This window comes from Rhizobium sp. BK661, from assembly GCF_024808825.1.
In the GTDB taxonomy this organism is placed as follows: Bacteria; Pseudomonadota; Alphaproteobacteria; order Rhizobiales; family Rhizobiaceae; genus Rhizobium.
Genome location: NZ_JANTYT010000007.1, coordinates 55615 through 111590, shown reverse-complemented (window position 1 = coordinate 111590; position 55976 = coordinate 55615). Strand labels below are relative to the sequence as shown.

Here is a 55976-nt window from a genome sequence, read left to right as displayed (position 1 = left end):
ACGACAATCTCGGGCATGCCGAAGGTGACAGGGCACTACGCGAGTTTGTCAGCCGTCTGAAGACGCACCTGGCCCCATCGGATCAGGCTGCTCGTCTTGGCGGTGACGAATTCGCGATCCTTCTGCCTGCAAAGGATGCCACCCGGCGGGCTAGCGCAATGGCCGAGCAGATCGCCTCCATCTTCGTCGAGCCGTTCGGCCCAGACCTGCATCTGAGCGCCAGCGTCGGCATCGCCATTTATCCGCGCCATGCAGCGAACGCGGCAGAGCTTTTGCAGAAATCCGACATGGCCATGTACGCGAAGAAGCGCGACGGCAAGAACGGCGCACAACTGTTCGACAACGGCATGATGGACCATACTCGGGCTCGCGCCGAGATCGAGAACTATATTGAGACCGGTCTCGCCGAGGATTGGTTCGACGCCTACCTGCAGCCGATCGTCAGCCTGAACGGCCGCGATATCGCCGGTTTCGAGGCCTTGATGCGATTGAACCATCCGCAACGGGGCTTGATGGCACCGGCCGAGATCATCAACGTGGCCGAGGAAACGGCAAAGATCGTGCGCGTCGGCAACGTGGTCATGGAGAAGGCGATCGCACATCTTGCGGCCATTTCCCGTCTCCCAGGAATGCAGGACAGCTATCTCGCCATCAACTTCTCGCCGCTACAATTCGAAACCACCCTGCCCGCGCGCCTTGCCGCACTGCTTGGCCGCCATAGTATCCGCCCCCAGCGCATCGTCGTGGAAATCACCGAGGCGGTGCTGATGCACAACAATCCGCAAATCCGCACGGTTGTCGCCGAGATGCGCCGTTTCGGCTGCCGGATTGCCCTCGACGACTTCGGTACGGGCTATTCCTCGCTGAGCTATCTCAATCGCTTCCCAGTCGACATCATCAAGATCGACCAGTCTTTCACCCGGTCGATCAACGATGGCAACGACGAGGTGCGCGAGAAGAGCCGAACTCTAGTGGAAAGCATCGCGACGCTGTCCCACAAAATGGGCTGCACTGTCATTGCCGAAGGCATTGAGACCGAGGACGAATGCCAGACGCTGCACGAAATGGGTCTCGACTTCGGCCAGGGATACCTGTTCCATCGCCCCCAGCATGCAGCCGCTCTGATCGAGCGCCTGTCGAAGGCCGAACCGCCCATCGCGCGCGCGTCCTGAGCGGCCAAGGAAAGGCAACACCATGAAGAAACTGCTGCTTTTCACTCTTCTGGGCTTCGCTGCCGCGACCCACGCCATTGCGGCCAGCGTCACGCTCGCCACGGAAGAATACCCTCCCTTCAGCTATCGCGACGGCAAGGCGATCAAAGGCGCCTCAGTCGAACAAGTCGACAAGCTGATGAAGGACGCTGGGATCGATTACAAGATCGAGATGATGCCTTGGGCCAGGGCCTATAATCTCGCCCAGACGACACCTTTGAGCTGCGTCTTCACGACCGCTCACAATGCGAAGCGCGACCCGATGTTTAGATGGGTCGAACCCCTTCTGGTTGATCGCAACATCCTCATCACCCGATCAGGCTCCGGCGTCGTGGCACGCGACCTGGAGGAGGCCAAGAAGTACACGATCGGGACCCAGCGCGAGGACTACACGGAGACGACGCTGAAGGAGAACGGCTTCACCAAGCTGGACGTCGCCACCGATTTCAACGCCACATTGCGCAAGCTCCTCAACGGCCGCATCGACATGATGCCGATCTCTGAGATCTACTTCGCCAAACTCAAGGCAGAACAGCCATTGGACAAGGTGACGGTGCTGTCCTCACAGCAAATGGGGATTGCCTGCGAGAAGAACTTCCCGAGCGATTTGCTCACCAAGATGCAGGCTGCACTGGACAGACTGATTGCCGACGGCACACAGAAGACCATCTTCATAAAGTACGGCTTGAGCTCCGCGGACTAATTTTCCGCGTTTATGGCGGCTTCGCCTTGACTTTGGCGTCATTTCGCGATGGTGAACGCATAAAGCACATTTGCAAGGAAATAGACGAGCCATGCTGATTATCGCGGGCCTCGGCAATCCCGGTGGAAAATACGCCGGAAACCGCCACAACATCGGCTTCATGGCGGTGGATGCGATCCATCGCCGCCACAATTTTTCGCCTTGGTCGAAGAAGTTCAAGGCCGAGATCGCCGAGGGCGAGATTGCGGGCGAAAGAGTGCTGCTCATCAAGCCGCAGACCTACATGAACCTCTCCGGCGAAGCTGTCGGCGAAGCCATGCGCTTCTACAAACTGCAGCCCGCCGACCTGGTGGCGATCTATGATGAACTCGACCTGCCGTCGGGCAAGGCGCGCCTGAAGACGGGTGGCGGCCATGGCGGCCACAACGGCATCAAGTCGCTGGACGCCCATTGCGGCAGGGAGTATCGCCGCCTGCGCCTCGGCATCGGCCATCCGGGCGTCAAGGAATTGGTGCAGCACCACGTCCTCGGCGACTTCGCCAAGGCCGACCAGGCCTGGCTCGAGCCGCTGCTCGATGCGCTCGCCGACAACGCCGACATGCTTGTTCGAAAGGAAGACTCGCAACTGATGAACAAGCTGGCGCTTGCGGTTGGCGGCAAGGCCGAAGAGGAAAAGCCGAAGTCCGAAAAGAAGCCGGCGGCGAAGTCCCACATCCACCAGGCTCGCAATCACAACCAGCCAAAGCTGCCGGCAACCGGGCCGATGGCCGAAATGCTGAAGAAGATGTTCGGCAGCAAGGGTGACTGAGCCATGCCGACCGGCGAACTCGTCATCCGCGCCGCCGAGATAGGCGACCTGCCGGAACTACTTGCCCTCTACCATGAGCTCAACCCGGCTGATCCGGCAATGGATCGCGCGCACGCCGAAGAGCGGTTCCAAGCGATCCTCGCACAACCTGGCATGACGATATTCGTCGGACTCGCGAGTCAAACCGCCGCGTCGTCGGTGACGCTGATCATCGTTCCCAATCTGACCCGGAGCGGCGCCTCTTATGCTTTCATCGAGAACGTTGTCACGGCCGCCGACCACAGGCAGCGCGGCTATGGCCGCGCCTTGATCAACCACGCGGTTGAAACCGCGTGGAAGGCCGGCTGTTACAAGGTGATGCTTCTGACCGGCTCGAAGGATCACGCCACGCTACGCTTCTACGAGAACTGCGGCTTCACACGGGACAAGACTGGCTACCAGATCCGGCGACCGGCTGGCGACTGAGCTCATAGCAATCCAACTGCGTGCAGCCTGAAGAGAAGAAGGTTCCAGATCCACAGAATGCCGCTGTCGATCAACCAGGCCACGGCAATGGAGACGCCCGGGGAAAACAGCATGGCCAACAGCCCACCAACCACGGTCAACACACAGGAAATGCGGAAATTCTTGAGGCTGTCGAGACGATAATAGCCGGCGTCGTCATATTCCGTCCCGAAGAGCAGATCCGGCAGATCGTAACCGGACGATAGCGGCAGGTCCATCAACGGCCGGTCAGTCACCCGATCAGGGAGAACGTTAAAGACGGCCCGGCAAACATGGCCGATCGCACCAAGAAACGCAAAAAGCCCTGCGGCGACGAGATAGTGCCATGTTGCTGCTTCCCCTTGCATGAACACCCCCACCGATGCGGGCATACTGCCGGAAAACAGCGGATGTCGAATTAACGAGGGTGGTTAAGAAATTGCCAACCTATTCCTCGGGCTCAGCCGTCAACATCAACGGGAAACCGGCGTCCTTGGCGTAGTCCATCGCTTCCTTGACCTTGGTCTCCGCGATGTCCTTGGTGCAGACCACAACCACGCTTGATCCCATCTTGTGGGCCGTCATCATCACGCGATAGCCAGTCTCTTCGCTCATGCGGAAGACGGCCTTGAGGATCATCACCACGAATTCTCGCGGCGTGTAGTCGTCGTTGAAAAGGATGACCTTGTAAAGCTTCGGCCGATCCAGCTTCGGTTTCGACTTCGTCTTCGGTTTAAGGGCAATATCGTTGTCACTCATCGGAAACCCACCCGTTGATGACATGGAGAGGCGAGAACAGTTCGCCGATACCTATATTGCGCCGCGAAGCCTGGCCTTCAACCCTCGGAATGCAACAGAGTTGCGCGAAAAGCTTGACCGCAAGGCGCGTTTTATCCCATAGCCAGCACCAACGAATTCAAGAATAGCAGGTTTCAGGTCATGGGCTTCAAATGCGGTATCGTCGGTCTGCCGAATGTCGGCAAATCGACCCTCTTCAACGCGCTCACCAAGACGGCGGCAGCGCAGGCGGCGAACTATCCCTTCTGCACGATCGAACCGAACACCGGCGAAGTCGCCGTTCCGGATCCCCGTATGCAGAAACTGGCAACAATTGCCGGCTCCAAGGAAATCATCCCGACGCGCATCTCCTTCGTCGATATCGCCGGTCTGGTTCGCGGTGCCTCGAAGGGTGAAGGTCTCGGCAACAAGTTCCTCGCCAACATCCGCGAAGTCGACGCCGTCGTGCATGTGCTGCGCTGCTTCGAGGACGACGACATCACCCACGTCGAGGGCCGCATCAACCCGGTCGGCGATGCCGATACGATCGAGACCGAGCTGATGCTTGCCGACCTCGAAAGCCTCGAGCGCCGCGTGGAGCAGACACGCAAGCGCGCCACCGGCAAGGACAAGGATTCTATTGCCCAGCTGCCGGTCATGGAGGCCGTCATCAAGCTGCTGAACGAAGGCAAGCCCGCACGCCTGCTCTTGAAGACACTGGCGCCCGAGGAGATAGAGATCCTCAAGGGCCTCAACCTGCTGACGTCTCATCCAGTGCTCTATGTCTGCAACGTCGCGGAAGCCGACGCTTCGACCGGCAACGAGCATACCAAGGCCGTCGCCGCCATGGCCGAACAGCAAGGCGCCGAATGCGTCATTATCTCGGCGGCCATCGAGTCGGAGGTGGCCCAGCTTCCCGAAGAGGAAGCAACGGAGTTCCTATCGGCGCTCGGCCTCGAGGAAGCCGGCCTCGACCGGCTTATCCGCGCGGGCTACCACCTGCTCGACCTGATCACCTATTTCACCGTCGGCCCCAAGGAGACGCGCGCTTGGACGATCGTGCGCGGCACCAAGGCACCGCAGGCGGCAGGCGTTATCCACACCGACTTCGAACGGGGTTTCATCCGCGCCTTCACCATCGGCTACGACGACTACATCAACTTCAAGGGTGAAGTCGGCGCCAAGGAAGCAGGCAAGGGCCGCGACGAAGGCAAGGAATACGTCGTTCAGGACGGCGACGTCATCCACTTCCGCTTCAACACCTGATCAGCAACGGCCGGGGAGATTGGGCCGCATGAAACTTTTCTACGAAGACTTCGAGCTGGGCCGACGTTTTACGCTCGGCCCGCGGACGGTCACGGCAGCAGAGATCATCGAGTTCGCGCGTGAATTCGATCCCCAGCCGATGCATGTCGACGAAGCGGCTGGCCGCGCGAGCATTCTCGGTGGGTTGGCGGCATCCGGCTGGCACACTTCGGCTCTCTTCATGCGTATGATGGCGGATAGTTTTCTCCTCGACTCGTTCTCCCAAGGCGCCCCCGGCGTGGACTTTATGGAATGGCGCAAGCCCGTTCTGGCTGGCGACACGCTCTCCGGCCATTCGACGGTTGTCGAGACTCGCACGCTGCGCTCGAGGCCCGGCATCGGCATGGTCAAGTTCCGCCACGAGGTGGAAAATCAGAAGAACGAACTCGTCTGCGCGTCGGAGAACTCGATCATGTTCGTCATGCGTGACGTGCTGGAGAAAACAGCATGATCATGGCCGAGCGTTACGCCAGCGGTGAAAAGACTGAAATCGGCAGCTATGTGTTTACGGCGGAGCGGATCGTCCACTTTGCCGAGCGCTTCGACCCTCAACCGTTCCACCTGGACGCGGAAGCTGCAAAGACTACCCTCTTTGGTGGTCTGTGCGCATCGGGATGGCACACCTGCGCGGCATGGATGAAGACCTTTGTTGCCTACTGGAGCGCGGAAAGCGCGCGACTGGCAAGCGAGGGCATCAAGCCCCCCACGCTCGGTCCCTCGCCCGGCTTCCAGAAGCTGCAATGGTTGCGGCCGGTCTTCGCCGACGAAGAAGTGACCTACTCCGTGACCTTCCTCTCAAGCCGCCCTCTGGTGTCCCGCCCAGGGCGTCGACTGAACACTATTCTGTGCGAGGGAACGATCGACGGTACGCCGGTGGTGCGGTTCGAAAGCACGGTCATCGAATTTGAATAGTCGCGGGCCTCAATGGCCCGCAAATTCCACCAGCGTCCGGACATCCACGCCAAGGTCTTCGAGCTTTTTACGACCGCCAAGATCCGGCAGGTCGATAACGAAACAGGCGGAAACGACCTCCGCACCCATCTGGCGGAGGAGTTGCGTAGCGGCGACGGCGGTTCCGCCGGTCGCAATCAGGTCATCAACCAGGATGACCTTTTCGCCGGGCTCCACGGCATCCCTGTGCATCTCCATCTCGTCGACACCGTATTCAAGGCTGTAGGCGACGCGCACCGTGTCGCGTGGCAGTTTGCCTTTCTTGCGGATCGGTACGAACCCTGCCGAAAGCTGGTGGGCAACCGCACCACCCAGAATGAAGCCTCGCGCTTCGGCCCCAGCGATCTTGTCGATCTTCATGCCGGCATAGGGCTGGACCAGTTCATCGACCGCGCGGCGAAACGCGCGTGGATTGCCGAGAAGCGTCGTAATGTCACGAAAGATGATGCCGGGCTTTGGGTAGTCCGGGATGGAGCGGATGCTGGCCGCAAGCTCCGAAATCGTATTGCTCATGGATTATCCATATTCTGCAGGGCTTCAATTCCGCGCACCCTACCAATTGCCACTCTCGGAACCAACAAAAAAGGCGGCCCGAAGGCCGCCTTTCCTAGGCTCTGGAACAAAGCGCTTAGTGTTCCTTGTTCGCGTAGACCGAACGCTTCGTAAGATAAATCAGTCCCGTGAAGATCACGAGGAAGACCATGACCATGAAGCCGGTGCGCTTGCGCTCTTCGAGATGCGGCTCGGCGGCCCACATCAGGAACGATGCGACGTCCTTGGCGTACTGGTCGACCGTCGCCGGCGCGCCATCGTCATAGGTGACCTGGCCGTCCGACAGAGGCTTCGGCATCGCCAGTGCGGCAGCGCCAGCGAAGTACGGGTTGTAGTGAGTTCCCTGAGCCACCTGGACGCCGGCTGGCGGCTGCTGGTCGTAGCCGGTCAGCAGCGAATAGATATAGTCGGGACCACCTTCCTGATAACCGCCGACAAATGGGATCATGTCGAATAGGAACTGCGGGAAGCCGCGCTCGATGCCGCGCGCCTTGGCGATCAGCGAGAAGTCCGGCGGCGCCGCGCCATTGTTGGCCGCTGCCGCCGCTTCGTGGTTCGGGAACGGCGACGGGAAGTAATCCGACGGAATGGCCTTGCGGGTGAACATGTCACCGCTGGCATTCGGCCCGTCCTGAACCTCGTAGTTGGCGGCAAAGGCCTTCACCTGGGCATCCGAGTAACCCAGCGCCCCGAGCGTTCTGAAGGGCACAAGGCTCATCGAGTGACAGGCGGCGCAGACTTCGGTGTAGACCTTCAGGCCGCGCTGCAGCTGGCCCTTGTCATAGTGACCGACCGGGCCCGCAAATGTCCAATGCTCATGCTTCGGATGGAGCAGCGGAAAATGTGGCGTCTCGCCTTCGGCATGTTTTGCCGGCTCGGCGCCGTTCGAGGCCGCTTCCTGGGCGAATGCTGCGCCGCTCAATCCTGCGACGACAGCAAGCGACAGGAGGCTTGTAACAAGCTTTTTCATGTTTCTCTTCCCTTCCTGCCGCACTCTCAGGCCTTGACCGGCTCAGCGGCCGCCGCCTTGTTGCGCTTTTCCAAAACCGCTTCGGTAATTGAATTTGGCAAGCGGCGCGGTGTCTCGACGAGGCCGAGAACCGGCATGGCAACCAGGAAGAAGGCGAAGTATAGCAGCGTGCAAATCTGCGAGATGGTGGTGTAAAGGCCTTCAGCCGGCTGGGAACCGAGCCAGCCAAGAACGATCGCATTGGCGACGAACAGCCAGTAGAACAGCTTGTACCACGGGCGATAGGCAGCCGAGCGAACCTTCGAGGTATCGAGCCAGGGCAGGAAGAACAGCACGATGATCGCGCCGAACATGACCAGAACGCCTGCGAGCTTCGAGTCGATCGGCCCGATGTTGAAGGTGATCGAACGCAGCATCGCGTAGAACGGCAGGAAGTACCACTCCGGGACGATGTGGGCAGGCGTCTTCAACGGATCAGCCGGGATGTAGTTGTCCGGGTGGCCGAGGAAGTTCGGCATGTAAAAGACGAAGTAGGCGTAGACTAGCAAGAAGATCGATACACCGAGCGCGTCCTTCAGGGTCGCGTAAGGCGTGAAGCGAACGGTATCCGTCTTGGTCTTGACCTCGACGCCTGTCGGATTCGTCTGGCCAACAACGTGCAGCGCCCAGATATGCAGGACCACAACGCCGGCAATGACGAAGGGCAGCAGGTAGTGCAGCGAGAAGAAGCGATTCAGCGTCGGGTTTTCGACAGCGAAGCCACCGAGCAGGAACTGCTGGATCCACTCGCCGACCAGCGGGAATGCCGAGAAGAAACCGGTGATAACCGTTGCACCCCAGAAGGACATCTGACCCCAGGGCAGAACGTAGCCCATGAAGCCGGTCGCCATCATCAGGAGGTAGATGAGCACGCCGAGGATCCAGAGGATTTCGCGCGGCGCCTTGTAGGAGCCGTAGTAGAGACCGCGGGCGATGTGCAGATAGACTGCAACGAAGAAGAACGAAGCACCGTTGGCGTGCATGTAGCGCAGCAGCCAGCCGTGGTTCACGTCACGCATGATCTTCTCGACGGAATTGAAGGCAACCGTCGTTTCCGCGGCGTAGTGCATGGCAAGCACGACGCCGGTGAGAATCTGCACGACAAGCATGACCGCGAGCATGGCGCCGAAGGTATAGGCATAATTCAGGTTCCGCGGAACCGGATATGCGACGAAACTGTCGTAGACCATGCGCGGCAAAGGCAGCCGCGAATCGATCCACTTCTCGAGGCCGGTTGATGGCTCGTAGCTGGAATGGCCACTCATAAATCAGTCCCCCTCAACCGATCTTGATTACTTTATCGGAAATGAATGAATAGGTCGGGATCGCCAGGTTCTGCGGTGCCGGACCTTTGCGAATGCGGCCGGCCGTATCGTAGACCGAGCCATGGCAGGGACAGAACCAACCATTGTATTCGCCAGCTTGGCCGAGCGGGATGCAGCCGAGATGGGTGCACGAGCCGATCATGACGATCCAGTTTTCCTTGTCCTTACCGGCGGAACGGTCGACGCCGGTTGCCTGCGCGTCGGAAGGCAGGTTGGCGTTGCGCGCTACCGGGTCCTTGAGATCGGACAGCGGAACCTCGTCAGCAGCCTTCACTTCCTCGGGCGTACGGTTGCGGATGAAGATCGGCTTGCCGCGCCACTTGGCGGTCAGCGACATCCCAGGCTCAAGGCTGGAAACGTCGACCTCTATGGATGCCAGAGCCAATGTCGAAGCATCCGGGCGCATCTGATCGATAAACGGCCATGCGACCGAAACGGCGCCAACAGCGCCCGCCATACCAGTGGTGAGATAAAGGAAATCACGGCGAGTGGGCTCACCCGTGATCTCGCTTGTCGTTTCGTGTTCGCTCACGGCTTAAACCATCCTCTACGCAATTTTTGCGGAACTCCGCCCTTCCCCTCGCGGCGGCGAATCTGTCGCGACACAATTCGACCATAGATTCCCCACCAATCCGGCGCGTTCTAAGCTTGATCGCAAATTATGTCCAGCCTTGGCAAGACCATGTGGGCACAATGTCGCGGGAATTTTCAGATGATTTTCGAAGACAATCACATGCTTGCCACAGTTGTGCGTTGCACCAATTCGCGCCCCATGCTAGCGACGGTCTGAAGCTTCCCTCTTCCATGTCCGGCGATGAAAGACACTTTATTCTGCATAGCGAGTGTCCTCCTTTCGCTGTTGCTGGCGCTGATGTCGCTGCGCTACGTCACGCACGTCTGGCTTCTGGCCTTTGTCTATAGCTTTCAGATCCATTTTGCCTTGGCGGCGGTCGCAGGGTGTTTGATCCTTCTGGTGCTCAAGCGCCACTGGTACGCCTACCTGCTACTCACCATCGCAGTGATGCTGCTGGGACATGGCGTAATAATGCTGAGAGAATTTGCGGCCATGCCCGCGAATACAGAAACGCGGCCCTCTTTCAAGCTGATGTCCTTCAACATCGAGCACGAGAATTTCGCCAATGCGGGTCGCATTGCGGATTTCATCATCGCCTCGAACGCGGACGTCGTGAACGTCCTGGAGGCCGCGCCGCTTCGCCCTCACATCGCTCGCTTGGCTGCCACCTATCCTTATCACATAGGCTGCGGTGCGGAGACCAACGAATGCGACACGCTCGTGCTTTCAAAGCGCCCATTTGTCGACAAGAAGGTGAGCAGCCTGGGCGATCTGTGGCGCAACCGGCTGACACGCTCAGCGATCGACTTCGACAGCACGAAGATCAATTTCCTCGCTGCCCACCTCGCCAAGCCCTATTTCGACGACTTCCTGACAGACGAACTCTTCGATCTCAGATCCATGGCAAGCGCGATCGATGGTCCCCTCGTTCTTGCCGGCGACTTCAATTCCGCGATTATCGACCCACGTATTCAGCGCTTCATGCGCGAAACCGGGTTTCAGACCGTCTTTCCGGAACCGGCGAGCTGGCCGATCAAGGCGGTCCGCTTCGGCATCAGCATCGACCACGTTCTCGCCCGCCCGCCGCTGCGGCTGAAGTCGGTCAAACGCATCGAAGACAATATGGGCTCAAACCACTTTGGCCTCATTGCCGAGTTTACCATCGACCGCTGAAGCAGGAGACGGCGCCTCGATATCGGTGGCGAGGAATCCACCGGATTGCCGGGCCCAGAGTTCTGCATAAAGACCTCCGCGCTTCAACAGGGTCTCGTGCGTGCCCTCCTCTATGATCTCGCCCTCATCGACGACAATCAATCGATCGAGCGCGGCGATGGTCGAGAGCCGATGCGCGATGGCGAGCACGGTCTTGCCTTCCATGAGGCCGATCAGATTGGATTGGATCGCCTCCTCCACCTCGGAATCCAGCGCCGAAGTCGCTTCGTCGAGAACGAGAATTGGCGCATCCTTCAGCATCACGCGCGCAATCGCAATGCGCTGGCGCTGGCCACCGGAGAGCTTCACACCTCGCTCCCCGACATGAGCCTCGAAGCCCCTGCGGCCGTTTTGGTCCTGCAGCCGCTCGATGAAGGCAAGCGCTTCCGCCCGCCGCGCCGCCTCGACGAGACGCGCTTCGCCCGCGTCGGGGCGACCGAACAGGATGTTGTCGCGAACCGAACGGTGCAGCAGTGACGTGTCCTGGCTGACGACCCCGATCTGCATGCGCAGGGACTCCTGCCTGACGGCGGCAATATCCTGGCCGTCGACCAATATCCGCCCACCTTCGACGTCGTAGAGGCGCAACAACAGGTTTACCAGAGTCGACTTGCCCGCCCCGGAGCGGCCGACGATGCCAACCTTTTCTCCTGGCTCAATAGTGAGCGAAAAGTCGTCAATGACGCCGCTTTTCCTGCCGTAGTGAAAAGAGACACTCTCAAAGCGGATTCCGGGCCGTCGGATAACGAGGTCGCGAGCGTCGGGCCGATCGACCAGCCCAAGCGGCTGCGAAATCAAATCGGCGGCATTCTGTATCGTGCCGAGGTTGCGCATGATGCCGTTGAACTGTGTCATCAAGCGGCCGAGAAGGAAGTTCAGACGCAGGACGAGCGCCAGCGAGAAAGCGACGGCGCCGGAACTCACGAGGCCTGCCAGCCACAGATGCACGCTGAGGCCGGCCATCATGACGATCATGATGCCCGAGAGCAGCGCCATAGAGGCACGTACACCGGTGATGAAGCGCGTGAACCGCAGCACGGTGTGCTGATAGAAGTCGAAGCCTTCTCGCATATAGCGGTCGCTCTCTTCGTCCCGCGCAAACAGCTTGAGGGTCTGGACGTTGCTGTAGGCATCGACCATGCGCCCGTTGATCATCGACGCGGCTTCAGCCGTTTCCCGGGAATGAAATCGGATGCGCGGCACGAAATAGCGCGCGAGAACGCCGAATACGCCCAGCCAACAAAGCACGACTGCGGCAAGTGAGAAGTCCAGCCGGGCGACGAGCACTAACGTCGTCGCCGCATAGATGCCAACGAACCAGACGCTCTCCATGAGCGACGTCACCAGATCGCCCGTGGCCTGGCCGGCCGACCAGACCTTCGTGACGACTCGGCCGGAGAAATCGCTTTGAAAGAAGGAGAGCGATTGCCGCGAGACATGCAGGTACGATTGCCAGCGCGCCAGATTATAGAAGCCGGGCGTAATCACCTGCTGGTCCACCAGCGCAATCAACAGCGCAACGACAAAGCGGACGATACCGATAAGGACGAGCATACCGAACAGTTCGGCGCCATGCGCGGCAAGGAGACCGCTCCAGCCTTCCGCCGGCTTGATCGTCGCAAGTATGTCCACGAGCCGTCCGACGAACCAGAAGAGCGCCGCTTCTATCGCCGCCGACATCCCGCCGAGCACGAGCATCGCAACGAAGGGCGCCTTAGCCTGGCCAATATAGAACCAGATGAATCCCGACGTTGAGCGCGGCGGCTGGATGTTTTCTCGCGGCGCAAAGGGATTAATCCAATTTTCGAAGGCATGGAGGAGTCGTTTTATAAGCATAAATGCGATATAGGCTTATTAGCCAGAGCGGGAAAGCAACGGCTCCAGGGCGCAACCTTATATTTTCGTAACAATCGGTAACAACAGCGGCATCGCTGTTGAATGCGACTGACCCCGCCACAATCTCGGGGTACAATGGGTTTTTACGGGAGACGGCCGCGATGCAAGCAAGGAAGACAGTCATGTCAAGTATTCCGCTGCCCCTTGCGGAACGACTTGATGCAATCGTCGAACAGCTGGAAATATCTTACGACGAGGCTATCGCCGAGGCGATCTCTGTGTGGGTCGATCGCGAGGAAGAGCGACGTCTGTTCGCGTTGCGTGCGCTTGCATCGACCAACAGCATGCTTGTCGAAGGAAACCGCGTGAAAGACTGGGCTGACAGCCTCTGAATCGACATCCATGCGCGAAAAATTGAAGCCCTCCCGGCATTCGCAGGGAGGGCTTCTGGTTATTCGGCCGCCTCTTCCGTCTCTTCCGAGTGATCTGCCAGGAAGCCGCCGGATTGGCGGTTCCAGAGGTCAGCGTAGACGCCACCTTGTTCGACAAGTTCGGCATGCGCGCCAGCCTCGATGATCTTGCCCTTGTCGAGCACGATCAGGCGGTCCATCTCGGTGAGCGTCGACAGCCGATGCGCGATCGCAATCACCGTCTTGCCTTCCATCAACGCAAACAGGTTCTCCTGGATCGCTGCTTCAACCTCGGAGTCGAGCGCCGATGTCGCCTCGTCGAGCACCAGGATCGGCGCGTCCTTCAGAAAGACGCGGGCGATCGCGATGCGCTGGCGCTGACCGCCGGAGAGCTTCACGCCACGCTCGCCAACCTGCGCGTCGAGTCCCTTGCGGCCCTGCATGTCGGAAAGCCCTTCGATGAACTCCCAGGCATTCGCTCGCTTGGCGGCCTCGATGATCTGGGCATCGCTCGCCTCTGGGCGGCCATAGGCAATGTTGTCGCGGATCGAACGGTGCAACAGGGACGTATCCTGTGTCACGACGCCGATCAGTTCACGCAGGCTCTCCTGCGACACAGCCGAGATGTCCTGTCCATCGATGGTGATGCGGCCCGCCTCCAGGTCATAGAAGCGCAGTAGCAGGTTCATCAGCGTCGTTTTGCCCGCGCCGGAGCGACCGACAAGACCAACCTTCTCGCCCGCCTTGATGTCGAGGGAGAGATTGTCGATGACGCCTTTGCCCTTGCCGTAGTGGAAACGGATGCGTTCGTAGTGGATCGCGCCCTTTTTTGCCGACAGTTGCTGCGCGTCCGGCTTGTCGACGATGTCGTGCTTCTTCGTCATCATCTCCATGCCGTCATAGACCGTGCCGATGTTCTCGAACAAGGCCGAGACTTCCCACATGATCCACTGCGACATGCCGTTAACACGCATCGCAAGACCAATAGCGATGGCGATCGCGCCGACCGAGATCTGTCCGTTCAGCCAGAACCAGATGGACAGGCCTGATACAACGAAGAGGGCCACGCAGTTGTTCATATAGACCGCTATATGAAACAGCGTGACGCGGCGCATTTGCGAGTGGACGGTTCCTAGGAACTCCTCCATGCCGCTCCGCGCATAGGTCTCCTCACGGCCGGCATGTGAGAACAGCTTGACCGTCGCGATGTTCGTGTAGCTATCGACCACCCGACCGGTCATCATCGAGCGCGCGTCCGCCTGCTGTGCCGCGATCTTGCGAAGCCGCGGCACGAAGTAGGAAACGATGCCGATATAGACGGCGAGCCAGACGAGGATCGGCACCATCAGCCGCACGTCGGCGGCCGCGATGACGATAATCATCGACAGGAAATAGGTGACGACATAGACGAAGACATCGAGGATCTTCATCGTCGTTTCACGAACGGCAAGCGAAGTCTGCATCACTTTCGTCGCAACGCGTCCGGCGAACTCGTTGGCGAAGAAGGTCATGCTGTGGCGCAGCAGGAAGCGGTGCATCTGCCAGCGGGCGATCATCGGATAGTTGCCGAGAAGCACCTGATGCATGATGAGCGAGTCCAGGCCTGCTGCCAGCGGCAGACCGATCAGGATCAACGCTCCCATCCACGCGAGCCTCGGCCACTCCGTCTGCAGGAATGTCGCCTTGTCCGCCTTGGTAAGCCAGTCCACGATGTCACCGAGGAACTGAAAAAGTGCCACCTCGCCGACGGCAATCAGCGCCGTCAGGACCGCCATGATGGCGAGCCACGGTGCTGCCGGCTTCGTGTAGTGCCAGCAAAATGCAAAAAGGCCCTTCGGGGGAGCAACCGGCTCCTCACTGGGGAAGGGATTGAGTCGCTGTTCGAACCAGCCAAACATGAAAATGCTCCGAAACTTCGCAGTTCCGGCCTCCCGGCTCGCGCAAAAAGGCGCTTGAGCTCATATGGGAACCGGACGTTCACGGGGCGAGGCCACGACAGCCGCGCAATGGATTAGAAATGGGAATTCAGGAAAGAAATGGCACTAGGCGTGCCAGATCGCCACTCGCGGGTTCACGCGTCGAGAGCGCATACGCGGCAACATTTCCATCTGGCGCTCCCTTCTGGCGATTAAAAGATGTGCACCCTTAACGCGAAACAAGCTCAATTTCCAGTCCCGACGGGCCGGAAATTGAACAATTGTCGGCCAAAATGCGTCCTGTTGCGCCAAAATCACAGTTGCAATAGGTGTCTCTCGAGAAAACAGAAACGACGACATTCGCGATGGCCGACCTCAGACTAGCCCTTTATCAGCCCGACATTCCTGGTAACACCGGCACGATCTTGCGGCTTGCCGCCTGCCTCGGCTTTGCCGTTGACATCATCGAGCCTGCGGGCTTTGACATATCGGATCGCAATCTCAAGCGGGCCGGGATGGACTATATCGCTGCTGCAGCCCTCACCCGCCACGTCAATTGGGATTGTTTCGAAAACTGGCGAAAGTCTACCGGCCGCCGCCTCATACTGGCATCCACCAAGGCGGCCGAACGCTACACCGACTTGCAGTTCCGAGCCGACGACATTCTCCTGTTCGGCCGCGAGAGCTCCGGCGTCCCCGATCACGTGCACGCAGCAGCAGACGCCCGGATACTTGTCCCGATGATGGAAGGCCAACGCTCCATCAACGTCGCGGTCTCGGCTGCGATGATCGTCGGAGAGGCCATGCGGCAGACCGTCTGGCGTTGACTTCTGACCTCGCTGACTCAAATGCCGATGCAGCCTTAGAACATGTCGCAAACGGCGTTGTGAATTTTTCCAAGCGGCGTATAGTTTTTAGCCGGACAATGAACTCACTGTCCGGAAAGCTATGTTTTCAATCACTTGACAAAGAGAGATTCGAACAGAACGGCGCTTGTTGTCAAAAAAACGCAAGAGAAAAGGCAGCATGGAATCCACGATCGTTATGATCAATCTGTTTGGCGCGGTAGCTCTGCTGCTGTTCGGCCTTGCACAGGTGAAGGACGGTGTTTCTCGAGCGTTTGGAGCGCGGTTGCGCACCGGCCTTGCCACCGGCACGCGCAGCGGCCTCCGCTCGTTCGTGTCGGGCTTCTTCGCGACGATCGCGCTGCAGAGTTCGACGGCGACGGCGCTGATGGTCGCCTCTTTCGTCGAGCGCGAATTGGTGAAGCCGCGCATGGCGCAAATCGTTCTGCTCGGTGCCAACGTCGGAACCGCCGTAACCGCCTGGATCGTCGCCACCGGCATCGAGTGGCTGTCGCCGCTGGTGATCCTTGCCGGCACAGTCCTGCATCGCAGCGGCTCGTCGTCGCGCCAGAGCGGTGGCACAGCGCTGATCGGCATCGGCCTGATGCTGTTGTCGCTGCATCTGTTGAGCAGCGCCACCGAACCGATGCGGCAGTCGCCGGCGCTCGGCGCCTTCATCTCCCTGCTCGACAATGCCTGGCCAGTCGCATTGGCCTTTTCCGCCGCCATCGCCTTCATTTCCTCATCGAGCCTTGCCGCCGTCGTCCTCATTCTCTCGCTGGCTTCGACGGGCATCCTGTCCGCAGGATTGATCATCGTGCTGGTGCTAGGCGCCAATCTCGGCGGCGCCATTCCGCCCGTGATCGCCTCACTAGCCGGGCCCGCGGCGGCCAAGCGGGTCACGCTCGGCAATCTGATCGTGCGTGCCATCGGCTGCCTGATTGCATTGCCGCTTGCCGGCTACGGCGCGGATCTGCTCGGAACATTGCCGCTGACGCAGGCGAAACTACCGGTCGATGCGCATCTCGCCTTCAACCTTATGCTGGCAGCGCTGGCCTGGCCGTTCTCTCGCTCACTCTCGCGGCTCATGCTGAGACTGGTGCCGGAAGAGGCTCAGCCGGACGGTGGGCCACGGTATCTCGACCAACACGAGCTGGCGACGCCGGTCGTTGCGCTTGCCAGTGCGACGAGGGAGGTCCTCGGCGTCGGCGATCTGATCGAACGCATGCTGATACGCGCGTCGGATGCCTTCGAGGCCACCAATCTGGAGAATCTCAAGGAAATCCCGTCGCTGGAAAGGCGGGTCGACAGCCTGCAACAGGAGGTAAAGGTCTACCTTTCAAAGCTCGGCCGTGCCGGTCTGAGCGAAGAAGACGGTCGCCGCTCGATCGTGATTATCGACTACGCGATCAATCTCGAACACATCGGTGACATCATCGAAAAGGGTCTCATGCCGCAGGTGACGAAGAAGCTCTCGCTCGGGCTGAAGTTCTCCGAAGAAGGCTATGAGGAACTGAGGAAGCTGTTCCACCTGACGATCGACAATCTGCGGATCGCCCAGACGATCTTCGTCACTGGCGACTTCAATCTCGCTCGGCAATTGATGGAGGTGAAGGTCGAGGTTAGGCGAATGGAGAAACAATCCTCGGAGCGGCATCTGGAACGCTTGCGCGATGGCCGCGCCGACAGCCTTCAAACAAGCTCGCTCCATCTCGATATGCTGCGCGACCTGAAGCGGATCAACGCCCACATCGTCTCCGTCGCACACCCAATCCTGGACGAGAGCGGCCTCCTGATTGAAAGCAGGCTCAAAGGTGCCGCTGAATAGCGCTCAATCGGCAGATGGCAACCGCCGCATCGTGAATTCGATCTGATCGCCTTCGAGCTGTCGCCAGCTCTCGACTTCCGTCCAATACGCGGCCTTGGGGTATTCGTCGAACCATTCGCGCGCCTTGGCGCGGGCATCGAGCAGATTGAGACAATATGTCTGTCGTACGAAACGATCGTTCTTCCGGGGTGTGCCTTCCGCCCGGTGGGTAGCAATCCGTCGCTTGAGACCATCGAACGACGGAGGTCCAGGAATTTTCGTCATGAGCCTACCTCTGTAGGAAAAAGGTAATATCGAAAATCGCTTTTTGCGAGTCGAATCTGAGGAAGCCTCAGGCCGGTCCACTGCGCTGGTAGGACCCTGCCCTACCTGCTATCAGAGCAGCAAAGACGAAGGCACGAGTCGATCGTCGACCCGCTCGGAGAGAAACAGAATGGAAAGACCCGAACTTCCGATTGGCCTGCCTAACGATATCGAAGAAAAGAAGTCGACTGCCCGGGCATGGTTCGAAAGTCTCCGCGACACCATCTGCGAGTCTTTTGAAACGCTAGAAGACGAGGTCTCCGGCCCGCTTTCGGATAGAGCGCCGGGCCGCTTCGTGGCCAAGGACTGGTCCCGCGAAAACGGTGCAGGTGGCGGCGGCCGCATGTCGATGATGAACGGTCGCGTCTTCGAGAAGGTTGGCGTGCACACCTCCACCGTATATGGCGAATTCGCGCCGGACCTCCGCGCCCAGATGCCGGGCGCCAAGGAGGATCCACGCTTCTGGGCCTCGGGCATTTCGCTGATCGCCCATCCGGTCAACCCCAACGTGCCTGCCGTTCACATGAACACGCGCATGGTGGTGACCTCCAGCCGCTGGTTCGGCGGTGGCGCCGATCTGACGCCGGTGCTCGATCGCCGCCGCACCCAGGAGGACGAGGACAGCGAGCTGTTCCACAAAGCGATGGAGATCGCCTGCCGCAGCCACTCCGGCGTCGCCGATTATGCGGCCTACAAGACGTGGTGCGACGAGTATTTCTTCCTGAAGCACCGGAACGAGCCACGCGGCATCGGCGGCATCTTCTACGACTGGCTGCATTCAAGCGAGGAAGCAGGCGGCTGGGACGCCGATTTTGCCTTCACCCGCGACGTCGGACGGGCCTTCGCAATGGTTTATCCACGGATTGTTCGTTCGAACTTCAATAAACAGTGGACAGACGTGGATCGTGACGAACAATTGATTCGCCGTGGGCGCTATGTTGAGTTCAATCTCCTCTACGATCGAGGTACAATCTTTGGCCTCAAGACAGGAGGAAACGTAGAGTCCATTCTCTCATCCCTGCCCCCTCTCGTCCGCTGGCCGTGACCGCGTAAATAAAGACGACCGCGGGGCTTAAATTCGGAGACTGGACCACTAAGTCTAAAGGTGTACGCGTAACAATCGGAGGAGGATTGTCATGACGATACAAACTAGCTCTGCGGCATCCGCGACTGCCCATGAGCCGCCCCCACCCGCCGATACGCCGGAGTTTCTATACCGGATTGCCGAAGGGTTCAGGGCAAAGAGTGGATCAGACCTCCCACTTTCATGCTTTATCCAGCAAGTGAAGCTTCAACTGGCCAGTGGTAAGACGCCGGAAGAACTCGATCGTCTGGCCACGCGCCAGGACAACAAAGCAGCGACCGATTGCTACAGATCCTGGGCAATGCCCGAATAAGGATAAAATGACCACCCGGCCGGTCCTTCGCGCCGGCCGGCTCCGGAACCTTCCTACCGTTTCGAACATTCACGCATTGCAGCACCGCGCAATGGCATGAAATCCGACAGAAGGAGGAAATAATGAGACTCTTTGAATGTGGCACGCTCGTCCCCGGATGCGACTGGCATACCCGGGCGAATGATGATGCCGAAATCGTCCGTCGTGTCGTTGAGCACATGCGTAGCGCCCACGGCGAGACTGTCATCCGTGAAAACATGGTCGACAACATCAAGGCTCGGATCCGCAACGAAGCGACCGCGGCCTGAACTATCTGGTCAGATCTTTCAGCCGGGCGAGTAACGCCGCCCGGTCAGGCGAGAAATTTTGCTCGACCCAGAAGTCCTCCAGTGACAAAAGCATCTCGCCCACCCTCTTCCCGGCCGCCACGCCTGCATCCATGACGTCGCCGCCATTGATCGGAAACTGAGGTTTCTTCCAGTTTTCGGCGTGGTTCAGCAGATTGCCGAGCCTTGCCGAGCGAGCCATCTCCTGCATGTCGCCTTCTGCTTTGCCGCGCGCGGTAGCTAGCGCCAGCTTCAAGCGCGTCTTGATCCCATCCGCGCCGTAGCGATAAAGCAGCCGTGCGAAGGCGGACGACGATAATTCGTCGTTGACAACAGGCCCCTTGGACCAAGCCTTGAGGTAGGCGACCTCGGCATTGGCGAGCTTCAGGCGGCTTGCCATCTTCTCCAGCCGCTCGGTATCGGGAGGAACGATGGCGGCGAGGCGCAAAAGCGGGTCGGGCCGCCAATCAAGTGCCCGCTCCGTGTCGATCAACGCCGGAATGGTATCGATGCCCCATTTCTCCGTTTCCGGGAGGATCTCAGTGAGCACGCCCACCTGCCGCATCCAAAGGAGCGCCCGCCCAGGGTCCTCGGCGCTCAGCAATTTGCGGAGTTCCGACCATACCCTTTCGGCGGAAAGCGTCTTCAGTTTGGAGCGAGCGGATGCGCACGCCCTCAAGCCGTCGGCGTCTGGACGGCCAGTGCCGTAGTAAGCAAAAAAACGGAAAAAACGCAGGATACGCAGATAGTCCTCGGCAACACGCGTCGGCGCATCACCGATGAAGCGGATGTTGCGCTTCTCGATATCTGCAAGGCCACCGACCAGATCGATGACATCGCCCTTGGCATCGACATAGAGCGCATTGATCGTCAGGTCACGGCGCTCCGCGTCCGTTTGCCAATCCGAACTGAAGGCCACCTTGGCGCGCCGCCCATCGGTTTCCAAGTCGGCCCTCAGCGTCGTGACCTCAAAGGGCTTTCCGTCGATAACGAGCGTTACAGTACCGTGTGCAACACCGGTCGGAACGGCCTTGATTCCCGCAGCAGCCGCGCGCTCGATGACCTGTTCCGGCGTCAGCGTTGTTGCCACGTCAATATCGCTCACGGCGAGACCCATGAGGCTGTTGCGGACGGCACCGCCTACGACACGCCCCTCGCCTCCATCGGCGTTGAGCAGCGAAAAGACGCGCGTCAGAGTCGGGTCCTTGAACCATGCCTCGTTGCCAAGGTTGGTCATGCATAGAGCCTTTCATAGAGGGTGCGAACGATGCCGGCGGTAATGCCCCAGATCATCCGGCTTTCATAGGGCATACGGTAGAAATGCCGCTCTAGTCCGTCGAGCACGCGCTGGTCACGGCTATGGTTGGCCGGGTTCATCAGAAAAGACAGCGGCACTTCGAAGACGTCATCGACCTCGGCCGGGTTGAGTTTCAATTCGAAGCCACGCTGGACCACAGCAAGCACCGGCGTAATACGGAAACCGGTCGATGCAAGGTAGTTCGGAAGCCGCGCTACAGTCTCGACAAAGGAACCGTCGATACCGATCTCCTCATGGGTCTCCCTGATTGCAGCCTTTTCGGCGGAGCCGTCGACAGCGTCGATCTTCCCACCCGGAAACGCGATCTGCCCCGAATGCTTGCGCAGCGTCGCCGTGCGTTGGGTGAAAATCACCTGCGCATCGTCACCATCGTCGATGACCGGCACCAGCACCGCGGCATCGCGAAGTTTGAAGCTTTCCACCTGCGAAACAATGTCGGGGTTGAGAATATGATCGCCGTGATCGCGCCAGGAAAGATCCACGGGGCCGCCGGTCTGGTGAAGCGCGCGCCGGCGAAACTCAGCCGCCGAATAGAGCGAACGGTTTTCGGTCAGAACATTGGTCATCGGGAGAGTACATCCAGTTCATCCGCCGGCATAACGGGAAACGTGACTCCGCCGGAGCGAAGGCAGAACATCGTCGTGCCGTCAACGTCGAGACGTTCGCCACGTTCGACGAGTTCGTACATGATGGGGCGGGAGATCAGTGCCTCCAATTGCCCGCGCACATGAAGATAGGGTTTCAACTCGCTGTTTTCGCCGTGGATTGCAAAGCGGAGCGGATGCTCCGGCCCAGCTTCGACAACATCGCCGACATTCGTCCGGAAGGTCAGTAGCGGCGCCCCATCCCGTTCACCGGCATTCATTTCAACGGCCACGAACGGCGCATCCACAACGCGAATACCCACCCTTTCCACAGGCGTCACAAGATAAGTCTTCCCGTCCTCGTCCTTGCGCAAGACCGTTGAAAACAACCTGACGAGCGGCGCCCTGCCGATCGGCGTTCCCATGTAGAACCATGTGCCATCCGCTCGGATTTCCATGTCGATATCGCCGCAGAACGGCGGATTCCACCTGTCGACTGGCGGAAGACCCCGGGCTTTGCCACCAGCATCGCCGGCGGCGCGCGCAATCAGCGCGGCAAGACCGGCCGCGTCCGTTGTCGCCTTGATCTCTTCGGCTGCCATTCTTCTGTCCCGGTTTGTCTTTAACTCCAGAAGGTCACGAGATAGTCATTCGGAACGAACTTGTCAGCCCGCAACATCTCCATAACTCTATCTGGTATGACGCTTGCGTGTAAGCCTGACGATTCGCGACGAATGATATCAGCCGCTGGAGATGCCTTATGGGTATGATGAAGACCGACGCCCCCCTCGATGAAAAGGCGATCATCGCCGCGGCCGAGAAGGCCCTCGCAGATATTGCCGCTGTTCGGGGCGAAGTCTCCAAGGTCATCTTCGGCCAGGAAAGCGTCGTTGAGAACACTCTTCTCGCGGTTCTCTCGGGCGGTCACGCCCTGTTGGTCGGCGTGCCGGGTCTCGCCAAGACGAAACTCGTCACAACGCTCGGCGAAGTGCTCGGCCTTGCCTCCAACCGCATCCAGTTTACACCAGACCTCATGCCCTCTGATATTCTGGGTTCTGAGGTCATGGACCAGGATGACAGCGGCCGCCGCTCCTTCCGTTTCGTCAAAGGTCCGGTGTTTGCCCAGCTGTTGATGGCCGACGAAATCAACCGCGCGTCGCCGCGCACGCAATCGGCCTTGCTGCAATCCATGCAGGAATACCATATCACCGTCGCCGGCCACCGCTACGACTTGCCCGTGCCCTTCCACGTCCTTGCCACCCAGAACCCGCTGGAACAGGAAGGTACCTATCCTCTGCCGGAGGCACAGCTCGACCGCTTCCTTCTTCAGGTCGATGTCCACTACCCCGAACTAGCGGCCGAGCGGCAGATCCTGCTTGAGACGACGGGCATCAGCGAAACCAAGCCGCAAGCGATCCTGAATGCAGAGCGCCTTGTCGAAATCCAGACACTGATCCGTCAGATGCCCGTCAGCGAAACCGTTGTCGACGCCATCCTCGCGCTCGTCCGCTCCGCCCGTCCAGGCCAGGGCAACGCCTCGACGGACAAAAACGTCGCCTGGGGTCCCGGCCCGCGCGCTGGCCAGGCGATGATGCTTTGCGCCCGCGCTCGCGCCCTATATGAGGGCCGTCTCGCACCATCCGTTGACGACGTCCATGCGCTCGCCGAGCCGATCCTGCAGCACCGCATGGCACTGACATTCGCAGCGCGGGCGGAAGGCATGTCGGTCCGCGATGTCGTTGGCGGGCTGGTCAAGCAGGCCAAGGGATAAGGAAGCGTCTGCGTGGCACCCATCGGACAGATCGTCAATCCGACTTCGGGCACCGATGCCCTTGCTCGCGCAAGGCAGCGGGCGAGCCTGGTGCCGGATTGCCTGGTGGAGGCCAAGCGGATCGCGAATAGCGTGATCGCCGGCTGGCACGGCCGCCGCAAACGTGGCATTGGCGAGAACTTCTGGCAGTTCCGCCCCTATAGCGAAGGCGAGAGCCTGTCCCGCATCGATTGGCGCCGCTCGGCACGCGACGACCACACTTACATCCGCGACCGCGAGTGGGAGGCAGCCCACACGGTGTGGCTCTGGGCCGACATGTCTCCCTCGATGATGTACAAGTCGACCTTTGGAAACGCCTCCAAGGAAGGTCGGGCTCTCGTCATCATGCTTGCGCTTGCCGAGATCCTCGCACGCTCCGGCGAACGCATCGGGTGTCCCGGCGTCATGGAACCGATTGCCGCACGCAACGCTGCCGAACGGCTCGCAACAGCATTGATGCATGCGCCGCTGAGTGGAGGACTGCCCGACACGGCCATGATCCGCGGCTGGAGCGAACTCGTGCTGATTGGTGACTTTCTTGACGATGCAGCCGCAGTCATGGCGCGCATCAGCCCCTTGGCGCGGCGCGGTCTGCGCGGCCACGTCATCGAGATCGCCGACCCGGCCGAAGAACTTTTCCCTTATGATGGCCGCACCGAATTCACTGATCCCGAGACAGGCTCGAAGCTGACCTCGGGCCGCGCCGAGCATGTTCGCGAGGCCTATACCCACGCCTATCTCGGCCGTCGGTACGATCTCGGCCAGGCGCTGCGCCACATGGGCTGGACCTTTGTCAGCCATCGGACCGATCATCTTGCCTCTGAAGCGCTGGTGGCCGTTCATATGTATCTGTCAGGCATGCCGGCAAAGGCGACGCATGGAGGGCAACCATGAGCTCTCTCCCCTTCGCATTCGCCTACCCGGCAATCCTCGGCGCGCTTCTTGCCTTGCCGATCATCTGGTGGCTGCTCAGATTGACGCCACCCCGCCCGAAGACGGAGGTCTTCCCGCCTCTGAGAATCCTCGCGACAGTCCTGAAGCGGGAGGAAACCCCGGCCCAGAGCCCCTGGTGGTTGACCTTGTTGCGCATGCTGTTGGCCACAGCCGTCATTCTGGCGCTCGCTGACCCGGTCTTCAATCCGCGAGCGAATTCAATCGCTTCCGGAGGTCCGCTCGTGCTCTTTGTTGACAATGGCTGGGCCACATCCCCGGATTGGGATCGCCGCGTAAAGACAGCGGAGGCGCTGATAGATGACGCTGAAGCGGCCGGAACGCCGGTTGCCATCGCCTTCACGGCAGATCCGACAAACGATGCGGTCCCGGGAACGGCCGCGACGGCCCGCGACAAGCTGCGGGCCGCTGAACCGAAGCCACTTGTGCCGGATCGGCAGCGCGCCTTCGAAGCTCTCCGTGCTGCACTAAACGGCGTTCATCCCGGTACCCTCGCCTTCCTGACGGATGGAGCGGCTGCGGGCGATAACGACGCGACCGTCCGCCAGCTCTCCGACCTCTCGCCGGCTCAACTGCGTTTGGTCTCAGGTGACGCGACCGAGACGATGGCAATTACGTCGGCCAGCAATGCCGCCGACACCATGACGGTCACTGCAACCCGCCTCAATAGTGCCGCTGCCGCTTCGTATCCCATAACGGCGCAAGACACTCAGGGGCGTGCGATCGCCGCCGGCGCGATCGATTTCCAACCGGGTCAGAGCGTCGCGACCGGATCGATCACGGCGCCGTTCGAAATGCGCAACGATTTCGCGCGCGTCAGCATGGATAACCACGCCACTGCTGGCGCCGTGCATCTGCTCGACGACGGCTTCAAGCGTCGCCGCGTCGTCCTGCTGTCCGGTGAAGTCGGTGATACGTTCCAGCCGCTGCTTTCGCCGCTTTATTACATTCAGCGCGCCCTGCAGCCCTACGCCGACCTGATCGAGCCGAACACACCCGATCTCGCGACGTCGATACCGGACCTGCTGTCGCAGAATCCGTCGGTGATCATCATGGCGGATATCGGTCGCCTTCCCCAGCAGACCTATGAGCCTCTGCAGCGCTGGATCGCCAATGGCGGCACGTTGGTCCGCTTTGCCGGACCGCGCCTTGCCGCCGCTCCCGCCGACGACCCCTTGGTTCCGGTCATATTACGACAGGGTGAACGCGCGCTTGGTGGTGCGCTGTCCTGGGCCGAGCCGCAGCCGCTGGCGGAGTTCCCCACCTTCGGCCCGTTCGCCGGAATGCCAAAGCCCACGGATGTCACGGTCAAACGCCAGGTTCTTGCTGAACCGACGCCAGATCTTGCCGAGCGCACCTGGGCGAGCCTCGCTGACGGTACGCCGCTGGTAACGACGAAGCCGATCAATGCCGGCCGCATTGTCCTCTTCCACGTCAGTGCCGAGGCGACGTGGTCCGACCTGCCGATCTCGGGTAACTTCGTCGAAATGCTACGCCGCCTCGTCCAACTGTCACGCTCGGGTGGCGTCACCGCCGAAGCCGGTGCTTCCACGGCAGAAGCCTTGCCGCCTTTCCGCCTCTTGACCGCCAAAGGCGCGTTGACGACGGAGACCGGGACGGCGCGTCCGTTGATCCCCAGCGCCAAGGTCACCCCAGTTGCCAGCTTTGACAATCCTCCGGGCCTCTACGGCTCCGAGGAAGGATTTACCGCGCTGAACGTGTTGCCGAAGGATGCCGAGTTGAAGCCTATCGATACGTCGGGCATTACCGTTGTGCGCGAAGGGTTGATTGGAGGGGAGACATGGTCTGCAAAGCCTGCCCTGTTCCTGATTGCCTTCCTGCTCCTGTTGGCTGACAGCCTGATCGTGCTGTTCATGAGCGGTGCCTTTTCGCGCCTTCGCCCAACGGCGCGCGCGGCAGCGCTTGTTGCCGTGGCGATCAGCGCCGCCTTCCTCCTCCAACCTGGGCAATCGCGAGCCGACGACGCAAAGCCGGGCGACGATCAGATTTTTCAGCGTCTCGACAATACGCACCTCGCCTATGTGGTTACCGGTGAGCAGGAGGTTGACCGGATCTCAGAGCGCGGACTTGTCGGCCTGACGGACTTCCTGACCTATCGCACCACGCTCGAACCGTCGCCACCGGTCGGTCTGGATCTCACGAAGGACGAGCTTTCCTTCTATCCGATCATCTATTGGCCTATTTCGGCAACCGCCCCCATGCCCTCGTCGGCAGCGATCAACAGGATCGACGCCTATATGCGCGCTGGCGGGACGGTACTCTTCGACACCCGCGACCAGTTCAGCGCGCTCGACAACAACGGCGGTTCGGTCAGCGCCAACGGCGAGCGACTGCAGCAGATCCTTGCCAACCTCGATATCCCGCCGCTCGAGCCGGTACCCTCGGACCACGTGCTGACGAAGTCCTTCTACCTCCTGTCGAGCTTTCCCGGCCGTTATACCGGGAGCCCGCTCTGGATCGAGGCGCGCCAGGAAAACCGCGCGACCAATGCCAAGTCGACGGCGACGGCCGATGGCGTTTCGCCGATCCTCATCACGGGCAACGACTTTGCTGGCGCCTGGGCCGTCGATGACAACGGGGTGCCCATGCTGCCGACAGTTCCGCCTGATGAGACACAGCGGGAATATGCCTACCGCAGCGGCGTCAATATCATGATGTATATGCTGACCGGCAACTACAAGACCGATCAGGTCCACGTTCCCGCTCTCTTGGAACGGTTGGGCCAGTGACATGACGATTGATTTTTCGCCCTTCGTTCCTTGGCCGCTCCTGGCGGGTCTGGCGATCATTGTCCTGGTGACCGCAGCATTTGCCATTTGGCGCCGTGTGCGCGGCGCCTGGGTTCGCTCGATTGCCGCCGTTGCTTTGCTGGCCGCCCTCGCCAATCCGCTGTTGCTGCAGGAGGATCGCGAACAACTATCGACTGTCGTGCCGGTCATCGTCGATCGCAGCCAGAGCCAGCAGACACCCGAACGCATCAAGATGACCGACGATGCTCTGGCGCAGTTGAAGGAGCGCCTCGCCCGCTTCCCCAATGTCGAACCACGCTACATCGACGCAAGCGAACCAGAGGACTCCGACGCGCCGTCGACGCGGCTGTTCAACGCGCTGTCTGCGGCGGTCGCGGATGTACCGCCCGCCCGCATCGGCGGTGCGATCATGCTGACGGATGGCGAAGTCCACGATGTCCCCGGCGTCAACCAGGCGCTCGCCTTCGACGCGCCGATCCACGGCTTGATCACCGGCAAGGCCAACGAATTCGATCGCCGCATCGAAGTCGTCAAGGCACCGCGCTTCGGCATCGTCAACGAGGAGCAGCAATTGCTGCTGCGCGTCTTCGACGACGGCCCGAGCCCCGGGGGAACCGCTGACGTCACGGTGAAGCTTAACGGCAATGAGATCGCCACGCTCCAGGCAACACCGGGACGCGACACGCCTTTTTCTTTCAAGGTCGAGCGCGGCGGCAGCAACGTCCTCGAATTTTCGGTTGCCGGCCTTCCCGGTGAGGTTACCGAGGCGAACAACCGCGCCGTCCATGTGATTGACGGCATTCGCGAGAACCTGCGCGTTCTGTTGGTCTCCGGCGAGCCGCACGCAGGTGAGCGGGCGTGGCGCAACCTCCTGAAGTCGGATGCGTCTGTGGATTTGGTGCATTTCACCATCCTGCGCCCGCCTGAAAAGCAGGACGGTACGCCGATCAACGAACTATCGCTGATTGCTTTCCCGACCCGCGAGCTGTTCGTCGACAAGATCAAGGACTTCGACCTGATCATCTTCGACCGCTACCAGCATCGTGGCGTCCTGCCGATCCTCTACTACGACTACATCGCCCAGTATGTGGAAAACGGTGGTGCCTTGCTGATTGCCGCCGGACCCGAACATGCCGGCCAAGATTCGATTGCGCTGACGCCGTTGTCGTCCGTATTGCCGGCCGCGCCGACCGGCCAGATGATCGAGAAGGCCTTCTATCCCAGGCTCTCGGAGGAAGGCCGCAAACACCCGGTCACCCGCGGTCTCGATGGATCCGCAGACGAGCCGCCGCATTGGGGCCGCTGGTTCCGCAGCGTCGATGTCGAACAGCCGCAGGGCCAGACCGTAATGGTCGGCGCGGACAACCATCCGCTGCTCGTTCTCAATCGCGCCGGACAGGGACGCGTCGCGATGCTGCTCTCCGATCAGGGCTGGCTCTGGGCGCGCGGCTTTGAAGGCGGTGGCCCGCACGTGTCGCTCTATCGTCGCGTCGCGCATTGGCTCATGAAGGAACCAGCCCTTGAGGAAGAGGCGCTGACTGCACGGGCAGCCGGCCGCACGCTGGAGATTACGCGGCAGACGATCGGGGGCAACCCTGGCGATGCGACGGTCCGCTACCCCTCCGGCAAGACGGAAACACTGCCGCTGACGCAAGCTGAGCCAGGTCTCTTCAAGGCGGAAAAGAAGATGGACGAGATCGGCCTCTTCGAAATCAGGAACGGCGAAATGACGACGCTCGTTCATGTCGGCGCGGTCGATGCTCCGGAATTCAAGGCGATGATCTCGACGACCGATGCATTGAAGCCCATTGCCGACAAGTCGAAAGGCCTCGTCACCCGTGTTTCCAACAATGACGGCGCGATCAGCATCCCGCCGATCTTGCCGGTTCGTGGCCAGATCCGCGTTGCCGACAACGATCGTATGCAGATCCACCTCACGAATGAAACGGTGCTGAAGGGCATCAACACCCTGCCGCTGTTTGCCGGTTTTGCCGGCGTCGGCATCCTGCTCCTTGCCTTCGGCGCCATGTGGTGGCGCGAAGGGCGTTAGCGGCATGGCCGAATTTGAGCTAACGGGCTCGCCCGCAGCCGATGATCTCACGACGATCGGCGACGCACTCTCGGCCTTCAACGTCCATGACGTCGGCCCTGCCGAGCGCCGGCCGCTTGCGGTTCTCATCCGCGATACCGACGGCAACGTCTCCGGTGGGCTTTCCGGCTATACTGCCTGGGGCTGGCTTTTCACGCAGTTGCTGTACATTCCCGACGACGAACGCGGTAAGGGCATGGCCGGCAAGATCCTTGCCCTGGCCGAAGAGGAGGCAATCGCACGCGGCTGCCACGGTGCCTGGATCGATACCTTCAATCCACAAGCGCTACGGGCATACCAACGTCAAGGCTACCAGATATTCGGCGAATTGTCTGAGTTTCCAAAAGGCCGAACGCGCACATTTCTGCGCAAGGTGCTGGCCGAAGTTAGCTGAGCGCAGCCAGCCGCGTCTCCGTATCGATTGCCGTCGTGGCTATTGCTGCCACGACCAACAGGCCCGCGAACAGGCCGATGGCCAAGCCCAATCCGCCTGAAACGACGTATGCCATCAGGGAAGGCGCAAGCAAGCCACCGAGGCGCGCCATCGCCCCTGCCGATCCCATGCCCGTCGCTCGCGATGCGGTGGGGTAGAGTTCCGGCGTATAGGCGTAGAGTGCTCCCCAGGTTCCGAGCAGCGCGAAGCTCATAACCAGCAGCGACGCGCCGACAAGCATATCGCTTGGAGAAACGACAAAGAGCAGGCACCCGAGCGCCGACAGCAGGCAGAACCCGATCAATGTCGGCTTGCGGCCCCAGGCCTCGACCCCATAGGCGGCAAGTGCATAACCTGGCACCTGCGCAAGTGCAACGAACACCAGGAAGCCGTATCCGCGCACAAAGCCGAACCCATCGCCCGCCAGCTTCGCCGGCATCCACGTGAAGACGCCGTAGTAGGAAACGGAAACCAGGAACCAGATCGCCAGGATCAACAGGCTACGGCGCCGCAACTCGTCGGAGAATATGCCTTCCGCTGCATATGGCGTTGCGACGATTTCGTCGTCCGACGGCAGGGGCGCTTTCTGATTCACAGCCAGCATCCTGTTGACGATCACCTTCGCCTCGGCTGTCCGTCCGGTCCGTAACAGGTAAAGCGGTGATTCAGGAACGAAGAAGCGCAGCGTAAGACCCACCAGGGCCGGCACAGCCGTGACCGCGAAAATATAGCGCCAGGGGTCGGTCACTCCGGCAACGCTCGCAGCCCAGGCGGCCAGCGCGACAATCAGCGTTCCGATCGCCCAGAAACCTTCGAGCGCAACCAACCAGCGGCCACGGCTCTTGGCAGGTAGGAATTCGGCCATCATCGCGTAGTCCACCGGCAGCGTGCCGCCAACCGCCATGCCGGTGAGGAATCGCAATGCAAGCAGAGCGACAAAACTGGGAGCGAAGATAGAAAGAATGCCGAAAAGCGCATCGAAGGCGACCGTCACGATCAGCACTTGGCGGCGTCCGACCCTGTCGGCAAGCCGCCCGAAGGCGACGGCTCCGATAAGCATGCCGAGAAAGAATAGTGTACCAGTCTGCAGGGCTTGCGGAACGGACAAGCCGAAAGTGGCAGCGATAGAAGCTGCGGTGAAGCCGACAGCAAGCACCTGCATGGCATCCGCCGCCCACACAAGACCGAAGATACCGATCAGGCGTCGCTGGAACGCCCCGGTGCCGGCGCGATCCAGCGCCTCGTCCATGGAAATGCCGCTCATGCTCTAGCCCTTCAAGCCACTGAAAGATCACGCAAAGCGCGCTTCAGGCATAAGGCTCAATACCGCACGCGACCTATTTTCGCCAGCCAATAGTTCCCTTGAGCCTGCTTTGCGCATCCTCGGCGAGTGGTACGACCAATACGCGCGCCGGATCGACGGGACCGGGAAATGCCAGTGCGTTATGAGCAACTCTCTCGAAACCGAGCGGGCAGTAGTAGGGAGGATCGCCGATGAGGATGACTGCCTCCGATCCCTTGCGGCGCGCGGCATCAATGGCGATCCGAACCAGTTCCCGGCCGATACCGCGACCCTTGTGGGACGGTCGCACGGCCAGTGGCCCCAGCAGGTGCGCATTGACCGAACCCGCCAGGACGGGCGTCATGCGCACTGATGCAATCGTTTCGCCGTCGTCGGCGCATATGAAGGAGAGCGAGAGGTCGTGCGGCCCCTGCTCGCGAATCCGCGCGGCGGCCCGGGTATGCCGCCCGGGACCGAATGCTTCTTCGTTGATGTGTTCGATGGCAGCGTCGTGCGACGCATCCTCAGTGAGGTAGACCAGATCGTGCTTGTGCATGATGAGACGGAAACCGGGTAGACAGAATTGATGGATCTCGAGCACGCCCTTCGGCGTTCGGGAGCATCAGCGTCGTCGCAGGTTTCTCGGTGCAAACATCAAATCGGGTTCCTGAAGTATAAAATGGCCGATAGCAGGAAAAATTTCGGCCGTCCAATGGAAATTTAGCGCAAGGCAACGCTGCGTGACGCACTGTTCAATCTTTACCGCCCTGCAAATGCGCCGGACCTGCGATATGTGTGGGCCAAGGAAAAATTGAAGGATCACAACATGGGCATGCTGGTTGATGGCGTCTGGCATGACGTCTGGTACGATACGAAAGAAACCAAAGGGCACTTCAAGCGCGCCGCTTCCCAGTTTCGCAACTGGATTACCGCCGACGGCGCAGCCGGACCGTCCGGTATCGGTGGCTTCAAAGCCGAGGCTGACCGTTACCATCTCTATGTTTCGGTGGCCTGCCCTTGGGCGCATCGCACGCTCATCTTCCGCAAGCTCAAGAAGCTCGAGAATCTTATCAGCGTTTCGGTCGTCGATCCGCTAATGTTGTCGAACGGCTGGGAGTTCAAGGTCGGCGACGGCGCAACGGGCGATCATCTCTTCGGTTCCAAGACGCTGTGGGAAGTCTATGTGAAGGCCGACCCACATTATTCCGGCCGCGTGACCGTGCCTGTCTTGTGGGACAAGAAGACCAACACGATCGTCAACAACGAGTCGTCCGAAATCATCCGGATGTTCAACAGCGCCTTTGATCATTTGACCGGCTCGACTGCTGATTTTTATCCGCAAGGCCTGCGCGCCGATATCGATGAGCTTAATTCCGTCGTCTATGACACCGTCAACAACGGTGTCTATAAGGCCGGCTTTGCCACGACCCAGGAAGCCTACGGGGAGAATGTGGTCAAGCTTTTCGAAACACTCGATATGCTTGAAGACCGTCTGGGCAAGGGTCGTTATCTCTTCGGCGATCGGCTGACCGAGGCCGACTGGCGGCTGTTCACGACGCTGGTTCGTTTTGATGCCGTGTATGTCGGTCACTTCAAGTGCAACATCCGCCGTATCGAAGACTATCCTAATTTGTCGGCTTACCTGCGCGATCTCTACCAGACGCCGGGCGTCAAGGAGACGGTCAATTTCAGTCACATCAAGGACCACTATTACCGCAGCCACAAGACGATCAATCCGACCGGCATCGTGCCTGTCGGCCCAGCGCTAGATCTCGATCGCCCGCATGGCCGGGCGCGATTGGCTGCAGCCTAGCGCTGGTCTACCACACGTGGGCGAGCTCCTGCTCGCCCGCGAGTTCCGCCAGCCGGCGGCGTGTTGCCTCCGTGGTATCTGCTGGCAGGTCATCGATGGCGAAAAAGCCGCACTCGACGATTTCGCGATCCGGTGGACGGGGTGCGGTTTGCTCCACCTGCGTCTTATAGAAGAGGACATGGTCGCGTCGGCTCGCCGCCTTGTTAAAATAGACGTGAAACAGCTGCGGCCGTCCGAGAATACGCAAATTCCCCTCCTCGCGGAGTTCTTTGATCAACGCTTCCTCGGCAGTTTCATGGCGCTCGAGCCCTCCGCCCGGCATATGCCAGCCGGGTATGTAGCTGTGCCGCACGAGGAAGATGCGCCCCGTCTCATCGAAGCAGGCAGCCCGCACGCCCATCGTCATTCCACGCGCGACCGCAAAATACGCATGCACAATGCGCATCAGTGCGCGCGACTGCCAAGGGCGGATGGTTCCGATCACGCTTTTTCCAATTCCATTAATCCGTTCAAGCAGATGTGTTTGAATTGCAAACTTACTGGGCTATGTGTCGTGGCATGTTCAAGCTCGCACATATCTCCGATATCCATCTCGGCCCCCTCCCTCGCCTTTCGGTCCGCGAGCTCTTCTCCAAACGCATTACCGGCTTTGTGAACTGGCATCGCAACAGGCGCAAGCACCTTTTCGGCAGCACGCTGGATGTATTGCTCGATGACATCCGCACGAAGCAGGCCGATCATCTGGCGGTTACCGGCGATCTCGTGAATCTCGCGAGCGGGCTGGAAATCCGAGCCGCCGCCGCATGGCTGCAGGAACTCGGCGATCCCGCAGACAATTCCGTCGTGCCCGGAAACCACGATGCCTACGTCCCTGGCGCCTACGAAAAATCGGTGCGCGCATGGTATGACAATGTGCGCGGCGACCTCGCCCCGCCCGAATGGCAGGAAGACCGCCACGTCTTTCCTTACCTCCGCGTTCGCGGCAAGGTCGCCATTGTCGGCTGCTCGACAGCCGTGGCAACGCCCCCTTTTGCGGCCAGCGGCTTCTTCGGTGAGCGACAGGCGCGTGACACCGTGAACATGCTGCGCGCGGCCGGCGAGGCCGGCCTGTTTCGAGTAGTGATGATCCACCACCCGCCCATCCGCGGCGCGACCTCCTTCCACAAGCGAATGATCGGCATCCGCCGCTTTGGCGCCGTGATCTCCACCGGCGGCGCCGAATTGGTGCTCCACGGCCATACCCATTTGAATACGCTCCACTGGCTGCGTGGCCAAACAGGTCCCGTTCCCGTGGTCGGCATCGCCTCCGCATCGCAGGGGCCGGGAGGATTAAAACCCCGAGCCGCCTATAATCTGTTCTCGATCGACGGCTCTCCGGGCGCATGGGAACTCACAGGAGAGCGCTTCAGCATCAACTCCATGGGCGACAGCGTTTGCAGCGAAAGTGTCGATATTTTCACACGTTAGCGCCGCTTTCGGAATCATCGCCTCGGCAAATTGATTCAGAAACTGAAAGATGACGATATCTTGAATTTCAGAAGGCATCCGAGGACTTGGCAAGTGGCGATTGCCACGTAAACTTGTTGTCTCTGCAGCACCAATTCACGGAGTCATTGCATGCCCATGGCATCCCCCAGGCTTCGCAGCCTGGCCCTAGCCGCTTCGTTCATCATCGCCGCCTCTTCATCCGCCTTTGGCATCGGTGATGAGAGCGACGAAACCAAGCCGCCGCCAAAGACCGAAACGACGACAAAATGTGCTGATGGCAAGGTCTGGGATGGGAAGCGCAAGGAATGCGTGGTCCCGAAGAAGAATTCGTTCAACGACGATGATCTCTACAAGGCAGCCCGCGAATTCGCCTATGCCGGTCAGTACGACAACGCCCTGACCGTGCTTCGGCTTGCCAATAACCAGAACGATCCGCGCATCCTGAATTATCTCGGCTATGCCAACCGCAAGGCGGGCAGAATGGAACTGGGGGTGTCGTACTACCGCAAGGCGTTGCAGGCGGACGAGAATTATATTCTGGCACGGTCATACATGGGACAAGCTTTGGTGGAACAGGGTGACGTGCAGGGAGCGCGCGTTCAGCTCGTCGAGATCCGGGATCGGGGCGGCGAGCAAACCTGGGCTTATCGTTCGCTGCTGCAGGCACTGAACGGTTACCGCACGTACTGAGGTTGAGCCGAGCCGGGCCTGACGAAGAAAAGCTTTGAGAACCCGTGGGATACGCTGCCGGATGCTTGCGAAGCATCAGCTACTTGTTTCATAAAGGACACAGAAGCGATATAAAATCGATCTCCTGCTGGGTGCTCTCCCCGAGCACTCATGCATTACCTGGAAAGACCATGCGTCAACCCGTGACGACCATCGATCTCAGACGCGACCTAGTGGGCCTTCTGCCTCGGCTACGGCGTTTCGCGATGACCCTTGCCGGTGACGCAGCCAGCGCGGACGAACTCGCGCAGGTGGCGTGCGAGCGCGCCATTGCAAAGGGCAATCAATGGAATGGCGAAGGCCGTCTGGAAAGTTGGGTGTACGCCCTCGCCCGCCAGCATTGGAGCGACGACCATCGCCGACGCAAGCCGCATCCCGCTTCCCGGAGCAATGTCACTGATATCCGGGAAGCGAACCGCGATCGCACTTCCCTCGTCGACCCCGATGTCATCCACCGCATGATCGCCGACATGCCCGAAGGCACATCCAGCGCCTTTTTGCTGGTTGTTGTCGAAGGTCATAGCTATCAGCAGGCAGCCGACATTATGGGTGTCACCATCAACATCGTTGTATCCCAGCTGGCGGCGGCGAGACTGCATTTCGCTAGCGTCGCTGACAATTATACTTACAGGTACTGAATTGCTCGATTTCAAAAAACTGCCGCTCGATGCACAGCTAGCCGCCCTGCTGGATGGCGAGACGACGGCCGAACAGAAGCACGAACTCGAGCAGCGCCTGGCCACCGACGAAGGCGCCAAGCGGCTCTACGACAAGCTGCGGCACGGCGCCGACTTCGGAAAGCACCGCCTCGACGACGTTCTCAAGGAACCGGTTCCTCTCGCCCTCGTTCGGTCGATCAAGAGTGCACAGCCGCCAAAGGCTCCAGTCGCACCGCGCATTTCACGGCCCTCGTTCAAGCTTACGCCGACGGGGCCACAGGCTCTGGCGGCAGCCGTCATCCTCTTCATCGCCGGCTGTGGCATCGGCTTTTTCGCCGCCGGCAGCACTGGCGCAATGAAGTCGGGCGCCTCAACAACGATCGAAGCCGCCCCGGATTCCGGCGAATGGTTGATCGACGTTATCGCCAACCAGCGGCTTGTCGCGCGCCAGCCGCGCCATATTGTCGAGGTTCCCTCGACGCAGGCGGAAGAAATTTCCACCTGGCTGACGTCGACAGTGGGCGTTGCGTTCCGAGTCCCCGACCTTTCAGACCAGGGCTGGACCTTCCAGGGTGCACGCGTCTTTATCGGCGACGGCCGACCGGTCGGTCAGCTCGTCTACACGAGTTCGGATGGCGACCTCGCCTCGATCTGTTTCCGCAAGGACAACTTGCCCTCGGAGGCCGACGACTTCAGGGAAACAATCAAGGATGAGATCGGCGTGGTCTCCTGGCATAATGCCGGCACATCCTATGTGCTCGTCGGCCCGTCGTCGGAAGCGTCGCTCGACCAACTCGCCATGCAGGTTGCAACATCCATCTGATCCCCGGACGAACTGCAACGGAGCGGCCGACCTCAGGACGTCGCCCAATTTTCCCACACTATTTACGAGAATGTGCAGCGGAACACTCCGCTGCACAGATCGCGTCAGGCCTTGCCGGCCTTTACGTCGAGCACGCGGTTCGCTGCAGACACAATTGCTTCGAGAGAAGCGCCTACGATGTTGGTGCTGATGCCGGCGCCGAAGAGCTTGCCATCAGGATAGGACGTCTCGACGTAGGAGATCGCGGCAGCGTTCGAGCCATGCTGCAGCGAATGCTCCGAATAGTCCTCGACCGACATGTCGATGCCGAGATAGTGCGAGAGCGCGTTTATGAAGCCATCGACCGGGCCGTTGCCCCTGCCCTCGATACGCTTCGTCTCACCGTTATCGGTGATCTCGGCGGCAACGATGCGCTGCCCCTTGTGCTCGGGATCCGCATAGGTGTGGTGGTCAACGAACTTGATGCGGCCTTCCGGCTGCGTCACATAGCGCTCGATGAAACGGTCGTAGATCCGTTTCGACGGCAACTCCTTGCCCTCTTCGTCGGTGATCCTCTGAATGTCCTCGCGGAACTCGACCTGCAGGTTGCGCGGCAGGTTCAGCCCGTAATCCTGCTGCAGGATGTAAGCGATACCGCCCTTGCCCGACTGCGAGTTGATACGGATGATCGCCTCGTAGGAGCGGCCGACATCCTGCGGGTCGATCGGCAGGTAAGGCACTTCCCAAACCGGGTGGTTGGCGACCTTGATCGCCTTCATACCCTTGTTGATCGCGTCCTGGTGCGAACCGGAGAACGCCGTATAGACCAGTTCGCCGACATAGGGGTGGCGCTCGCCGATCGGCATCTGGTTCGAATATTCGAAGACTTCCTTCATGCGCACGATGTTTGAGCAGTCGATCTCGGGATCGACACCCTGCGTGAACATGTTTAGCGCCATGGTGACAACGTCGACGTTGCCGGTGCGCTCGCCGTTGCCGAACAGCGTGCCTTCGACGCGGTCAGCGCCCGCCAGCAGCGCCAGTTCGGCGGCGGCGATGCCGGTGCCGCGGTCATTGTGCGGATGCAGCGAAATGATCAGGTTCTCGCGATTGTCGAGATTGCGGCACATCCACTCGATCTGGTCGGCATAGACGTTCGGCGTTGCCATCTCGACTGTCGACGGCAGGTTGATGATCAGCTTGTTGTCGGGCGTCGGCTTCATCACCTCGATCACCGCGTTGCAGATCTCCAGCGCTACATCGAGTTCGGTGCCGGTGAAGCTTTCCGGCGAATATTCGAAGCGGTAGCCGCCGCCGGCCTTTGCCGCCATGTCTGAAATCATCTTCGCAGCATCCACGGCGATCTGCTTGATGCCCTGGACATCCTTGGCAAACACGACACGACGCTGCAATTCGCTGGTCGAATTGTAGAAGTGAACGATCGGGCGGTTCGCGCCTTCCAGCGCCTCGAAGGTGCGGGTGATCAGCTCCGGGCGGCACTGCACCAGCACCTGCAGCGAAACATCGTCAGACACATTGCCCTGCTCGACGCACCAGCGCGCGAAATCGAAGTCGGTCTGCGATGCGGACGGGAAGCCGATCTCGATTTCCTTGAAGCCCATGTCGAGCAGCAGCTGGAACATGCGGGCCTTGCGGTCGTGGCCCATCGGGTCGACCAGCGCCTGGTTGCCGTCGCGCAGATCTACTGAGCACCAGACCGGGGCCTTGGTCAGCGTCTTGGACGGCCAGGTGCGGTCAGGGATGTTCACCTGCGGATAGGCGCGATACTTGATCGCCGCCTCGGGCATGCCTTTGGTTTGGGAGCGGGTGTTCGTGTCCATGTGTTCTCTTCCTCTTCCCGTCATCTGGCCAGCCGCGTCATAGCGTATCGGGCCTGGCTTGGCGATGACGAATCCGGTGCTAAGCATCCGGTTGATCAGTTTCGGGAGTGGTCACGAGGAGCGATGGCCTGGGCGGGCTTTCGGCCGCCGGGCGCTCCTCAACGGACCCGGCAACCGCGCGTAAGGCCGAGGAGAAGAAGCGAGGTAAGGGCGCGCGTGCTGTCACGCAGCGCGATGCGCCCGCGAGCAACCTGCTCAGAAATGATGATGCCCGTGTTCTTCATGGCAGCGTGTATAACCGGGGTACAAAAAACTGGCAATCCCTCCGTCTATTTTTTCGCCGCTTGCACAAAACGCGAGAGCGCCAGCATCAAACCGCCGGCAAGCAATCCCCAGAAGGCGCCGGAGATACCGGCGAACGACACGCCCGATGCCGTCACCAGAAAGGTGATGGCCGCAGCCTCCCGCGACTCCGGTGCCTGGAAAGCCGACATGGCAGAACTTGAAAATGCACCGACCAGTGCCAGACCCGCCACCGCCTGGATCAGGATCGGCGGCGCTAAAGCCACGAAGGTTGTCACCGCACCCGCGAGCAACCCGAGAATGACATAGGAGATGCCCGAGACGAGAACGGCCCAATAGCGCCGCGCCGGATCGGGATGCGCATCCTGACCGGCGCACATCGCCGCCGTGATCGCGGCGAGATTCACCGCATGACCGCCGAACGGCGCTGCGAGGATCGAGAACAGGCCAGTTACCGAAAACAGCGGCCCAGGCTTCGGCGCATAGCCGTTCACCTTCAGGACCGCGATGCCGGGAATGTTCTGCGAGGCCATGGTCACGATGAAAAGTGGCAGCGCGATGGAGACGAAAGCCGGCAGATTGAAGACAGGCATCACGAACTCGACGGGCGGCCGCAGCGCCTGTTCGATCGAACCGATCGCACCATCGGGAATGTCCACGGCGAAGGCAACCACCAGCACGAAAGCCGCAAGTGCCGCCGGCACCGCCCAGAGCCGCTTGAATGCGCCGACGACGATCCATGCGAGTACGATCGGCAAACCAAGCAACGGGTTGAACCCAATCGCCCTGACAGGGGCAAAGCACAAACCGATCAGCACACCAGCGAGCATCGCGTTGGCCAGCGGCGCGGGGATCGCCGCAACCGCACGACCAAGCGGCTTGAACAGGCCGGCAACCACGATCAGCACCGCACAGATGAGAAACGCGCCGACCGCCGCATTGAACCCACCCTCGACAACGCCGGTACTTGCCAGCAAGGCGCCACCCGGGGTGGACCAGGCGATGCTGATTGGCAGGCGCGTCACGGTGCTGAGCACGATCGCACAAAGCCCCAGTGCGATCGACAAAGCCATGAGGCCCGACGCCGCCTGCGCATCCGTCGCGCCGACACTCTGCAGGCCGTGCAGCACAACCGCAAAGGAACTGGCAAATCCCACGAAGGTGGTGAGGATGCCCATGAACAGGCTCTGAATGGAAAAGTCTTTAAGCATGGCGCAACTCGAGGAGCGGAAACTCCGCATGGAAGCCGTATCAGGCGGAGTTGCGCAAGTGCAGATTGACACCATTCGGTACCATCAACTTGCTCCGTGCACCTAGGCGTGCCGGACCCACGAAGATCAACTCCTGTCCGTTGGTCGAAAAGTCCGCAGTTCCATCACCATAGAAGGTCTCGCCCTGCAGCCCGGAAGTGTGGGAGCCGTTCGATCTCCCGCGCGACTGGAACGAAAGCGCTTTCGACACCAGCGTGCGGGTGCTCGTGATGCAGATTGGGCACCTCGCCGCGGTTTGGTCGCGGAACACAAAAAAAACGCCCCCGCCTGCCTTCCGGCAAGCAGGGGCGCTTCTCATAGTGCAAAAATCAGATCTCGGACTGCGACGTCACGATGCGCGAAACGAGGCCGTAGGCCTTGGCTTCTTCGGCGGACAGCCAGTAGTCGCGATCGGTATCGGCAGCGATCTTCTCGTAAGGCTGCCCCGTTGCTTCCGACATAATCTTGTTCAGGCGCTCGTTCATCTTGATGATCTCGCGAGCCTGGATTTCGATGTCGGACGCCATGCCGCGCGTGCCACCGGACGGTTGGTGGAGCAGGAAGCGCGTGTTCGGCAGGCAAATGCGCTGTTCCTTCGGCGCCGCGACATAGATCAGCGCGCCGGCCGAGGCGACCCAGCCGGTCCCGATCATCCAAACCTTCGGCTTGATGAACTTGATCATGTCGTGGATCGAATCGCCGGATTCGACATGACCGCCGGGCGAGTTGACGTAGATGCGAATATCGTCGTCATTGGCGGCCGCGAGCGCCACAAGCTGCGTGCAGACTTTCTGCGCCAGTTCCTGCGTGATCGGCCCGTAGATGAAGATCGAACGCGACTTGAAAAGGTTCGCCTCCGTTTCCTTGCCGAGCGGCAGTTCCTTCGTCTTGTCGTCCTGTTCTTCTTCTTCGTACATTCGAACCTCTCTTACGTCCAATTCGGTTCACCGCACATAGTGCGACTCCATGCGTAAAACAATGCGGGAAAAAGACAAGCCACGGAACGGGTGAAGATATGGTTAGGCAGCCAGGCCAGATTACCGCAATGTAACTTGGCGTGGCTTTGAAAAGTCGAAATCCATACCTACGTCATCTCTTAGCGAACGATCGCGAGAAACAAGGAGACCGGCCATGTCCCCCGAAGAACGCCAATTGTTGACGGCCCTTTTCGACCGTGTCCGCACCGCCTCGACGACGCCGCGTGACCATGACGCCGAGGCATTGATTGATCAGGGAACACGTCAGCAGCCCTACGCCGCCTACTATCTCGCACAGGCCGTGATCGTGCAGGAAAAGGGGCTGGAAGCGGCAGCCAATCATATCAAGCAACTGGAAGAGCGCGTTCGCTTGCTCGAGGCCGACCAAAGCGAATACCACAAGGCCGAACAGGGCGGCGGCTTCCTCAGTTCGATCTTCGGCAGCAGCCAGACGCCGCAGCAGCCGGCATCTCCGACGCCTTCCACGGGTCCTTGGGGAAGTACCCCGCGGCAGCAAATCCAGCAGGACCGCGGCTTCGATGCCACGCCTCGCGCAATACAGCAGCCTACCGGACCATGGAGCTCACCGGCGGCCTCCCCCTCCGCTGGCGGCAGCTTCTTGCAGGGCGCGCTCGGAACCGCAGCCGGCGTCGCCGGCGGCATGTTGCTTGCCAATTCGCTGAGCGGTATTTTCGGCAGCCACGCATCGTCGCTTGGCTGGGGCTCGCCGCTCGCCGGCAACAATCCCTTCGGCAACGCGCCGACCGAAGAGACCGTCATCAACAACTATTTCAATAACGACGGCGACAAGCAGCAGGCAGCCGGCAACGCCGCGAATAGCAACAACGACGATAACAGCAACGACGACGCTGACGTTGTGCAGCAGGCCAGCTACGACAACAACGACGACGACGTTGCTGACGATGATCAGTCCGATTTCGGCAATGACGACAGCTTCAACGCTTAGCTGCTCGCGTCGCCGCGAACCTGAGATATGGGAGCGCGGGGCCTTTGCGCACATCGTCTGTGACGAAATACGTCTTCGCTGCCGGCTAGGTTTCGGTGGGCACAACGGGAGGCCGATTGATAAGCCGGGAGCGGACGAATAAGGTCCGGCGACATGACCTATCTGGCGGAGCAGCGGTGAAGATCCTCATTATCAGTCGGAAAGCCGAGGAAAAAAGACGAGAGTTTCAATCGCGGCAAATGCAAAAGCTGGGACTGGATTTCGAGTTTCTGGACGCGTTCGAAGCAGGCGACCTGTCCGTCGAAGAGTGCCAGAAGGCAGCAAACACCTGGCCGAGTCCGACACTGCGCGAGGATGTCGCCTGCTTCACCTCGCACAGGATGGCCTGGAAAGTCATCATCGAACGAAACGAACGAACACTGATCCTCGAAGACGACGCGGTATTATCCGAGAACTTTAACGACGCGATCAGGAGCATCAAAGGCCGCGGCGACAACTGGGACCGGGTCTACGATCTGGAATTCGCGCCTCGCCCACATATCCTCGCAAGGTCACCCGTTTGGACCGATGGCATCCATCGCGCGACGCGGGTGTTTCAGAACCGCGTCGGCACCGCCGGCTACATCATCGGTCCGCGTGCGGCTGCGAAAATGCTGGCAGATACCAAGAACTACGCCCTCATCGACGCTTATTTCTGGCATCGCGCATGGCTGAAGGCCTACCAGATCGAGCCGGCACCCGTCGTCCAGATGCAATTCCTCGACGGTAGCGCCGACAGGTCGGCGTTTGTGCGCAAATCCATAGACCGAGCTTTCACGCCGCAAGGCAGGCTGCGCAAGAACCTGCTGCGGCTCTGGCTTGAAAGCATCAAGGCGAGAAATCTTGTCAGAGGCTGGCTCGGCGGCGAAAAGCGCCCGCTGCAGATCGACCGAGCGAGCTTCGTGTCCGATGCTGAGCCCGCAGCGACAGCTTCCGCCTAGTCAACGCCCACACCGCAAAAGCTCCTAGCCGCGGCCGCGGTAAGTCGCAACGCCCTGATCCGGCAGCCACACGCCCTCCGGCGGCTTGCCGGTCTGCCAGAAGACGTCGATCGGAATGCCCCCGCGCGGATACCAGTAGGCGCCTATCCTCAGCCACTTCGGATCGAGCAACTCGACCAGCCGCTTGGCGATGTAGATCGAGCAATCCTCGTGGAAGGCACCATGGTTGCGGAACGCATGCAGAAAAAGCTTCAGCGACTTCGATTCCACCAACCATTCGTTCGGGATGTAGTCGATGACGATATGGGCGAAATCCGGCTGACCGGTCATCGGGCAAAGCGACGTGAACTCCGGCGCCGTGAAGCGGACGACATAGTCGGTGCCGACGTGGCTCGCGGGCACCTTCTCCAACACCGCTTCCTCGGGTGACTTGGGTGATTCCGTTTGGCTGCCCAGCATGGACAGGTTGGATACGTCTGTTGTGGGCATTCAAGCCTCCTTGATGACTTTGACGCGAATGCCGTGGGCCTTTTCGCCCTCGGGTTCCACGTGAATGGCGATGCTGGAGCCCGGATGCACGGTACGGATGGCATCTTCAAGGCGATCGCAGATATCGTGCGCCTGCCTTACAGACATGGCGGCGGGCACGACAAGATGGAAATCGACGAAGGTGACGGCGCCCGCGCGCCGGGTCTTCAGATCGTGAACCCCGATTGAGCCTGCGGCGTGGGTGGCAATGGCCTGCTTGATCGCCTCTTCCTCTTCGAGTGTGACGGCCTGATCCATCAATCCGCCAATCGAATGCGAGATGACCTTCCAGCCCTGATAGAGAATGTTGATGGCGACCAGGATCGCGAGCACGGGGTCGAAGATCGCGTAACCGGTGGCTAGCGCCAGCAGCAGACCGATGAGGACTCCGACGGACGTGACGACGTCGGACATAATGTGCTGGCCGTCCGCTGTCAGCGCTGCCGAGCGATACTTGCGCCCGGTCCGGATCAGCAACTGCGCCCAAACCGCATTAATCACACCGGCGACAAAGTTGATGGCAAGGCCGAGCACGGGCGCATCCAGCATCCGCGGATCGGAAAGATGCCCGATCGCCTCGTTGACGATCAACAGCGCCGCGACGACAATCAGCACGCCCTCGGTGACCGCCGAAAGATATTCCGCCTTGTGATGGCCGAAGGGGTGATCGTGGTCGGCCGGTTTTTGCGCATAGCGGATGACGAAGAATGCGATGAAGGCGGCGACGACGTTCACCGTCGATTCGAGTCCGTCCGACAGCAGCGCCACCGAACCGGTCACCCACCATGCAACCATCTTCAGACCCATGACGCCGAGCGACATCGGGATCCCCCAGAGCGCCAGCCTCCGAACCGTGAGATTTCCTTTTCCGTTCATATCGATACCCCTGCGCCGATCTTCAGTGCGGATGCGAACGAATTGCAGAAACCATGCCATTCAAACGCAAAACCGCCCACGCGAAAATCGCGCAGGCGGCCAATGGCCGGTGATATGTGCCAAAATGCTTATTTTGTCAAACAGCCTGTGCGAAGTCCTAACCGGCACTCCACGGAAAAGTTGACCGACTTTCGGCAATACTCTGGGCGGCTAGGTGCCGGATATTGCAGGCGCCTCTTCAACTTGCGGGGCAGGCTGCGCGAAATCGCGAATGACCCAAAGAAGCGGAGTGTCCGGACCACCGTCGAAAGTTGTCGTCTGTCCATTGAGCGTGAAAGTAACCATCGTCGAGCGTCAATTTCTCGGCCGGACCCGCTGCGGGCCCAGCGAGCATCGCACGACGGCTAAGCTAGGGCATCACGGAGGCTTGACCATGCGCTGCCTATAAAGGTTGCCTTACGGAAGGCCGACCCAACATATCTGGAGAGCGCGTAGCTCCGCGGTGGACTTCGAGTTGAGCAGAGCTGACTAGGTCGTCAGGAGTTCTCTGCCGAGCCCACGGCGCTGAAGGCCCCCGAAGCGCAGTCCCTTTCAACAGCAACGCTGATTGTTTGCGGCCACCGAAGGAGGGCCGCCTCGCCAGCTGGCGTCAATGCATAGACGCCCTTCTCCTGGCGCTCGAACCAGCCATAGACATTGCCAAGCAGGATGTTGCCCGCATCCGGCGCCAGCGCCTTCATGTCGCGGGGCCGCACCAGCCCTTGCTGTAGCGCAGCGGCGCAGAGCAGAGCCCGCTGTCGGTAGGCCGTCATGACAGGGGCGCGCGAGCCGCCGCCTACCACCGGATCACCGCGCCGACGCTGATGCTCTCTAACAAGCCGCGACCGACGCTTCGGATTGGTGCGCGGCATCGGCGAGACCGAGCTGACGATGACACTGACCTCGCCGGCATCGGAGACACCCAGCATACCGATCCCCAGCCGACGGCAGAGATCACGATAGCGCTTGTCAGCCTCGCGCCCCCGTCCCTTGGCGGAAACGCGAGCGGCGATCCACACTTCATCGCTTACCGCTGCTCGATCGACCGCCTGTAGCACAAGTTCGAGGTTGAAACTCAGCTTCAACTCACACACCACGACGACGGGCGGGTCTCCCTCGCTCAGGCCGACGAGATCGCATCCGCCGATTTCGCCTTTCACGACATAGCCCGCCGCTTCCAGGAAGGCTTTGACCGGCAAATAGAGCGAGGTTTCCATTGCGCTGTGATCAGGAATTGAGGTCGGCAATCTCACCATGCCGGGCAAGCAGCCGCGGCGACGACATATCGCCAGTCTCCTCGTCGACCATTACGGCATAAGCCGCAACACCGACGAAGCGCGAGGCCATCGAGGTCGCAATCTTCTCCGCACTGACCGCGTTCGATGCCTGGCGCATCTCACCTGGCACAAGGTTGCCGCGGTTCTTGCGGTACGGGAGGACGATAAACTTCTCAGCAGCCACGATGATATTCCTCATTTATCGTTCTTGAAATGTTCTGATTTGACGTCAGGAGTCAACCGCTTAACGCCATGGGCACCGACCTTCTGGGAGCGTCGACAGCGAACGTGCTCTCCTCGACCGGAGGAAAGCACATCGCCCAATTCAGGAACTGCCAACTCAGAAAATCCCGAGTGCTGTCGTGGTCACGCCGCCTTGGTCTTTGCCTTGCGCGACAGATGCGCCACCACATTCTCGATCATCCGCATGCCGGCGTCGCCGCCGAGCGTCATGATCGATTCCGGGTGGAACTGCACCGCGGCGATCGGCTCCTTCTCGTGCTCGATCCCCATGATCGTGCCGTCTTCGCTTTCCGCCGTGATGATGAAGTCGCGCGGCAGCGTCGAAGGATCGGCAAAGATCGAGTGGTAGCGCCCGACTGTCACCTCCTTGCCGAGACCAGAAAACACGATTCCCGGCTCCAGCACCCGGATGCGCGACGGCTTGCCATGCATCGGCAACGCCAGATGCCTGAGCTCGCCCCCATAGGCTTCCGCCAGTGCCTGCAGGCCAAGGCAGACACCGAAGATCGGTAGGTTGCGCGCCCGCGCCTTCTTGATCGTCGCCTTGCAATCGAAATCCTTCGGATTGCCCGGCCCAGGCGACAGCACGACGAGATCGGGATCCAGCCGGTCGAAGATTTCCTCCGGCACTGGCGTGCGCACCGTAGAAACGGTGGCGCCCGTCTGCCGGAAGTAGTTGGCAAGCGTATGGACGAAGCTGTCTTCGTGATCAACGAGCAGGATCTTGACGCCCTTGCCGACGGCAGCAACGTCGCGGCTAACCTTGCTAGAATTGCCGGCCTTGGCATCGCGGATGGCGGAAAGCATGGCGGAGGCCTTCAGTTCGGTTTCGGCTTCTTCTTCGTTCGGATCGGAATCGTTGAGCAAGGTCGCCCCTGCCCGCACTTCCGCGATCCCGTCCTTGATCCTGACGGTACGCAGCGTCAGGCCGGTGTTCATGTCACCGTTGAAGCCGACCATGCCGATGGCACCGCCATACCAGGCGCGCGGGCTCTTTTCGTGGCTCTCGATGAAGCGCATCGCCCAGAGCTTCGGCGCGCCGGTGACAGTCACGGCCCAGGCGTGGCTGAGGAAGCCGTCGAAGGCATCCATATCGTCGCGCAGTCGGCCCTCGATATGATCGACGGTGTGGATCAATCGCGAATACATCTCGATCTGGCGGCGACCGATGACCTTCACCGAACCCGGCTCGCAAACGCGGCTCTTGTCGTTGCGGTCGACGTCCGAGCACATTGTCAGTTCGGATTCATCCTTCTTGGAGTTCAGCAGCTTAAGGATCTGCTCGCTGTCGGCGATCGGATCGTCGCCCCGCTTGATCGTGCCTGAAATGGGGCAGGTCTCGATGCGGCGGCCCGAGACGCGTACGAACATTTCAGGCGACGCACCGACCAGATATTCCTGATTGCCGAGATTAATGAAGAAGGAATAGGGCGACGGATTGATCGCCTTCAGCCGCTTGGAAATGTCGGACGGCTTGCTGTCGCACCTCTCCATGAACTTCTGCCCAGGCACCACCTCGAAAAGGTCACCCTTGCGGAAGCTCTCCTTCGCCTTGACAACGAGGTCGGCATATTCCCCCGGGCGATGATCGCTCTTCGGCGGAATGGCGTCGGTGCGCTGGAACGGCTCGGCCGGAATGTCGCCGGCCTTGCCCTCTGTCGACAGCCCGTCCTTTTCAAAATCGTAGCGGTCGATCCAGGCCTTGGCCGAGTAGTTGTCGACGACGAGAATTTCGTCCGGGAGATAGAGCACCATGTCCCGCTGGTCGGACGGGCGAGTCAGCTTCAGGTTGATCGCATCGAACTGGAAGGCGAGATCGTAGCCAAAGGCACCGTAGAACCCGAGGTTGGCATCCGCCTGCGAATAAAAGAGGTCGGTGATGGCGCGCAGCACGGTGAAGACAGTCGGAATCTTCGAGCGTTCCTCTTCGGTAAACGCGCGCTCCGGCGCCTTCACCGTTAGGTCGAGGCGGCGGGTCGTGGAACCACCGAGCACCAGGTCTGAAATCGTCTTCAGGCGCTCGGCAATCAAGGAGAGAATCACCTCACCGCGCTCGTTGTAGGCTTCGATCCAGACCTCGCGGCCATGGCAGGAAATGCCGAGCGGTGGATCGACGATGGCAGTGTCCCAACGGGTGTAGCGGCCCGGATATTCATAGTTCGACGAGAAGACAGCGCCGCGGCGCTCGTCGAGTTTGTCGACATAGGACGAAACCGCATCGCCATAGGGGATCGCCCGCCGCTGCCGGGTGACGGTGATGCCACCTCGTGTCTCGTAGATTTCCGCTCCGTCATCCCGAAGGATCGTTACCATTGTTCCACTCCGTTATCGGGCCCGGATGACAGGCAGCCTTAAAAACAAAAAAGCCGCCTGGCGTTTTCCGGGCGGCTCACTCGTCGTCTTTGGACACGATTGGTCGAGGCCGCCTCAGCGAGCCCACCACCAAACTGCAATGTTCAAGGACGTGTTCATGGGCGAAATTGTTAGCGTGAGATCGAACCGAGCGCAAGGGCCGAATCTGGGAATGAAAAGGGCGGCACAATGGCCGCCCTTCGCTTGACTAAGCTTTGGTTTAGAACCAGGCCTTCGCAGTCACCATGAATGTCCGGCCGCGACCCGTATCGATCGTCGTCGTCTGGATCGTGCTCGAGGCCGGAGTGTAGGTCTTGTCAAAGACGTTGGTCACGCTTGCCGTCAACTCCAGGCCGTTCTCCCACTGATAGTTGGCGAAGAGATCGACAACGCCATAGCCGCTCATGAATCGCGGCCGTCCGCCATTCGTTGCATTGATTTGTCCAATGTCTGCCTGTCCGGCAGCGAATAGGCGTGTACCGACTGTCAGGCGTTGATCTTCAAGGAAGCGACCGCCGAGCGTGGCACTGAAGATGTTTTCCGGCAGGAAGCTTTGCACGCCGAAGCCGTTGATCTGCGGAGGCAGGTCGGTGTTTGTATGGGTGTAGGCAAGCTCCCCGAAGACGAAGCCGGCATCATAGGCCGCCTGGATTTCTATACCGTCCACCTTCGACGTGCCGGGATTGTTGACGAAGAAGGTCTGCCTGCCGCCGCCCGCAAACGCACCGGTGATGTAGTTGTCGATGCGGTCGTTGAAGTAGTTGGCCTTGAAGCGGAAACTGTCGCCGGCATCGAGAATGCCATCCACCTTGATGTTGGCGCCGATTTCCCAGCCCTTGGAGGTTTCCGGCTCAAGGAAGGGATTCGGGAAGAAGGCCTGCCCCGTAGCGCCTGGATGCGATCCGCCGGCGAAGGTTTCGCTAATCGTCGGTGCGCGCTGCGTCTCGGCATATGTCACATAAGGCTGGAACCATTCAGTAGGATTCAGCGCGAAGGTGACGCTTGGGTTCAGGCGCCCATCGGACTTATCGACGGTGTAAGGACCGGCCGGCATTCCGAGGGGGTTGCTGGCAACGACCGAGCCCGAGCCGTCGAGATCGAAATGGTCATAGCGCAGGCCAAGCGTCAGGTCCGCCATGCCGTAGGTGAACGTCGTCGTGTCGAAGACGCCGAGGATGCCGCTCTTGCCATCACCGTTGACGCCACCCGAAGGCTGCGTCCGGCTGTTGATCACATCGTATTTGTCGTGGAAGTATTCGACACCGTAGTTGGTGGAAACGGCAACGTTGCCAATGTCGAATTTGGACGTGTTGGAGACGTCGAAGCCGATGCCCGTGTCGGTAATGCGGCGACCGGCGGCCGTACCACCGCCCGTGGCGTTCGTGTCATACTGCATCTCAAGGCGGTTGTAGTAGAAGTTCGTCTTGAAATCGATGAGCTCGTTGTCGCCAGGCGTATAGGCGTAGCTCGCGGCAAACGTCTTGTTCTTGACGTTTTGGAAATAGGAATTCGCGAGGAAGTCGTTGTCATAGCTGATGCCGCCGAGCTTGATCGTGTTTTCGGCGTTCGGCGTAATCTCTGCCTTCAGCATGCCGGAAAGCAGGTCCTGCTCGGTATAGGGGACGGTAACGCCGTCGCCGTTCTCATAGTTGCCCGGATCACTCTTGCTGATGCCGCCGAGAACAGCAAAGACATCGTTGAACCGGTAAGCGCCGATGGCCGACTCGGACCAACCGAGTTCGTTGGTTCCGACCGTCGCCGAGACGATGCCGCCGTAGTTCTTATCACCTAGAATCAGGTCATCGATGTCGTAGGTGCGGAAATTGACCGTACCGGCCAGTGCCCCGCCACCGATGCCGGTGACTGCGCCGCGGGTCACGTCGATGCCCGCCAGGAACGCCGGGTCCACATAGGTGAAGCCCTGCGCCTCATGGCCGGTGAAGCGGAAATTCTGGCGAACGCCGTCGATCGACATGTTCACGCGGCCGGAGCCTTCGAAACCGCGAATGTTGACAGCAACGCCGGGGTTCTGCGGATTGTTGGCCGTCGACGTCCCGGGAACACTGCGCAGCAGATCGTCGGTACCCTGGCCGGCCTGCAGGTTGATCTGGTCCGCCGTGACGGTGCTGGAAGGTCCCGGCTTGTTGTAGGGATCGTTGGCCGCCTGTCGGCTGCCCTTCACGATAATGGGCGAGAGGAAAGTATCCCCCTCTGGCGCCGCCTTCTGCTCTTCGGCTGTCTGGGCAGTCGAGGGCGCACTTTGTGCAAAGGCGATGGCGGAAGGTGTAACAATGGCAAGTGCCGTGCAGGCAAGTAGAACCGAGCGCGAGTGCCGGACGATCATGAAGTCAACCCCTTGAGAGAAATGTCACCGGGCTGGCTGGTCGTGACGCGTCCGCGTTTCGATGGGCTGGCTAGGCTTTCAGACGAAGATTTTCGCCTTCTTTTTGCCGCATAAAAAACATGACTCAAATTGTCAATATATCGGATCACCGTTATCTTGATTTAATAAATCATCTTTTTGAGCATAGACATCAACGTTGCGAAATTGCAACGAAATCCGCATCCATGCGTTCTGTCCCGGGGCAACGTACAACGGGTGGATGCGTGAAGAACATCGTTGTGATTTTAGCGGCACTGAGTTGCATAGGGTTCCTGACCAGTGCACGCCTGCCGGAAAACGGCCCTCTCCCGGCAACTCGCCCCGGTAAATCAAATACGACAACGTCCGCACCGGCACCTCCCCCGATACCCGAACAGAAACCCGAAAGCGGCAAGCCCGAAACGCCGCCGGTCACGGAGGATTCTCCGAAATCCTCTGCCATCCCGGAAAAGCAGGGGCCGAAGCTTCCGTCACAACAAACGCTGGAAGAACAGCATCTGACGATTGCCGCAGAGAGTGATGCCGAGCACTCCGAATGTGTGAGGGAGTTGCAGAATCTTGGCGTCGTCTTCAAGGACATATCGCGTATCGATGATGGCAACGGCTGCGGGATCGACAAACCAATCAAGGTGTCCGAGGTGCTGCCCGGCATTACGATAAAGCCTGACGCCGTCTTTCGCTGCCCGGTCGCGCTGGCCCTTGCCCGCTGGATGAAAGAAAGCGTGATTCCCGCCGCCCGCATTGCCGCGCCTGATCAGGGAAATATCATCGGCGTCAATCAGGCTTCCTCCTACATCTGCCGCCTGCGCAATGGCGCCGAAACCGGCAAGGTGTCTGAGCACGCTCGTGGCAATGCGATTGACGTTGCGAGCTTCAGCTTTGAAAAAGGGAAGGACATCGCGGTCCAACCGCGACGCGAGGATTCCACATTGATCGGTGCGTTCCAGCGCACGGTGAGCGCCGCGGGTTGCCTCTTCTTTACCACGGTCCTCGACCCGGAAAGCGACGCTGCGCACGAAACCCACTTCCATCTCGATGTGCTGGAGCGCAAGGGCGGCTATCGGTATTGCCATTAGTTTTCAGCGACTTGCGCGAATCCTCTGAATCAAGCCGTCAGCGGCTTGATTCAGTTTCGAAACGTCGCCGCCCTAGAACAGTCCCTCGATGTAGCCCTGATCGTTGAGATAGATCCGCTCCGCCGACGGTGACCTCGGCAGGCCGGGCATGGTCATGATCTCGCCCGTAATGGCGACGACAAAACCAGCGCCCGCCGCAAGACGCACCTCGCGAACCGGGACGATATGCCCTTCCGGCGCGCCCCGAAGGTTCGGATCGGTCGAAAACGAGTACTGCGTCTTCGCCATGCAGACCGGCAGATGCCCGTAGCCCTGTTCCTCCCAGGCTACGAGTTGATCCCTCACCGCCTTGTCCGCGGTCACCTCCCCCGCATGATAAATCTTCGAAGCCACTATCTCGATCTTCTCGAACAGCGAAACATCGTCGGGGTAGAGCGGCTCAAATCGCGACTGTCCCGATTCCGCGAGCTCGACCACTTTGTAGGCGAGCTCTTCGATGCCGGCGGAGCCCTCCGCCCAGTGCCGGCAGAGGATCGCCTCTGCTCCCAGCCGCGAGACATACTCTTTCACCGCAATGATTTCCGCGTCGGTGTCCGAGACGAAGTGATTGATGGCGACAACGACGGGAACGCCGAACTTGCGAACATTGGCGACATGGCGGCCGAGATTGGAGCAGCCCTTCTTCAGCGCGGCGACGTTCTCGGCTCCAAGATCATCCTTCTTCACACCGCCATTCATCTTGAGCGCGCGCACAGTCGCAACGATGACGGCGGCATCCGGCTTGAGGCCCGCCTTGCGGCATTTGATGTCAAAGAACTTCTCAGCCCCGAGATCCGCGCCGAAGCCCGCCTCGGTCACGACATAGTCGCCAAGCTTCAACGCCGTCTTCGTGGCGATCACCGAGTTGCAACCGTGGGCGATATTGGCGAAGGGACCGCCGTGCACGAAAGCCGGATTGTTTTCCAGCGTCTGGACGAGATTGGGCTGCATGGCGTCCTTCAGAAGAACTGCCATCGCGCCATCCGCTTTCAAATCACGCGCATAGACGGCCGTTTTGTCGCGCCGGTAGCCGACGATGATGTTGCCGAGACGCTCTTCCAGATCTTTGAGATCGCGGGCAAGGCAGAGGATCGCCATCACCTCGGAAGCGACGGTGATGTCGAAACCGTTCTGCCGGGGAAAGCCGTTGGCGACACCACCAAGCGAAGAGACCATTTCGCGTAGCGCCCGGTCGTTCATGTCCATCACGCGTCGCCATGTGACGCGCCTGAGGTCGATATCCTGCTCGTTGCCCCAATAGATATGATTGTCGATCATCGCGGCGAGCAGATTGTGGGCCGATGTGATCGCATGGAAGTCGCCGGTAAAATGCAGGTTGATGTCTTCCATCGGAATGACTTGTGCATAGCCGCCGCCGGCAGCTCCGCCCTTCACGCCGAAGCACGGCCCGAGCGAGGCCTCGCGGATACAGACGATTGCCTTCTTGCCGATCCGGTTCAATCCGTCGCCAAGACCGACTGTCGTCGTCGTCTTGCCCTCACCCGCGGGTGTTGGATTGATTGCCGTCACAAGGATCAGCCTGCCATCGGGCTTATCAGCTTGCTCCGCGATGAACTCGGCGCTGAGCTTGGCTTTATCGTGGCCATACGGCGCGAGTTGCGCCTGAGGGATTCCAAGCTTTGAACCGATTTCGAAGATCGGCTTCTTTTCAGCGGCGCGCGCAATCTCGATGTCGGACTTATATGCTGCCATCCCCGTTCCCCAGTTTTCCGCGCTCGATCGGCGCCCCATTTGTTACAACGGGATAGCGAAATATGCCGACTGTGGATAGTGCGCAGGTTGCCCAAGGCTCATCCAAGCCGCTATCTCTAGGCATCGATTCCGTACGTCACGAGGACAAGCCATGAAATCACTCGAACTCATTGTCGAGCGCATCATTCTTTCTAGCCGCTGGATACTCGTGGCCTTCTACCTCGGCCTGTCCCTGGCGCTGGCGGTTTATGCCGTCTCATTCGGCTATAAATTCCTGAAGGTCGCGGGCGGCGTATTCGTGCTCGATGAGGGTGAAATGATCCTCGCCATGCTCGGGCTGATCGACGCCGCGCTGGTCGCCAGCCTGATCGTCATGGTGATGATCTCCGGTTACGAGAACTTCGTCAGCCGCTTCGACGAAAGTGACACCGATGTCTCGTTCATCGGCAAGCTCGACGCAGGCAGCCTCAAGATCAAGGTAGCTTCGTCGATCGTAGCCATTTCATCGATCCACCTGCTGCAGGTCTTCCTCAACGCTGAACAATATACCGACGGTAAGATTATGTGGCTGACGGCGATGCATCTCGCCTTCGTCGTCTCGGCGGTACTGCTCGGCTTTCTCGAGCAACTGACTAAAAAGAGCAAAACGACAGACTAGGTTTAATTGTAATATGATTCGGGGCCGCGTCCCTGAGCGCCTCCAATTTTATGTCACGCGGCGGACCTCTGCGCTTTCGCGTTCGCAGGTTCGTCGCCCTGAGTTGCGGTCCAAGCAAGCTCAAACACAACCGCAGATCGATATTCTGTGGTTAAATTAATACATCGAAATTAATCACTGCGCGCCAGGCCGTTTCGTACTAGCAAATATATCAGTTTGCATATTTTATCGCGGCAACTTGAAGGTAAGCAGGGACGCATTGATGTCTTACGTGACTACCTCGGAACGGCAGATGTCCCTCGTCGCGGAGATTTCAGCTGCCTGTACCAGGGCCGAATACGCAGAAGTTCTAGTCAAAGTGGCACGTGCCTTCGGTTTTCGGCACATAACGCTGATGCATGCGCCCACGCCCGAGAGCGTCCTTCTCAGAACTCTACTCATCGAAACGTCCATACCATCTCAATACTTCAACCAGTTCGACCGCGCTCGAATTATGCGCTTTCCCATGCTTTCTGGAGGAATCGGCGATTCCGCGCTGCCGCGCTCGTGGAGCCTTTTCGACAATTCTTCGGCCGCTATTTTCCCGAATGAGTTGAGCGAACTGTTGCGCAATTTCGGCATCCCGACGGGCGTCGCGGTTCCTGCCTATGCAGGCGACGGCGAGCGTGTCCTGTTCTGGCTCGGCGGCGACCGCCCGCTACTTGCCCAAACGGAACTCAACGAATTGACGATGGTGACGCTCCATCTGCTCGACGCCTATAACCGCACGAAGCAGTCGAAGCTTGCCGAACACACGCCTTTGTCTGCCCGCGAACGCGAGGTCGTCCGCTGGACGGCACAGGGAAAGACATCCATCGAGATCGGACAAATCCTTTCGCTGTCCGACCACACCGTCAACGCCTACATGACGAGCGCCATCAAAAAGCTCGACTGCGTGAACCGGGCGCAGCTTGTCGCCAAGGCGATCCGCATGAAACTGATCAATTAAACACGCTGCTTCATCGATCGAGCACGGAACGCGTCTCGACGAGGTTCGAGCGCACGCGGAGAATGTAGAAGCCCATCGTCGCCAGATGGCTCGGCATGATCCAGCCGTCTTCCCGGCCGTTGGAAATGATTGCCGGCTGGATCTGCAACGCCGCTTGGAACTGCCGCATCGTTGCGCCGAAGATGGCGCTCAGGTTGCGTTCCGCGACCACCTGCGAAAAATCGGACTGCGCCGCCGCAAGGATCGCGTAGTAGGCATAGAGCTGCCCATAAGCAAACCAGAACCGATCGTCCGCGCGGGTATCGAACCAACCGCGATGGTGGTTCTGAGAGCGGTCCGCAAGCACATCGGACGTGCTGCCGAGATCGTTGGCGATGCGATCAATGAACTGAATGAGGTTGTCTGCACGGCCATCGAAGACCGCGTTGCAGGCGGCCAAATCGGTGTTGAACTTGCGCAAGCTTTCAATCGCCGAACGGTAGTAGCTCGGCGTCGGCGTCTTCGGCCCGAACGGATTCAGTCCGAAATACCAGCTGTATTCATCGAACTGCAGCTTACCGCGGGCGTCTTGCAGATCATTGTTGATACCCGAGGTACCACGCACCCGACCGAGCGAGTCGACGAGCTCTGCTGAAGTGCGGCGCACCGCCTGGTTCACGCCGCGCTGGAACGACGCCTTGTTGTCGAGAAAAGGCGTGTGGTCCCAATCGACACCGAAGAAGCCAAGACGGTAAAGGAGCATGGAGGAGATCCATGCATTCTGATTGACGTTGAAGTCCGTTAGATCGGCCGCGACATCGACAATGGCCGAGCGCTGGCAGGTCTTCGCCGCGCCGTCCGTTGCTGGCAATTCCTGTCCAGCGGCAACCTTGCGTTCGGAAAGCCGGTACTCATTCACGAAGGACGGATCGAAGCCGGACCAGACCTGCGTCTGCCAGATGAAGTAGCAATAGAGAACGGCAAGCAGCCCGATCAGGCCCAGGATC

Annotated in this window: 55 protein-coding genes and 1 pseudogene (2 of these 56 only partly in view); 29 read left to right on the top strand and 27 right to left on the bottom strand. The window is 60.0% G+C overall.

Features of this window, described 5'->3' with window-relative positions:
• The 4 genes from FHX16_RS16675 to FHX16_RS16660 form a co-directional block, all read left to right on the top strand.
• Nucleotides 1-1172, top strand: partial view of an EAL domain-containing protein gene (locus tag FHX16_RS16675; protein WP_259129456.1) — the 3' portion only. 1189 nt of this gene lie to the left of the window's left edge; only the last 1172 of its 2361 coding nucleotides appear in the window; its start codon lies off the left edge, out of view; its stop codon occupies nt 1170-1172.
• Between the two features lie 22 nt (nt 1173-1194).
• Entirely contained in the window at nt 1195-1914 is a 720-nt protein-coding gene (locus FHX16_RS16670) for an ABC transporter substrate-binding protein (RefSeq protein WP_183861186.1), read from the top strand.
• Nucleotides 1915-2005: 91 nt separating this feature from the next.
• The gene (gene pth, locus FHX16_RS16665) at nt 2006-2722 is read left to right on the top strand and encodes an aminoacyl-tRNA hydrolase (protein ID WP_183754195.1); all 717 of its coding nucleotides are present in this window, start codon (nt 2006-2008) and stop codon (nt 2720-2722) included.
• A gap of 3 nt (nt 2723-2725) precedes the next feature.
• Nucleotides 2726-3187 carry a GNAT family N-acetyltransferase gene (locus tag FHX16_RS16660; RefSeq protein ID WP_259129455.1) on the top strand — a complete coding sequence of 154 codons (462 nt, stop codon included), beginning with the start codon at nt 2726-2728 and terminating at the stop codon, nt 3185-3187.
• Nucleotides 3188-3189: 2 nt separating this feature from the next.
• Here FHX16_RS16660 and FHX16_RS16655 read toward each other — a convergent pair whose 3' ends face one another.
• Both FHX16_RS16655 and clpS read right to left on the bottom strand, forming a co-directional pair.
• Nucleotides 3190-3573: a hypothetical protein gene (locus tag FHX16_RS16655; RefSeq protein ID WP_183861192.1), complete on the bottom strand. Its 384-nt coding sequence runs from the start codon at nt 3571-3573 to the stop codon at nt 3190-3192.
• A gap of 79 nt (nt 3574-3652) precedes the next feature.
• A complete protein-coding gene (clpS, locus tag FHX16_RS16650) occupies nt 3653-3964 on the bottom strand; it encodes an ATP-dependent Clp protease adapter ClpS (RefSeq protein ID WP_183861194.1) in 312 nt (103 codons plus the stop codon).
• A gap of 180 nt (nt 3965-4144) precedes the next feature.
• On the opposite strand from clpS, the gene ychF reads away from it, so the two are divergent.
• The 3 genes from ychF to FHX16_RS16635 are packed head-to-tail and all read left to right on the top strand — an operon-like array spanning nt 4145 to nt 6199.
• Entirely contained in the window at nt 4145-5248 is a 1104-nt protein-coding gene (gene ychF, locus FHX16_RS16645) for a redox-regulated ATPase YchF (RefSeq protein WP_183861196.1), read from the top strand.
• A gap of 28 nt (nt 5249-5276) precedes the next feature.
• Nucleotides 5277-5738 (top strand): MaoC family dehydratase, encoded by a 462-nt coding sequence (locus FHX16_RS16640; protein ID WP_405049289.1) that lies wholly within the window; start codon nt 5277-5279, stop codon nt 5736-5738.
• Nucleotides 5735-6199 carry a MaoC/PaaZ C-terminal domain-containing protein gene (locus FHX16_RS16635; protein ID WP_016554707.1) on the top strand — a complete coding sequence of 155 codons (465 nt, stop codon included), beginning with the start codon at nt 5735-5737 and terminating at the stop codon, nt 6197-6199. The genes FHX16_RS16640 and FHX16_RS16635 overlap by 4 nt, the downstream gene beginning before the upstream one ends.
• Nucleotides 6200-6208: 9 nt before the next feature.
• On the opposite strand, the gene FHX16_RS16630 is transcribed toward FHX16_RS16635, so the two are convergent.
• The 4 genes from FHX16_RS16630 to petA all read right to left on the bottom strand — a co-directional run bounded on the left by FHX16_RS16630 (nt 6209) and on the right by petA (nt 9656).
• Nucleotides 6209-6751: an adenine phosphoribosyltransferase gene (locus FHX16_RS16630; protein WP_016554708.1), complete on the bottom strand. Its 543-nt coding sequence runs from the start codon at nt 6749-6751 to the stop codon at nt 6209-6211.
• Between the two features lie 115 nt (nt 6752-6866).
• Nucleotides 6867-7760, bottom strand: a complete 894-nt coding sequence (locus FHX16_RS16625) for a cytochrome c1 (protein ID WP_183861200.1) — start codon at nt 7758-7760, stop codon at nt 6867-6869.
• 26 nt (nt 7761-7786) lie between these two features.
• Nucleotides 7787-9064, bottom strand: a complete 1278-nt coding sequence (locus FHX16_RS16620; RefSeq protein WP_016554710.1) for a cytochrome b N-terminal domain-containing protein — start codon at nt 9062-9064, stop codon at nt 7787-7789.
• A gap of 13 nt (nt 9065-9077) precedes the next feature.
• Nucleotides 9078-9656 carry a ubiquinol-cytochrome c reductase iron-sulfur subunit gene (petA, locus tag FHX16_RS16615; RefSeq protein ID WP_016554711.1) on the bottom strand — a complete coding sequence of 193 codons (579 nt, stop codon included), beginning with the start codon at nt 9654-9656 and terminating at the stop codon, nt 9078-9080.
• 282 nt (nt 9657-9938) lie between these two features.
• On the opposite strand from petA, the gene FHX16_RS16610 reads away from it, so the two are divergent.
• Complete coding sequence (locus FHX16_RS16610) at nt 9939-10871, top strand: endonuclease/exonuclease/phosphatase family protein (protein ID WP_183861202.1); 933 nt, start codon at nt 9939-9941, stop codon at nt 10869-10871.
• On the opposite strand, the gene FHX16_RS16605 is transcribed toward FHX16_RS16610, so the two are convergent.
• Nucleotides 10827-12746 carry an ABC transporter ATP-binding protein gene (locus tag FHX16_RS16605; RefSeq protein WP_183861204.1) on the bottom strand — a complete coding sequence of 640 codons (1920 nt, stop codon included), beginning with the start codon at nt 12744-12746 and terminating at the stop codon, nt 10827-10829. The genes FHX16_RS16610 and FHX16_RS16605 overlap by 45 nt on opposite strands.
• Before the next feature lie 182 nt (nt 12747-12928).
• Here FHX16_RS16605 and FHX16_RS16600 point away from each other — a divergent pair, with 182 nt between their 5' ends.
• The gene (locus FHX16_RS16600) at nt 12929-13138 is read left to right on the top strand and encodes a hypothetical protein (protein WP_016554714.1); all 210 of its coding nucleotides are present in this window, start codon (nt 12929-12931) and stop codon (nt 13136-13138) included.
• Between the two features lie 59 nt (nt 13139-13197).
• Here FHX16_RS16600 and FHX16_RS16595 read toward each other — a convergent pair whose 3' ends face one another.
• On the bottom strand, nt 13198-15054 hold the full coding sequence (locus tag FHX16_RS16595; protein WP_183861206.1) for an ABC transporter ATP-binding protein: 1857 nt from the start codon (nt 15052-15054) through the stop codon (nt 13198-13200).
• A 383-nt stretch (nt 15055-15437) separates the two neighbouring features.
• Between FHX16_RS16595 and FHX16_RS16590 the strand changes: the two genes are divergently transcribed.
• Together FHX16_RS16590 and FHX16_RS16585 are read left to right on the top strand one after the other, a co-directional pair.
• Complete coding sequence (locus FHX16_RS16590) at nt 15438-15899, top strand: tRNA (cytidine(34)-2'-O)-methyltransferase (protein WP_183861208.1); 462 nt, start codon at nt 15438-15440, stop codon at nt 15897-15899.
• A gap of 199 nt (nt 15900-16098) precedes the next feature.
• Entirely contained in the window at nt 16099-17745 is a 1647-nt protein-coding gene (locus tag FHX16_RS16585) for a Na/Pi cotransporter family protein (protein WP_016554717.1), read from the top strand.
• Nucleotides 17746-17748: 3 nt separating this feature from the next.
• Here FHX16_RS16585 and FHX16_RS16580 read toward each other — a convergent pair whose 3' ends face one another.
• Complete coding sequence (locus FHX16_RS16580; RefSeq protein ID WP_007789934.1) at nt 17749-18009, bottom strand: hypothetical protein; 261 nt, start codon at nt 18007-18009, stop codon at nt 17749-17751.
• A gap of 169 nt (nt 18010-18178) precedes the next feature.
• Between FHX16_RS16580 and hemF the strand changes: the two genes are divergently transcribed.
• From hemF to FHX16_RS16565, 3 genes are all read left to right on the top strand, one after another.
• A complete protein-coding gene (gene hemF / locus FHX16_RS16575; protein WP_183861211.1) occupies nt 18179-19093 on the top strand; it encodes an oxygen-dependent coproporphyrinogen oxidase in 915 nt (304 codons plus the stop codon).
• 91 nt (nt 19094-19184) lie between these two features.
• Nucleotides 19185-19445 (top strand): hypothetical protein, encoded by a 261-nt coding sequence (locus tag FHX16_RS16570; protein ID WP_016554719.1) that lies wholly within the window; start codon nt 19185-19187, stop codon nt 19443-19445.
• A gap of 122 nt (nt 19446-19567) precedes the next feature.
• A complete protein-coding gene (locus FHX16_RS16565) occupies nt 19568-19753 on the top strand; it encodes a DUF1059 domain-containing protein (RefSeq protein WP_016554720.1) in 186 nt (61 codons plus the stop codon).
• Nucleotide 19754: 1 nt separating this feature from the next.
• Here the strand turns inward: FHX16_RS16565 and FHX16_RS16560 are convergent, their stop codons facing one another.
• From FHX16_RS16560 to FHX16_RS16550, 3 genes are read right to left on the bottom strand one after another with little or no spacing between them, the layout of a single operon-like run.
• Entirely contained in the window at nt 19755-21008 is a 1254-nt protein-coding gene (locus tag FHX16_RS16560) for a CCA tRNA nucleotidyltransferase (RefSeq protein ID WP_183861213.1), read from the bottom strand.
• Nucleotides 21005-21655: a CoA pyrophosphatase gene (locus FHX16_RS16555; protein WP_183861215.1), complete on the bottom strand. Its 651-nt coding sequence runs from the start codon at nt 21653-21655 to the stop codon at nt 21005-21007. The genes FHX16_RS16560 and FHX16_RS16555 overlap by 4 nt, the downstream gene beginning before the upstream one ends.
• Nucleotides 21652-22275, bottom strand: a complete 624-nt coding sequence (locus FHX16_RS16550) for a DUF1285 domain-containing protein (protein WP_183754161.1) — start codon at nt 22273-22275, stop codon at nt 21652-21654. Before FHX16_RS16550 ends, FHX16_RS16555 begins: the two co-directional genes overlap by 4 nt.
• A 158-nt stretch (nt 22276-22433) precedes the next feature.
• Here FHX16_RS16550 and FHX16_RS16545 point away from each other — a divergent pair, with 158 nt between their 5' ends.
• From FHX16_RS16545 to FHX16_RS16525, 5 genes are read left to right on the top strand one after another with little or no spacing between them, the layout of a single operon-like run.
• Nucleotides 22434-23444 (top strand): MoxR family ATPase, encoded by a 1011-nt coding sequence (locus tag FHX16_RS16545; RefSeq protein ID WP_183754159.1) that lies wholly within the window; start codon nt 22434-22436, stop codon nt 23442-23444.
• A gap of 12 nt (nt 23445-23456) precedes the next feature.
• On the top strand, nt 23457-24377 hold the full coding sequence (locus tag FHX16_RS16540) for a DUF58 domain-containing protein (RefSeq protein ID WP_183754157.1): 921 nt from the start codon (nt 23457-23459) through the stop codon (nt 24375-24377).
• Nucleotides 24374-27184, top strand: a complete 2811-nt coding sequence (locus FHX16_RS16535) for a DUF4159 domain-containing protein (RefSeq protein WP_259129453.1) — start codon at nt 24374-24376, stop codon at nt 27182-27184. Before FHX16_RS16540 ends, FHX16_RS16535 begins: the two co-directional genes overlap by 4 nt.
• A gap of 1 nt (nt 27185) precedes the next feature.
• Entirely contained in the window at nt 27186-29255 is a 2070-nt protein-coding gene (locus FHX16_RS16530) for a hypothetical protein (RefSeq protein ID WP_183861219.1), read from the top strand.
• Between the two features lie 4 nt (nt 29256-29259).
• The gene (locus tag FHX16_RS16525; RefSeq protein WP_183861221.1) at nt 29260-29688 is read left to right on the top strand and encodes an N-acetyltransferase; all 429 of its coding nucleotides are present in this window, start codon (nt 29260-29262) and stop codon (nt 29686-29688) included.
• On the opposite strand, the gene FHX16_RS16520 is transcribed toward FHX16_RS16525, so the two are convergent.
• Both FHX16_RS16520 and FHX16_RS16515 read right to left on the bottom strand, forming a co-directional pair.
• The gene (locus tag FHX16_RS16520) at nt 29681-30991 is read right to left on the bottom strand and encodes an MFS transporter (RefSeq protein ID WP_183861222.1); all 1311 of its coding nucleotides are present in this window, start codon (nt 30989-30991) and stop codon (nt 29681-29683) included. The genes FHX16_RS16525 and FHX16_RS16520 overlap by 8 nt on opposite strands.
• Before the next feature lie 73 nt (nt 30992-31064).
• Nucleotides 31065-31565, bottom strand: coding sequence for a GNAT family N-acetyltransferase (locus tag FHX16_RS16515; RefSeq protein WP_183754150.1), 501 nt, complete (start codon nt 31563-31565; stop codon nt 31065-31067).
• A gap of 270 nt (nt 31566-31835) precedes the next feature.
• On the opposite strand from FHX16_RS16515, the gene FHX16_RS16510 reads away from it, so the two are divergent.
• Entirely contained in the window at nt 31836-32822 is a 987-nt protein-coding gene (locus tag FHX16_RS16510; RefSeq protein ID WP_183861224.1) for a glutathione S-transferase family protein, read from the top strand.
• 7 nt (nt 32823-32829) lie between these two features.
• On the opposite strand, the gene FHX16_RS16505 is transcribed toward FHX16_RS16510, so the two are convergent.
• Nucleotides 32830-33267 carry an NUDIX domain-containing protein gene (locus tag FHX16_RS16505; RefSeq protein WP_183754769.1) on the bottom strand — a complete coding sequence of 146 codons (438 nt, stop codon included), beginning with the start codon at nt 33265-33267 and terminating at the stop codon, nt 32830-32832.
• Nucleotides 33268-33380: 113 nt separating this feature from the next.
• On the opposite strand from FHX16_RS16505, the gene FHX16_RS16500 reads away from it, so the two are divergent.
• The 4 genes from FHX16_RS16500 to FHX16_RS16485 all read left to right on the top strand — a co-directional run bounded on the left by FHX16_RS16500 (nt 33381) and on the right by FHX16_RS16485 (nt 36521).
• Nucleotides 33381-34289: a metallophosphoesterase family protein gene (locus FHX16_RS16500; RefSeq protein WP_405049288.1), complete on the top strand. Its 909-nt coding sequence runs from the start codon at nt 33381-33383 to the stop codon at nt 34287-34289.
• 150 nt (nt 34290-34439) lie between these two features.
• Nucleotides 34440-35000 (top strand): hypothetical protein, encoded by a 561-nt coding sequence (locus tag FHX16_RS16495; protein WP_183861226.1) that lies wholly within the window; start codon nt 34440-34442, stop codon nt 34998-35000.
• A 170-nt stretch (nt 35001-35170) separates the two neighbouring features.
• A complete protein-coding gene (locus tag FHX16_RS16490) occupies nt 35171-35677 on the top strand; it encodes an RNA polymerase sigma factor (protein WP_183754146.1) in 507 nt (168 codons plus the stop codon).
• A gap of 1 nt (nt 35678) precedes the next feature.
• A complete protein-coding gene (locus tag FHX16_RS16485) occupies nt 35679-36521 on the top strand; it encodes an anti-sigma factor (protein WP_183754144.1) in 843 nt (280 codons plus the stop codon).
• 104 nt (nt 36522-36625) lie between these two features.
• Here FHX16_RS16485 and leuA read toward each other — a convergent pair whose 3' ends face one another.
• The 3 genes from leuA to FHX16_RS16470 form a co-directional block, all read right to left on the bottom strand.
• Complete coding sequence (leuA, locus tag FHX16_RS16480; RefSeq protein ID WP_183861228.1) at nt 36626-38341, bottom strand: 2-isopropylmalate synthase; 1716 nt, start codon at nt 38339-38341, stop codon at nt 36626-36628.
• A 329-nt stretch (nt 38342-38670) separates the two neighbouring features.
• Nucleotides 38671-39855, bottom strand: coding sequence for a benzoate/H(+) symporter BenE family transporter (locus FHX16_RS16475; RefSeq protein WP_183861230.1), 1185 nt, complete (start codon nt 39853-39855; stop codon nt 38671-38673).
• Nucleotides 39856-40223: 368 nt separating this feature from the next.
• Nucleotides 40224-40811 (bottom strand): ATP-dependent Clp protease proteolytic subunit, encoded by a 588-nt coding sequence (locus FHX16_RS16470; RefSeq protein ID WP_114713385.1) that lies wholly within the window; start codon nt 40809-40811, stop codon nt 40224-40226.
• Nucleotides 40812-41025: 214 nt separating this feature from the next.
• Here FHX16_RS16470 and FHX16_RS16465 point away from each other — a divergent pair, with 214 nt between their 5' ends.
• Nucleotides 41026-41838: a DUF2076 domain-containing protein gene (locus FHX16_RS16465; RefSeq protein ID WP_183861233.1), complete on the top strand. Its 813-nt coding sequence runs from the start codon at nt 41026-41028 to the stop codon at nt 41836-41838.
• 176 nt (nt 41839-42014) lie between these two features.
• The gene (locus FHX16_RS16460; protein WP_183861235.1) at nt 42015-42818 is read left to right on the top strand and encodes a glycosyltransferase family 25 protein; all 804 of its coding nucleotides are present in this window, start codon (nt 42015-42017) and stop codon (nt 42816-42818) included.
• A gap of 24 nt (nt 42819-42842) precedes the next feature.
• On the opposite strand, the gene queF is transcribed toward FHX16_RS16460, so the two are convergent.
• From queF to FHX16_RS16430, 7 genes and pseudogenes are all read right to left on the bottom strand, one after another.
• Nucleotides 42843-43307: a preQ(1) synthase gene (gene queF / locus FHX16_RS16455; RefSeq protein ID WP_183754127.1), complete on the bottom strand. Its 465-nt coding sequence runs from the start codon at nt 43305-43307 to the stop codon at nt 42843-42845.
• Nucleotides 43308-44222: a CDF family cation efflux transporter EmfA gene (gene emfA, locus FHX16_RS16450; protein ID WP_183861237.1), complete on the bottom strand. Its 915-nt coding sequence runs from the start codon at nt 44220-44222 to the stop codon at nt 43308-43310.
• A 261-nt stretch (nt 44223-44483) separates the two neighbouring features.
• Nucleotides 44484-44567: pseudogene (locus FHX16_RS31430) on the bottom strand ((2Fe-2S)-binding protein); the annotation flags it as partial.
• 191 nt (nt 44568-44758) lie between these two features.
• Nucleotides 44759-45478 carry a DUF2161 domain-containing phosphodiesterase gene (locus FHX16_RS16445; protein WP_183861239.1) on the bottom strand — a complete coding sequence of 240 codons (720 nt, stop codon included), beginning with the start codon at nt 45476-45478 and terminating at the stop codon, nt 44759-44761.
• Nucleotides 45479-45488: 10 nt separating this feature from the next.
• Complete coding sequence (locus FHX16_RS16440) at nt 45489-45725, bottom strand: hypothetical protein (protein ID WP_183861426.1); 237 nt, start codon at nt 45723-45725, stop codon at nt 45489-45491.
• 179 nt (nt 45726-45904) lie between these two features.
• A complete protein-coding gene (locus FHX16_RS16435; protein ID WP_183861241.1) occupies nt 45905-48094 on the bottom strand; it encodes an anthranilate synthase in 2190 nt (729 codons plus the stop codon).
• Nucleotides 48095-48353: 259 nt separating this feature from the next.
• The gene (locus tag FHX16_RS16430; protein ID WP_183861243.1) at nt 48354-50477 is read right to left on the bottom strand and encodes a TonB-dependent receptor domain-containing protein; all 2124 of its coding nucleotides are present in this window, start codon (nt 50475-50477) and stop codon (nt 48354-48356) included.
• Nucleotides 50478-50740: 263 nt separating this feature from the next.
• On the opposite strand from FHX16_RS16430, the gene FHX16_RS16425 reads away from it, so the two are divergent.
• Entirely contained in the window at nt 50741-51592 is an 852-nt protein-coding gene (locus tag FHX16_RS16425) for an extensin family protein (RefSeq protein ID WP_183861429.1), read from the top strand.
• A gap of 72 nt (nt 51593-51664) precedes the next feature.
• Here the strand turns inward: FHX16_RS16425 and FHX16_RS16420 are convergent, their stop codons facing one another.
• Nucleotides 51665-53344, bottom strand: coding sequence for a formate--tetrahydrofolate ligase (locus tag FHX16_RS16420; RefSeq protein ID WP_183754116.1), 1680 nt, complete (start codon nt 53342-53344; stop codon nt 51665-51667).
• A gap of 151 nt (nt 53345-53495) precedes the next feature.
• Between FHX16_RS16420 and FHX16_RS16415 the strand changes: the two genes are divergently transcribed.
• On the top strand, nt 53496-54002 hold the full coding sequence (locus tag FHX16_RS16415; RefSeq protein WP_183754114.1) for a TIGR00645 family protein: 507 nt from the start codon (nt 53496-53498) through the stop codon (nt 54000-54002).
• Nucleotides 54003-54264: 262 nt separating this feature from the next.
• Entirely contained in the window at nt 54265-54990 is a 726-nt protein-coding gene (locus tag FHX16_RS16410) for a LuxR family transcriptional regulator (RefSeq protein WP_183861245.1), read from the top strand.
• A gap of 10 nt (nt 54991-55000) precedes the next feature.
• Here the strand turns inward: FHX16_RS16410 and FHX16_RS16405 are convergent, their stop codons facing one another.
• Nucleotides 55001-55976: the 3' portion of a DUF2333 family protein gene (locus tag FHX16_RS16405; protein WP_183861247.1), read on the bottom strand. 143 nt of this gene lie beyond the right edge of the window; 976 of the gene's 1119 nt are visible here — the last part of the coding sequence; its start codon lies beyond the right edge, outside the window; it ends in the stop codon at nt 55001-55003.

Excerpts from the sequence above, each read along its gene's own strand:
- FHX16_RS16670 (WP_183861186.1), top strand. The coding sequence starts at position 1,195 with ATGAAGAAACTGCTGCTTTTCACTCTTCTGGGCTTCGCTGCCGCGACC.
- pth (WP_183754195.1), top strand. The coding sequence starts at position 2,006 with ATGCTGATTATCGCGGGCCTCGGCAATCCCGGTGGAAAATACGCCGGA.
- FHX16_RS16660 (WP_259129455.1), top strand. The coding sequence starts at position 2,726 with ATGCCGACCGGCGAACTCGTCATCCGCGCCGCCGAGATAGGCGACCTG.
- FHX16_RS16655 (WP_183861192.1), bottom strand. The coding sequence starts at position 3,573 with ATGCAAGGGGAAGCAGCAACATGGCACTATCTCGTCGCCGCAGGGCTT.
- clpS (WP_183861194.1), bottom strand. The coding sequence starts at position 3,964 with ATGAGTGACAACGATATTGCCCTTAAACCGAAGACGAAGTCGAAACCG.
- ychF (WP_183861196.1), top strand. The coding sequence starts at position 4,145 with ATGGGCTTCAAATGCGGTATCGTCGGTCTGCCGAATGTCGGCAAATCG.
- FHX16_RS16640 (WP_405049289.1), top strand. The coding sequence starts at position 5,277 with ATGAAACTTTTCTACGAAGACTTCGAGCTGGGCCGACGTTTTACGCTC.
- FHX16_RS16635 (WP_016554707.1), top strand. The coding sequence starts at position 5,735 with ATGATCATGGCCGAGCGTTACGCCAGCGGTGAAAAGACTGAAATCGGC.
- FHX16_RS16630 (WP_016554708.1), bottom strand. The coding sequence starts at position 6,751 with ATGAGCAATACGATTTCGGAGCTTGCGGCCAGCATCCGCTCCATCCCG.
- FHX16_RS16625 (WP_183861200.1), bottom strand. The coding sequence starts at position 7,760 with ATGAAAAAGCTTGTTACAAGCCTCCTGTCGCTTGCTGTCGTCGCAGGA.
- FHX16_RS16620 (WP_016554710.1), bottom strand. The coding sequence starts at position 9,064 with ATGAGTGGCCATTCCAGCTACGAGCCATCAACCGGCCTCGAGAAGTGG.
- FHX16_RS16610 (WP_183861202.1), top strand. The coding sequence starts at position 9,939 with ATGAAAGACACTTTATTCTGCATAGCGAGTGTCCTCCTTTCGCTGTTG.
- FHX16_RS16605 (WP_183861204.1), bottom strand. The coding sequence starts at position 12,746 with ATGCTTATAAAACGACTCCTCCATGCCTTCGAAAATTGGATTAATCCC.
- FHX16_RS16600 (WP_016554714.1), top strand. The coding sequence starts at position 12,929 with ATGTCAAGTATTCCGCTGCCCCTTGCGGAACGACTTGATGCAATCGTC.
- FHX16_RS16595 (WP_183861206.1), bottom strand. The coding sequence starts at position 15,054 with ATGTTTGGCTGGTTCGAACAGCGACTCAATCCCTTCCCCAGTGAGGAG.
- FHX16_RS16590 (WP_183861208.1), top strand. The coding sequence starts at position 15,438 with ATGGCCGACCTCAGACTAGCCCTTTATCAGCCCGACATTCCTGGTAAC.
- FHX16_RS16585 (WP_016554717.1), top strand. The coding sequence starts at position 16,099 with ATGGAATCCACGATCGTTATGATCAATCTGTTTGGCGCGGTAGCTCTG.
- FHX16_RS16580 (WP_007789934.1), bottom strand. The coding sequence starts at position 18,009 with ATGACGAAAATTCCTGGACCTCCGTCGTTCGATGGTCTCAAGCGACGG.
- hemF (WP_183861211.1), top strand. The coding sequence starts at position 18,179 with ATGGAAAGACCCGAACTTCCGATTGGCCTGCCTAACGATATCGAAGAA.
- FHX16_RS16570 (WP_016554719.1), top strand. The coding sequence starts at position 19,185 with ATGACGATACAAACTAGCTCTGCGGCATCCGCGACTGCCCATGAGCCG.
- FHX16_RS16565 (WP_016554720.1), top strand. The coding sequence starts at position 19,568 with ATGAGACTCTTTGAATGTGGCACGCTCGTCCCCGGATGCGACTGGCAT.
- FHX16_RS16560 (WP_183861213.1), bottom strand. The coding sequence starts at position 21,008 with ATGACCAACCTTGGCAACGAGGCATGGTTCAAGGACCCGACTCTGACG.
- FHX16_RS16555 (WP_183861215.1), bottom strand. The coding sequence starts at position 21,655 with ATGACCAATGTTCTGACCGAAAACCGTTCGCTCTATTCGGCGGCTGAG.
- FHX16_RS16550 (WP_183754161.1), bottom strand. The coding sequence starts at position 22,275 with ATGGCAGCCGAAGAGATCAAGGCGACAACGGACGCGGCCGGTCTTGCC.
- FHX16_RS16545 (WP_183754159.1), top strand. The coding sequence starts at position 22,434 with ATGGGTATGATGAAGACCGACGCCCCCCTCGATGAAAAGGCGATCATC.
- FHX16_RS16535 (WP_259129453.1), top strand. The coding sequence starts at position 24,374 with ATGAGCTCTCTCCCCTTCGCATTCGCCTACCCGGCAATCCTCGGCGCG.
- FHX16_RS16530 (WP_183861219.1), top strand. The coding sequence starts at position 27,186 with ATGACGATTGATTTTTCGCCCTTCGTTCCTTGGCCGCTCCTGGCGGGT.
- FHX16_RS16525 (WP_183861221.1), top strand. The coding sequence starts at position 29,260 with ATGGCCGAATTTGAGCTAACGGGCTCGCCCGCAGCCGATGATCTCACG.
- FHX16_RS16520 (WP_183861222.1), bottom strand. The coding sequence starts at position 30,991 with ATGAGCGGCATTTCCATGGACGAGGCGCTGGATCGCGCCGGCACCGGG.
- FHX16_RS16515 (WP_183754150.1), bottom strand. The coding sequence starts at position 31,565 with ATGCACAAGCACGATCTGGTCTACCTCACTGAGGATGCGTCGCACGAC.
- FHX16_RS16510 (WP_183861224.1), top strand. The coding sequence starts at position 31,836 with ATGGGCATGCTGGTTGATGGCGTCTGGCATGACGTCTGGTACGATACG.
- FHX16_RS16505 (WP_183754769.1), bottom strand. The coding sequence starts at position 33,267 with ATGCGCATTGTGCATGCGTATTTTGCGGTCGCGCGTGGAATGACGATG.
- FHX16_RS16500 (WP_405049288.1), top strand. The coding sequence starts at position 33,381 with ATGTTCAAGCTCGCACATATCTCCGATATCCATCTCGGCCCCCTCCCT.
- FHX16_RS16495 (WP_183861226.1), top strand. The coding sequence starts at position 34,440 with ATGCCCATGGCATCCCCCAGGCTTCGCAGCCTGGCCCTAGCCGCTTCG.
- FHX16_RS16490 (WP_183754146.1), top strand. The coding sequence starts at position 35,171 with ATGCGTCAACCCGTGACGACCATCGATCTCAGACGCGACCTAGTGGGC.
- leuA (WP_183861228.1), bottom strand. The coding sequence starts at position 38,341 with ATGGACACGAACACCCGCTCCCAAACCAAAGGCATGCCCGAGGCGGCG.
- FHX16_RS16475 (WP_183861230.1), bottom strand. The coding sequence starts at position 39,855 with ATGCTTAAAGACTTTTCCATTCAGAGCCTGTTCATGGGCATCCTCACC.
- FHX16_RS16470 (WP_114713385.1), bottom strand. The coding sequence starts at position 40,811 with ATGTACGAAGAAGAAGAACAGGACGACAAGACGAAGGAACTGCCGCTC.
- FHX16_RS16465 (WP_183861233.1), top strand. The coding sequence starts at position 41,026 with ATGTCCCCCGAAGAACGCCAATTGTTGACGGCCCTTTTCGACCGTGTC.
- queF (WP_183754127.1), bottom strand. The coding sequence starts at position 43,307 with ATGCCCACAACAGACGTATCCAACCTGTCCATGCTGGGCAGCCAAACG.
- emfA (WP_183861237.1), bottom strand. The coding sequence starts at position 44,222 with ATGAACGGAAAAGGAAATCTCACGGTTCGGAGGCTGGCGCTCTGGGGG.
- FHX16_RS16445 (WP_183861239.1), bottom strand. The coding sequence starts at position 45,478 with ATGGAAACCTCGCTCTATTTGCCGGTCAAAGCCTTCCTGGAAGCGGCG.
- FHX16_RS16435 (WP_183861241.1), bottom strand. The coding sequence starts at position 48,094 with ATGGTAACGATCCTTCGGGATGACGGAGCGGAAATCTACGAGACACGA.
- FHX16_RS16430 (WP_183861243.1), bottom strand. The coding sequence starts at position 50,477 with ATGATCGTCCGGCACTCGCGCTCGGTTCTACTTGCCTGCACGGCACTT.
- FHX16_RS16420 (WP_183754116.1), bottom strand. The coding sequence starts at position 53,344 with ATGGCAGCATATAAGTCCGACATCGAGATTGCGCGCGCCGCTGAAAAG.
- FHX16_RS16415 (WP_183754114.1), top strand. The coding sequence starts at position 53,496 with ATGAAATCACTCGAACTCATTGTCGAGCGCATCATTCTTTCTAGCCGC.
- FHX16_RS16410 (WP_183861245.1), top strand. The coding sequence starts at position 54,265 with ATGTCTTACGTGACTACCTCGGAACGGCAGATGTCCCTCGTCGCGGAG.